Annotated in this window: 54 protein-coding genes (2 of these 54 cut by a window edge); 29 read left to right on the plus strand and 25 right to left on the minus strand. The window is 67.5% G+C overall.

What is annotated here, in order from left to right; genetic code table 11:
* Together MWN34_RS03370 and MWN34_RS03375 are read right to left on the minus strand one after the other, a co-directional pair.
* Window positions 1-476, minus strand: the start of a protein-coding gene (locus tag MWN34_RS03370) for an FAD-dependent monooxygenase (protein ID WP_247026482.1). Its footprint begins 631 nt before the window's first position; only the first 476 of its 1107 coding nucleotides appear in the window; its start codon is at window positions 474-476; its stop codon lies off the left edge, out of view.
* Between the two features lie 186 nt (window positions 477-662).
* Window positions 663-1664 (minus strand): D-2-hydroxyacid dehydrogenase, encoded by a 1002-nt coding sequence (locus MWN34_RS03375; RefSeq protein ID WP_247026493.1) that lies wholly within the window; start codon window positions 1662-1664, stop codon window positions 663-665.
* A 250-nt stretch (window positions 1665-1914) separates the two neighbouring features.
* Here MWN34_RS03375 and MWN34_RS03380 point away from each other — a divergent pair, with 250 nt between their 5' ends.
* Window positions 1915-2337 (plus strand): Hsp20/alpha crystallin family protein, encoded by a 423-nt coding sequence (locus tag MWN34_RS03380; RefSeq protein ID WP_247026495.1) that lies wholly within the window; start codon window positions 1915-1917, stop codon window positions 2335-2337.
* 192 nt (window positions 2338-2529) lie between these two features.
* Window positions 2530-4827: an endopeptidase La gene (gene lon / locus MWN34_RS03385; RefSeq protein ID WP_247026900.1), complete on the plus strand. Its 2298-nt coding sequence runs from the start codon at window positions 2530-2532 to the stop codon at window positions 4825-4827.
* 120 nt (window positions 4828-4947) lie between these two features.
* On the opposite strand, the gene MWN34_RS03390 is transcribed toward lon, so the two are convergent.
* Window positions 4948-5112: a hypothetical protein gene (locus MWN34_RS03390; protein ID WP_247026497.1), complete on the minus strand. Its 165-nt coding sequence runs from the start codon at window positions 5110-5112 to the stop codon at window positions 4948-4950.
* Between the two features lie 225 nt (window positions 5113-5337).
* Between MWN34_RS03390 and MWN34_RS03395 the strand changes: the two genes are divergently transcribed.
* A complete protein-coding gene (locus MWN34_RS03395) occupies window positions 5338-5601 on the plus strand; it encodes a hypothetical protein (protein ID WP_247026499.1) in 264 nt (87 codons plus the stop codon).
* A 9-nt stretch (window positions 5602-5610) separates the two neighbouring features.
* Here the strand turns inward: MWN34_RS03395 and MWN34_RS03400 are convergent, their stop codons facing one another.
* Complete coding sequence (locus MWN34_RS03400) at window positions 5611-7026, minus strand: NAD(P)H-dependent oxidoreductase (protein ID WP_247026501.1); 1416 nt, start codon at window positions 7024-7026, stop codon at window positions 5611-5613.
* 79 nt (window positions 7027-7105) lie between these two features.
* Window positions 7106-8134 carry a sugar-binding transcriptional regulator gene (locus MWN34_RS03405; protein ID WP_425532054.1) on the minus strand — a complete coding sequence of 343 codons (1029 nt, stop codon included), beginning with the start codon at window positions 8132-8134 and terminating at the stop codon, window positions 7106-7108.
* Between the two features lie 241 nt (window positions 8135-8375).
* Between MWN34_RS03405 and MWN34_RS03410 the strand changes: the two genes are divergently transcribed.
* Window positions 8376-8864, plus strand: a complete 489-nt coding sequence (locus MWN34_RS03410) for a MarR family winged helix-turn-helix transcriptional regulator (protein WP_247026505.1) — start codon at window positions 8376-8378, stop codon at window positions 8862-8864.
* Here the strand turns inward: MWN34_RS03410 and MWN34_RS03415 are convergent.
* Window positions 8857-9804 carry a LysR family transcriptional regulator gene (locus tag MWN34_RS03415; protein ID WP_247026507.1) on the minus strand — a complete coding sequence of 316 codons (948 nt, stop codon included), beginning with the start codon at window positions 9802-9804 and terminating at the stop codon, window positions 8857-8859. The genes MWN34_RS03410 and MWN34_RS03415 overlap by 8 nt on opposite strands.
* 150 nt (window positions 9805-9954) lie before the next feature.
* Here MWN34_RS03415 and MWN34_RS03420 point away from each other — a divergent pair, with 150 nt between their 5' ends.
* The 4 genes from MWN34_RS03420 to moaB all read left to right on the plus strand — a co-directional run bounded on the left by MWN34_RS03420 (window position 9955) and on the right by moaB (window position 13310).
* A complete protein-coding gene (locus MWN34_RS03420) occupies window positions 9955-10899 on the plus strand; it encodes a ring-cleaving dioxygenase (protein ID WP_247026508.1) in 945 nt (314 codons plus the stop codon).
* A gap of 65 nt (window positions 10900-10964) precedes the next feature.
* Window positions 10965-11597 (plus strand): alpha/beta hydrolase, encoded by a 633-nt coding sequence (locus tag MWN34_RS03425; RefSeq protein WP_247026509.1) that lies wholly within the window; start codon window positions 10965-10967, stop codon window positions 11595-11597.
* Between the two features lie 180 nt (window positions 11598-11777).
* A complete protein-coding gene (gene ypfJ, locus MWN34_RS03430; RefSeq protein ID WP_247026511.1) occupies window positions 11778-12674 on the plus strand; it encodes a KPN_02809 family neutral zinc metallopeptidase in 897 nt (298 codons plus the stop codon).
* 78 nt (window positions 12675-12752) lie between these two features.
* Window positions 12753-13310, plus strand: a complete 558-nt coding sequence (moaB, locus tag MWN34_RS03435; protein ID WP_247026520.1) for a molybdenum cofactor biosynthesis protein B — start codon at window positions 12753-12755, stop codon at window positions 13308-13310.
* Between the two features lie 218 nt (window positions 13311-13528).
* On the opposite strand, the gene MWN34_RS03440 is transcribed toward moaB, so the two are convergent.
* Window positions 13529-14107 (minus strand): glycosyltransferase family protein, encoded by a 579-nt coding sequence (locus tag MWN34_RS03440; protein WP_247026523.1) that lies wholly within the window; start codon window positions 14105-14107, stop codon window positions 13529-13531.
* A 296-nt stretch (window positions 14108-14403) separates the two neighbouring features.
* Here MWN34_RS03440 and MWN34_RS03445 point away from each other — a divergent pair, with 296 nt between their 5' ends.
* Window positions 14404-15588, plus strand: coding sequence for a PA0069 family radical SAM protein (locus MWN34_RS03445; RefSeq protein WP_247026902.1), 1185 nt, complete (start codon window positions 14404-14406; stop codon window positions 15586-15588).
* Window positions 15589-15605: 17 nt separating this feature from the next.
* A complete protein-coding gene (locus tag MWN34_RS03450) occupies window positions 15606-16079 on the plus strand; it encodes a VOC family protein (RefSeq protein ID WP_247026525.1) in 474 nt (157 codons plus the stop codon).
* A gap of 75 nt (window positions 16080-16154) precedes the next feature.
* On the opposite strand, the gene MWN34_RS03455 is transcribed toward MWN34_RS03450, so the two are convergent.
* Together MWN34_RS03455 and MWN34_RS03460 are read right to left on the minus strand one after the other, a co-directional pair.
* A complete protein-coding gene (locus MWN34_RS03455) occupies window positions 16155-16832 on the minus strand; it encodes a DsbA family protein (RefSeq protein ID WP_247026527.1) in 678 nt (225 codons plus the stop codon).
* 259 nt (window positions 16833-17091) lie between these two features.
* A complete protein-coding gene (locus MWN34_RS03460) occupies window positions 17092-17604 on the minus strand; it encodes a DUF721 domain-containing protein (protein WP_247026532.1) in 513 nt (170 codons plus the stop codon).
* A 112-nt stretch (window positions 17605-17716) separates the two neighbouring features.
* Between MWN34_RS03460 and mutY the strand changes: the two genes are divergently transcribed.
* Window positions 17717-18820 carry an A/G-specific adenine glycosylase gene (gene mutY, locus MWN34_RS03465; RefSeq protein WP_247026537.1) on the plus strand — a complete coding sequence of 368 codons (1104 nt, stop codon included), beginning with the start codon at window positions 17717-17719 and terminating at the stop codon, window positions 18818-18820.
* Between the two features lie 90 nt (window positions 18821-18910).
* The gene (locus MWN34_RS03470; protein ID WP_247026538.1) at window positions 18911-19099 is read left to right on the plus strand and encodes a CsbD family protein; all 189 of its coding nucleotides are present in this window, start codon (window positions 18911-18913) and stop codon (window positions 19097-19099) included.
* Between the two features lie 80 nt (window positions 19100-19179).
* Here MWN34_RS03470 and MWN34_RS03475 read toward each other — a convergent pair whose 3' ends face one another.
* Window positions 19180-20352: a site-specific DNA-methyltransferase gene (locus tag MWN34_RS03475; RefSeq protein ID WP_281502837.1), complete on the minus strand. Its 1173-nt coding sequence runs from the start codon at window positions 20350-20352 to the stop codon at window positions 19180-19182.
* Between the two features lie 170 nt (window positions 20353-20522).
* Here MWN34_RS03475 and MWN34_RS03480 point away from each other — a divergent pair, with 170 nt between their 5' ends.
* Complete coding sequence (locus tag MWN34_RS03480) at window positions 20523-21575, plus strand: FUSC family protein (protein WP_247026540.1); 1053 nt, start codon at window positions 20523-20525, stop codon at window positions 21573-21575.
* A gap of 93 nt (window positions 21576-21668) precedes the next feature.
* A complete protein-coding gene (locus MWN34_RS03485) occupies window positions 21669-21923 on the plus strand; it encodes a hypothetical protein (RefSeq protein ID WP_247026543.1) in 255 nt (84 codons plus the stop codon).
* Here MWN34_RS03485 and MWN34_RS03490 read toward each other — a convergent pair.
* Window positions 21920-22897, minus strand: a complete 978-nt coding sequence (locus MWN34_RS03490; RefSeq protein ID WP_247026545.1) for a DMT family transporter — start codon at window positions 22895-22897, stop codon at window positions 21920-21922. The genes MWN34_RS03485 and MWN34_RS03490 overlap by 4 nt on opposite strands.
* A gap of 131 nt (window positions 22898-23028) precedes the next feature.
* Window positions 23029-23580, minus strand: a complete 552-nt coding sequence (locus MWN34_RS03495; RefSeq protein ID WP_247026547.1) for an Lrp/AsnC family transcriptional regulator — start codon at window positions 23578-23580, stop codon at window positions 23029-23031.
* Between the two features lie 196 nt (window positions 23581-23776).
* On the opposite strand from MWN34_RS03495, the gene smc reads away from it, so the two are divergent.
* The 6 genes from smc to MWN34_RS03525 all read left to right on the plus strand — a co-directional run bounded on the left by smc (window position 23777) and on the right by MWN34_RS03525 (window position 30311).
* The gene (smc, locus tag MWN34_RS03500; protein WP_247026548.1) at window positions 23777-27232 is read left to right on the plus strand and encodes a chromosome segregation protein SMC; all 3456 of its coding nucleotides are present in this window, start codon (window positions 23777-23779) and stop codon (window positions 27230-27232) included.
* Between the two features lie 278 nt (window positions 27233-27510).
* Window positions 27511-27870 (plus strand): AtpZ/AtpI family protein, encoded by a 360-nt coding sequence (locus MWN34_RS03505; protein ID WP_247026550.1) that lies wholly within the window; start codon window positions 27511-27513, stop codon window positions 27868-27870.
* Window positions 27871-28024: 154 nt separating this feature from the next.
* Window positions 28025-28786 carry a F0F1 ATP synthase subunit A gene (locus tag MWN34_RS03510; RefSeq protein ID WP_247026552.1) on the plus strand — a complete coding sequence of 254 codons (762 nt, stop codon included), beginning with the start codon at window positions 28025-28027 and terminating at the stop codon, window positions 28784-28786.
* Window positions 28787-28856: 70 nt separating this feature from the next.
* Window positions 28857-29084 carry a F0F1 ATP synthase subunit C gene (locus MWN34_RS03515; protein ID WP_029350478.1) on the plus strand — a complete coding sequence of 76 codons (228 nt, stop codon included), beginning with the start codon at window positions 28857-28859 and terminating at the stop codon, window positions 29082-29084.
* Window positions 29085-29164: 80 nt separating this feature from the next.
* On the plus strand, window positions 29165-29818 hold the full coding sequence (locus MWN34_RS03520) for a F0F1 ATP synthase subunit B (protein WP_247026554.1): 654 nt from the start codon (window positions 29165-29167) through the stop codon (window positions 29816-29818).
* Between the two features lie 10 nt (window positions 29819-29828).
* Window positions 29829-30311 (plus strand): F0F1 ATP synthase subunit B family protein, encoded by a 483-nt coding sequence (locus tag MWN34_RS03525; protein WP_247026556.1) that lies wholly within the window; start codon window positions 29829-29831, stop codon window positions 30309-30311.
* 425 nt (window positions 30312-30736) lie between these two features.
* Here the strand turns inward: MWN34_RS03525 and MWN34_RS03530 are convergent, their stop codons facing one another.
* Together MWN34_RS03530 and MWN34_RS03535 are read right to left on the minus strand one after the other, a co-directional pair.
* Window positions 30737-32011, minus strand: a complete 1275-nt coding sequence (locus tag MWN34_RS03530) for a cell wall hydrolase (RefSeq protein ID WP_247026558.1) — start codon at window positions 32009-32011, stop codon at window positions 30737-30739.
* Between the two features lie 279 nt (window positions 32012-32290).
* Window positions 32291-33298: an L-threonylcarbamoyladenylate synthase gene (locus MWN34_RS03535; RefSeq protein ID WP_247026560.1), complete on the minus strand. Its 1008-nt coding sequence runs from the start codon at window positions 33296-33298 to the stop codon at window positions 32291-32293.
* A 241-nt stretch (window positions 33299-33539) separates the two neighbouring features.
* Between MWN34_RS03535 and MWN34_RS03540 the strand changes: the two genes are divergently transcribed.
* From MWN34_RS03540 to MWN34_RS03550, 3 genes are all read left to right on the plus strand, one after another.
* Window positions 33540-34475 (plus strand): histone deacetylase family protein, encoded by a 936-nt coding sequence (locus MWN34_RS03540; RefSeq protein WP_247026562.1) that lies wholly within the window; start codon window positions 33540-33542, stop codon window positions 34473-34475.
* Between the two features lie 100 nt (window positions 34476-34575).
* Window positions 34576-34821 carry an exodeoxyribonuclease VII small subunit gene (locus MWN34_RS03545; RefSeq protein ID WP_247026564.1) on the plus strand — a complete coding sequence of 82 codons (246 nt, stop codon included), beginning with the start codon at window positions 34576-34578 and terminating at the stop codon, window positions 34819-34821.
* A 27-nt stretch (window positions 34822-34848) separates the two neighbouring features.
* A complete protein-coding gene (locus MWN34_RS03550) occupies window positions 34849-35277 on the plus strand; it encodes a DUF1284 domain-containing protein (RefSeq protein WP_247026565.1) in 429 nt (142 codons plus the stop codon).
* 10 nt (window positions 35278-35287) lie between these two features.
* On the opposite strand, the gene MWN34_RS03555 is transcribed toward MWN34_RS03550, so the two are convergent.
* Both MWN34_RS03555 and MWN34_RS03560 read right to left on the minus strand, forming a co-directional pair.
* A complete protein-coding gene (locus MWN34_RS03555; RefSeq protein WP_247026567.1) occupies window positions 35288-35875 on the minus strand; it encodes a protein-S-isoprenylcysteine O-methyltransferase in 588 nt (195 codons plus the stop codon).
* A 41-nt stretch (window positions 35876-35916) separates the two neighbouring features.
* Complete coding sequence (locus MWN34_RS03560) at window positions 35917-37254, minus strand: alpha/beta fold hydrolase (RefSeq protein WP_247026569.1); 1338 nt, start codon at window positions 37252-37254, stop codon at window positions 35917-35919.
* Window positions 37255-37477: 223 nt separating this feature from the next.
* On the opposite strand from MWN34_RS03560, the gene dxs reads away from it, so the two are divergent.
* A complete protein-coding gene (gene dxs, locus MWN34_RS03565; protein WP_247026571.1) occupies window positions 37478-39409 on the plus strand; it encodes a 1-deoxy-D-xylulose-5-phosphate synthase in 1932 nt (643 codons plus the stop codon).
* Window position 39410: 1 nt separating this feature from the next.
* On the opposite strand, the gene MWN34_RS03570 is transcribed toward dxs, so the two are convergent.
* On the minus strand, window positions 39411-40076 hold the full coding sequence (locus MWN34_RS03570) for a hypothetical protein (protein WP_247026573.1): 666 nt from the start codon (window positions 40074-40076) through the stop codon (window positions 39411-39413).
* 97 nt (window positions 40077-40173) lie between these two features.
* Between MWN34_RS03570 and MWN34_RS03575 the strand changes: the two genes are divergently transcribed.
* Together MWN34_RS03575 and MWN34_RS03580 are read left to right on the plus strand one after the other, a co-directional pair.
* Window positions 40174-40953, plus strand: a complete 780-nt coding sequence (locus MWN34_RS03575; protein ID WP_247026575.1) for a TlyA family RNA methyltransferase — start codon at window positions 40174-40176, stop codon at window positions 40951-40953.
* A gap of 137 nt (window positions 40954-41090) precedes the next feature.
* Window positions 41091-42356, plus strand: a complete 1266-nt coding sequence (locus MWN34_RS03580) for a class I SAM-dependent RNA methyltransferase (protein WP_247026577.1) — start codon at window positions 41091-41093, stop codon at window positions 42354-42356.
* Window positions 42357-42374: 18 nt separating this feature from the next.
* Here MWN34_RS03580 and MWN34_RS03585 read toward each other — a convergent pair whose 3' ends face one another.
* The 3 genes from MWN34_RS03585 to ribB form a co-directional block, all read right to left on the minus strand.
* The gene (locus tag MWN34_RS03585) at window positions 42375-42521 is read right to left on the minus strand and encodes a hypothetical protein (protein ID WP_247026579.1); all 147 of its coding nucleotides are present in this window, start codon (window positions 42519-42521) and stop codon (window positions 42375-42377) included.
* 236 nt (window positions 42522-42757) lie between these two features.
* Window positions 42758-43594, minus strand: a complete 837-nt coding sequence (locus MWN34_RS03590; RefSeq protein WP_247026906.1) for a DUF1194 domain-containing protein — start codon at window positions 43592-43594, stop codon at window positions 42758-42760.
* Between the two features lie 132 nt (window positions 43595-43726).
* Complete coding sequence (gene ribB, locus MWN34_RS03595; protein WP_247026581.1) at window positions 43727-45028, minus strand: 3,4-dihydroxy-2-butanone-4-phosphate synthase; 1302 nt, start codon at window positions 45026-45028, stop codon at window positions 43727-43729.
* A gap of 213 nt (window positions 45029-45241) precedes the next feature.
* Between ribB and MWN34_RS03600 the strand changes: the two genes are divergently transcribed.
* Window positions 45242-45757 carry an amidase domain-containing protein gene (locus tag MWN34_RS03600; protein ID WP_247026583.1) on the plus strand — a complete coding sequence of 172 codons (516 nt, stop codon included), beginning with the start codon at window positions 45242-45244 and terminating at the stop codon, window positions 45755-45757.
* 29 nt (window positions 45758-45786) lie between these two features.
* Here MWN34_RS03600 and aroC read toward each other — a convergent pair whose 3' ends face one another.
* Complete coding sequence (gene aroC, locus MWN34_RS03605) at window positions 45787-46899, minus strand: chorismate synthase (RefSeq protein WP_247026584.1); 1113 nt, start codon at window positions 46897-46899, stop codon at window positions 45787-45789.
* A 213-nt stretch (window positions 46900-47112) separates the two neighbouring features.
* On the opposite strand from aroC, the gene MWN34_RS03610 reads away from it, so the two are divergent.
* On the plus strand, window positions 47113-48429 hold the full coding sequence (locus MWN34_RS03610; RefSeq protein ID WP_247026586.1) for a hemolysin family protein: 1317 nt from the start codon (window positions 47113-47115) through the stop codon (window positions 48427-48429).
* A gap of 70 nt (window positions 48430-48499) precedes the next feature.
* Here MWN34_RS03610 and MWN34_RS03615 read toward each other — a convergent pair whose 3' ends face one another.
* The 3 genes from MWN34_RS03615 to aptA all read right to left on the minus strand — a co-directional run bounded on the left by MWN34_RS03615 (window position 48500) and on the right by aptA (window position 52847).
* Window positions 48500-48688, minus strand: coding sequence for a hypothetical protein (locus MWN34_RS03615; RefSeq protein WP_247026588.1), 189 nt, complete (start codon window positions 48686-48688; stop codon window positions 48500-48502).
* Window positions 48689-48885: 197 nt separating this feature from the next.
* Entirely contained in the window at window positions 48886-51378 is a 2493-nt protein-coding gene (gene hrpB / locus MWN34_RS03620; protein WP_247026590.1) for an ATP-dependent helicase HrpB, read from the minus strand.
* Window positions 51379-51497: 119 nt separating this feature from the next.
* A complete protein-coding gene (gene aptA, locus MWN34_RS03625; protein ID WP_247026592.1) occupies window positions 51498-52847 on the minus strand; it encodes an omega-aminotransferase AptA in 1350 nt (449 codons plus the stop codon).
* 316 nt (window positions 52848-53163) lie between these two features.
* On the opposite strand from aptA, the gene MWN34_RS03630 reads away from it, so the two are divergent.
* Entirely contained in the window at window positions 53164-55188 is a 2025-nt protein-coding gene (locus MWN34_RS03630; RefSeq protein ID WP_247026593.1) for a tetratricopeptide repeat protein, read from the plus strand.
* Window positions 55189-55200: 12 nt separating this feature from the next.
* Here MWN34_RS03630 and pip read toward each other — a convergent pair whose 3' ends face one another.
* On the minus strand, window positions 55201-55436 hold the end of the coding sequence (gene pip, locus MWN34_RS03635; RefSeq protein WP_247026595.1) for a prolyl aminopeptidase. Its footprint extends 715 nt past the window's final position; 236 of the gene's 951 nt are visible here — the last part of the coding sequence; its start codon lies off the right edge, out of view; it ends in the stop codon at window positions 55201-55203.

Genomic DNA, 55436 nt, shown 5'->3' on the forward strand with positions numbered 1-55436 from the left:
GAATGTATGCCGTCCGCGCCGATCAGCAGGTCACCCTCTGCACTTCCGCCATCGGCGAAGCGACAGCTCACCGTGTCGCCGTCCTGCGCGACCGCGACGACACGGCGCCCGAGCTGAAGCCGTCCGGCCCCGAGCGCATCGGCGAGCATGCGGCTGAGGTCGCGCCGGTAGACGCCCGAAAGCGCCGCGCCATAGCGTTCGGGCCAGTCGCTCACGTCATCGATCGCGACGACCTCGCCGGTCGAGGAGAAGGTCCGGTAGGTGCGCAGGCTGGCGGAGATCGCGGCATAATGGGGCCCAAGCCCGAGTTCCTTGAGGACACGCACGCCGTTCGGCCAGAGATTGAGGCCGGCGCCGGCCGTGCGCAGTTCCTCGTCGCGCTCGAAAACGGTGACGTCCCAGCCGATCCGGGCGAGGGCGAGGCCCGCCGAGAGGCCACCGATCCCGGCTCCGCACACCAGCGCACGCTTCTTCATCGTCCGGCTCCCAAGCGGCCCGCATCCGGGCCCGTGCTTCCACCCGACCGCATGGCCGCCGCGAGCCCCCGCGAGGCCGGCGACGCCATCCGCTCCCCGAAGCGGCCCCGCGCGCGTGGCGATGGGGCGGCGTCGATCGCCGGAGCCTTGCAAGGGGGATGCCGATTCGAGGCCACGGGCCTCGATTCAGTAGCCGAGTTCGGGCCGGACGACGTTCAGCAGCGGTTCGCCGGCGAGGTGGCGTCGCAGGTTGCGCAGGAACAGGTCGATGGTGAGACGCGCATAGGACGCGCCGTCATCGGCCGAAACATGCGGCGTCACGATCAGGTTGGGAACCGACCAGAGCGGCGAGGAGGGCGGCAATGGCTCCGGTTCGAACACGTCGAGGATCGCCCCACCGATATGCCCGCTGTGCAGCAGGTCGGTGAGTGCGTCGTAATCGACCACCGGGGCGCGCCCCACATTGACGAGGCCGGCACCTGGCTTCATCAGCGACAGCCGCCGCCGGTCGAGCAGATCGCGCGTCTCGCCGGTCGCCGGGGTGGCGACGAACACGAAATCAGCCTCGGGCAGTACTTCGTCGAGACGGTCCGGGGTCAGCATCAGGTCCACTCCCTCGGCCGGCCGGCCGTGGCGGGACACGCCGATCACCCGGATGTCGAGCAGCTTGGCCCGGCGCGCGACGGCCCCGCCGATGCTGCCGACGCCGATGACGAGCAAGGTGCGGCCGGCGATCGGGCTGGCATAGAGCGAGGCCCAGGCGCGGCGCTTCTGCTGCTCGATGAGGCCCGGCATATGGCTGTGCAGCATGAGGATGGCCATGAGGCCGAACTCGCCCGCCCGCGTGGCGTGGATGCCCTTGCTGTTGACCACCGTGGTCTGCGGGGGAAGCCAGTCCATGGGCATCAGGTGCTCGACCCCGGCACCGATGACGTGGATCAGCCGCAGCTTCGGAGCCGCCTGCGCCGCCGCCTCGACGCGCACGTCCCAGCCGACCAGCGCCTCGGCGTCGCCCAGCGCGGCAGGCCAGTCCTCTTCGCCGAGGCTGAAGCTGGTCTCGACGAAGGGCGCGAGGTCCGGGTGCTGCGCCAGCCCCTCGGCGAAGCGCTCGGGCGAGATCGTGAAGATCTCCGCGGCTTCCGCCGTGTTCCAGGGGGTGTTCTTGATGTGCACGTGGATGCGACGCATGACGGCCTCCCTGTACCAGAGCTACAGGTCGCGAGGACGCCGTCAATACCGCGCGCGGCCGGCCGGGCGGCTTTTGCGGCGTGTGCCGTCCGGCAGCATCAAAAGTCGTCACGATCGGTGAAAAGATCGCTCGCGATATAATTGCGCGCCGATGATCTGGCGCAACGGAAAGCCGTGCCTATATGCCTCCTCGCGGGTGACGGCCGGGCTCACGCCCCGTGCCGTAATCAGCCCCGCAGGAGTCTTCCCCATGAAGAAGAACGACCCCCGCGCCTGGATGTGGTCGGATGCCGTCGAGATGCTGAATCGCGCGGAGCGCCTGCATCGGCAGATGTTCCAGCCGGTAGCGGCCGTGCATGTCCGCCATGCCCCCGCCCGGCCCCCGGCATGGGAGCCGCCGGTCGACATCCTCGAAACCGAGCGCGAGTTGCTCGTGCTCGCGGCGCTGCCCGGCGTCGACCCGAACCGGATCGAGGTCGCCATCCACAATGGCGTGCTCACGATCTCCGGCGAGCGGGTCCAGCCGGCCGAGCTCGCCCATGCGGTCATCCATCGCATGGAGCTTCCGCAGGGCCGCTTCGAGCGACAGCTCGCCCTTCCCGCCGGCCGTTACGAAATCGCCCGTCCCACAGTGGTCAATGGCTGCCTCGCCATCGTCCTGCGCAAGGTTTGAGGGGTCAACATCATGCAGAACCAGAACCCCGTTCTCACACGTAATCCCGAAGATTCCGGCCAGATTGCCGGTACCGAAGCGCCCGTCTCGCCGGCGCCGGACGACGCCGCCACCGTGCGCACGGGCGCCAGCGGCACGGATACGCTCATCATTCTTCCCGTCCGCAGCTTCGTGCTGTTCCCCGGCGTCGTGATGCCGGTGGCGGTGCTACGGCCCGGCTCGGTCGCGGCTGCCCAGCAGGCGATCCGCGAGGGCAAGCCCGTCGGCATCCTCATGCAGCGCGACCCGAGCACCGACGAGCCCGGCGCGACCGACCTGCACCGGATGGGCGTCGTCGCCAACATCCTGCGCTACGTCACCGCGCCCGACGGCACCAATCACCTTGTCTGCCAGGGCGAGCAGCGCTTCCGCGTCGAGGAGTTCGTGCGCGAGAAGCCCTATATCGTCGCGCGGGTGAAGCGCATCGATGAGGACGACGCCATGTCTTCCGAGATCGAGGCGCGCTTCGTCCATCTGCAGGGGCAGGCCACCGAGGCGCTGGAGCTGCTGCCGCAGGTGCCGCAGGAGATGGTCGCCGCGGTGCGCGGCACCACCTCGCCGGCGGCCCTGGCGGACCTCGTCGCCGCGTATATGGATGTCTCGCCGGAGGAGAAGCAGGAGCTTCTGGAGACGGTGGACGTCGTCGCGCGGATGAACAAGGTCTCGCGCATCCTCGCCCACCGGATCGAGGTGCTGCGGCTGTCGCGGGAGATCGGCCAGCAGACCAAGGCGGCGCTCGACGAGCGCCAGCGCGAGGCCCTGCTGCGCGAGCAGATGGCGGCGATCCAGAAGCAGCTCGGCGAGGACGGCGGCAACCAGCAGGAGATCGCCGATCTCGAAAAGGCGATCCTCGATGCCGGCATGCCGGAGGATGTGGAGCAGATGGCCCGCAAGGAGCTGGGCCGGCTGCGCCGCATGCAGGACGCCAGCGCCGAATACGGCATGATCCGCACCTATCTCGACTGGCTGATCGCCCTGCCGTGGAAGCTCGGCGACGAGAAGACGATCGACATCGCTGATGCGCGCCGCATTCTCGACGAGGACCATTTCGGCCTCGACAAGATCAAGCGCCGCATCGTCGAATATCTCGCCGTGCGCAAGTTGGCGCCGAACGGCAAGGCACCGATTCTGTGCTTCGCCGGCCCGCCCGGCGTCGGCAAGACCTCGCTCGGCCAGTCGATCGCCCGCGCCATGGGACGCAAATTCGTGCGCGTCTCGCTCGGTGGCGTGCATGACGAGGCGGAGATCCGCGGCCACCGGCGCACCTATGTCGGCGCGCTGCCCGGCAACATCATCCAGGGTCTGCGCAAGGCGGGCACCCGCGACTGCGTCATGATGCTGGACGAGATCGACAAGATGGGCTCCGGCATCCAGGGCGATCCGTCGGCCGCGATGCTGGAGGTGCTGGACCCCGAGCAGAACGGAACGTTCCGGGACAATTATCTCGGCGTGCCGTTCGACCTCTCGCGCGTGGTGTTCATCGCCACCGCGAACATGCTCGACACCATCCCCGGGCCGCTGCGCGACCGCATGGAGATCATCTCGCTGTCCGGCTACACCGACAGCGAGAAGCTCCAGATCGCCAAGCGCTATCTCGTGCGCCGCCAGCTTGAGGCGAACGGGGTGAAGCCCGAGCAGCTCGCCATCGAGGACGACGCACTCACCGGCATGATCCGCGCCTATACGCGGGAGGCCGGGGTGCGCAATCTTGAACGCGAGGTGGGACGCGCCATCCGTCACATCGCCGTCGGCATCGCCGATGGCAGCGTGACCAGCGCGCGGATCACCGCGGCGGATCTGCCGGACCTGCTCGGCCCGCCGATCTTCGAGGACGAGGTGGCGCTGCGCGTTTCGGTTCCCGGGGTGGCCACAGGCCTCGCCTGGACCCCGGTGGGCGGCGACATCCTCTTCATCGAGGCGACGAAGGTGCCCGGCCGTGGCGGGCTGATCCTCACCGGACAGCTCGGGGACGTGATGAAGGAGAGCGCGCAGGCGGCGATGAGCCTGGTGAAGAGCCGCGCGGTCGAGCTCGGCATCGACCCGGCGGTGTTCGCCACCAATGACGTGCATGTCCACGTCCCGGCGGGGGCGACCCCGAAGGACGGGCCGAGCGCGGGCGTGGCGATGTTCACCGCGCTGGTCTCCCTGCTCACCGGCCGCACGGTGCGCAAGGACACCGCGATGACGGGCGAGATCTCGCTGCGCGGGCTGGTGCTGCCGGTCGGCGGCATCAAGGAGAAGGTGGTCGCGGCGGCACGGGCGGGTCTCACCCGCGTCATGCTGCCCGCCCGCAACCGGCGCGACTATGAGGACATCCCCCAGGACGCGCGGGATCGGCTGGAATTCGTCTGGCTGGAGCGGGTGGACGACGCCGTCGCCAATGCGCTGGAGACGGTCGAAGAGACCGGCGCATCTCACGCGGGGGCCTCTCAGGCGGGCGCGGCCGCCTGATCCGGCGCCGGACGAGCACGATCATCCGCCGGGCTGCAGCGCGCAGCCCGGCGGTTTCTTCATGTGAGGTCGGCAGGCGGGCGGTCTCGCCGCCCGGCGGGGCAGGGCGAAGCGCAGATCCTAGCTTGCGGCGTCGCCCATCACCCCGATGAGACCGCGAACCTGCTCGATGGCTGCCGCGAGGCGGCCGGCAAGCTCGTTATCGTCGTCCTCGGTCTCATGGATGCGGCGCTCCTCAGCAACTTCGAGGAGCAGTTCGATGGCTTTTCGGGTCGGCGTGTCCATGGCGTCTCTCTCCTGTCGTCTGTCATGAGCACGACCCGGCCGCCGTTTCTTTCCGCCGGCGGTCCGGTGAGGCGCGTGGGCCAGTCGGCCGCGTGACGCGGCAGAAAGCCTGCCCGCAAATCCTCGCATCAATGGTAGACATCCGCCAATAGTCTTATTCGCAGTCGCCCGCCGCTTCCGTTGCGCGTGAGGCGACAGGCCGCAGGCTGAAAAAGGAAGTGCCCGATGAGCGACGCCTTCAAGGACTGGGAAACCGACGGCAAGGGCCATCTGAAGGTGTGGCCGCTCTACGGCTTCACCACCGCCCTGTTCGGCGAGGATGCCGCCGGGCTGCGCGTCGAGATCGGCACCAGCGCGCCGAAGGCCGGCGAGCCGATCCCCGCCCTTCAGCTCGTGCTGCGCCCCGAGCAGGTGCGCGAGCTCGCCGAGGCGCTCACCGAGCTGGCCGATCTGCTCAAGGTGCCGGCGAAACGTACCGGGCGGGCCTGAGCTTTTCGCTCAGAGGAACCGCGCGTCCTGCTGGTCGAGCCGGCGGCGGATCTGCGTCACGACGAGGCTGTCGTCGGGCGCGCAGTTCTCATAGGTGAGGCGCTCGCCCTTCTTCACCGGGCGCAGCACCTTCGCCTTCTCGGCAAGGCCGAGCGGCAGCGAGCCGCTCTCGCGTGCCTCGCGCCAGGCCATGGTGAAGCCGCGATAGTCATATTCGCCGATCTTGCCGAGCAGATCGCCGGGGTTGAGGTCGCGCTTGGCCACCGCCGTGCATTCGGCGACGGGATGATCGAGCACCTCCATGTCCGGCATTCCGTGCAGCACCGCCCGCGCGGCCGACAGCGGCACTTCGAGGCTGGTGAGGTGGAACGGCCGGATCAGCGCGAAGCAGGGGCCGGGCCCCACCTTGAGGTCGGCCATGCGCTCGATCACCCGCTCGTGGCGCGGCTTCACGATGCAGAACACCCCCGGCGCGACATCCTTGCCCAGCGTGAAGTCCACCACGCCGGAGCGCGAGAGGATGCCGCCGTCTTGCCTCGTGCACAGCACCTGCGCCAGCACGTCGCGATCGGCGGCGGGGCCGTGCATGCCGGCGATGTCGGGCACGAGGCCGGTCGCATTGGCGAGCGCGGTCATCTCCACCATGGTCTTGGAACCATCGACGAATTCCACCAGCATGCGCGGGTTCATGTTGCGGGCCTTCGCCTCGGCGGCGAACTCGTCCGGCACCGCGTCGGTCTTGAAGGCGTTGTTCTTGGCCTTGCCGGCGCAGACGATCTCGAACCCCAGCGCCTGGGCGAGGCCGATCAGCTCGATGGTCGAGGCCGGCTCGTCGCCCGCCGCCCCGGTCAGCACCACGCCGGCGGCGCGCGCCTCCTGCTTGAGGTGACGGCCGATGGTGATGTCGGCCTCCACCGAGAGCAGCACGACATGCTTGCCGTTGCGGATCGCCTCCAGCGCCACGATGGTGCCGATGTTCGGCGAGCCGGTGGCGTCGATGACCACGTCGATCCGCCCGGCCGCGCACATGGCGTTGTAGTCCTGCGTCACCGCGATCTTGCCGGCCTCGATGGCGCGGTCGATGGCGGCGGGCGTATCGGCGTTGGCGAGGTCGCCGGCGTCATGGCCCGCAACCTGCGCCGCCTCGAAGGCGGAGTGCGGATTGCGCACCGCCACCGCGCCGATCCGCATGCCCGGCATCAGTGCGGCCTGCACCAGAAGGTCGGTGCCCATCTGCCCCGCGCCGACGAGTCCAAGGGTGATCGGGCCGTTCGCGTCGGTGTAGCGGGCGATCTCGGCGGCAAGGCCGGTAAGGGCGAGGCCGCCGCGAGCGCCCGCCGGCGCCAGCGAAGACAGGTCCAGCACGCCGCCGGCTTTGGCGGGCGAGGCGGGAGCGGAGGACGCGGGACCGATCTTGCCGAACATCTGCATTTCCTTACACGGCGCCGCCGGTGAACCGAAACGGCATAGGCCGGCCCCTTCGGTAACCGATCGGGCGCGCCCGTCAACGTTCCTGTTGCGTCCCTCCCGCCGGGATACCGTCCGGCGCCAGTCTTTCCAGTACCGTGGCGGCGGTCGCCTCGTCGGTGATGAAGACGGTAGGCCGCAGCAGGCGCAGCGCACCGATCACCGCGTCGATCTTTTGCGGCCCGCCCGATGTGAGGATGCGCTGGGGCGTCGCCTGCAGCGTCTCCATCGGGATCGACATGACGCGCCGGTTGATCGGGTGGTCGACCAGCCGACCGGCAACGTCGTGGAAATTATAGACCACGTCGCCCACGGCCCCGGCGGCGATCAGCTCCCGCCAGTCGGTGTCGGAGAAGAAACCGAAGCGCCGGGCCGTGCTCTCGCCCGACATCTCGCCGACGCTGACCACCACCGCGTCCATGCGCCGCGCGGTCTGGTAGACGGTGGCGAGGCCGCAGCGCTCGATCAGCGCGGTGCGGGTCTCGACGCTGTCCACCAGCGCCGGGGCGGCGATGAGGTGGCAATCGGCCTGGAACAGCCGGGCGAACTGCCAGGCGAACTCCGCCGGATTGTATTGCCGGGCCTTGGTGATGCCGCCGAGCAGCGAGATCACCGACAGGTTGGAGACGGTCTTCTCGTCGACGAAGCCGAGCGCGCGCATCAGCGTGCGGCCCCAGCCGAAACCGATCGTCATGTCGGAACGGATCAGGTCGGACAGATATTGCCCGGTCGCCGCGCCGATCGCGGCGGTGGGATCGGCGCCCGGCCCCGAGAGCGGGGCGACGATTGCCTCGCGCAGGCCGAACAGCTTCTGCAGGCCGATCTCCAGCCGCGGCAGCTCGGCGACGTCGCGGGCGAGGCTGATGCGCACCTCGTTGAGACTGCGGGCATCCGCCAGCAGGCGCACCACCGTCACCCGCCCGATGTCGAGCGCCTCGGCGATCGCGCTCTGGGTCATGCCTTCCACGTAATACATCCACGCCGCGCGCAGCCTGAGCCGCGAGGAGCGCCGCCCCGCCGCGCCGTTCGCGCCCGTCATCCCGACCTCCGCCGAGGGCGGCGCCATCTTCTCGTCTGCCATCGCGTTCCCCTGTACGCGGCGATCCTAGGGAGAGGCAGGCCGCGTATCAAACTTTAGGCGTAGGAAGACCGGCGCTTCGGCCTCGCCCTGTGTGAATCGAAAAGCGAAACCCTTTGCCGGCATTCTTCGCGCTACGGAAACGCATGGCCCTCATGTGCAAAATGGGCTTGAAACATATCGTATGCGATCTAATCTTGTCGTCTGTACCAACCGATGGGGCCGTGTCATGTCCGACAGCAACGATGTCCGCGAGACCGGCACTGAAACGGGCGACGCCGTTCCCGATCCGCTGAAGCTCAGCGATTTCCTCTGCTTCGCCGTCTATTCGGCGAACCACGCCTTCAACCGCGTCTACAAGCCGATGCTCGATCGTCTCGGCCTCACCTATCCGCAATATGTGGTGATGGTGGCGCTGTGGGAGGGCGACGGGCTCACGGTCGGCCAGATCGGCGAGCGGGTGCTTCTTGAGACCAACACCCTCACCCCCCTGCTCAAGCGCATGGAGGCGGCCGGGCTGGTGCGCCGGGCGCGCTGCTCCCATGACGAGCGGCAGGTGCGCGTGGTGCTGACCGACAAGGGGCGCGCGCTGCGCGGCGAGGCGGCGCGGGTGCCGCGCGAGATGGGACTGTGCCTCGAACGCGACAGCGCGACGCTGGAGCGCCTCACCAATGAACTCACCTGCCTGCGCAACGGTTTGCTGTCGCGGGTCAAGTAGCGACGGGTTCCGGCTCGATCCGCTCCATCGCGGGCCCTTCCGTGCCCTCGATGAGCCGGCGTACCTTGGTGACTTCGCTGGCCATGTAGTCGAGAAAGGCCCGCACCCGCGGCGCGTGGCGCAGGTCCGGGTGGGTCAGCAGCCAGAGGCCGGCCGAGAATTCCGGCCGGATCGGCGCCAGTCGGGTCAGCGCGGGGCGCGTGGATCCGCTGAGGCAGGGGATGTAGCCGATTCCGATTCCCGCCTCGATGGCGTCCGGCAGGCCGAGCACGGTGTTCACCTTGTAGACGATCCGCTCCGGCTCGATGTGCTCGTGCAGGAACTTCACCACATGCAGGTGCGCATAGTCGTCCGACAGCGCGACCCAGTTCTCCGCGCGCAGCTCGTCCACCGTGACGGGGCGCGGAAAGCGTTCGGCGAGGCCGTAGAGCGCCCAGTTGATGGTGGCGACGCGCCGTCCGACGAGATTCTCCGGCGGATGGTCGGTGGCGCGGATGGCGACATCGGCATCGCGCTTCGACAGGTTGAGCGAGGCGGCGGAGAGCACGAAGTCCAGCCGCACATCCGGGTAGCGCTCGCGGAAGCCGGAGATGAGCGGCATCAGCAGGTGCATCAGCAGTGAATCGGGCAGGGTGATGCGCAGGTCGCCCGTGGGCGTCGGCTCGCGGCCGGCCAGCTTGCGGCCGGCGGCGGTGATCTCTTCGTCGAGCCGGGTGGCCAGCGCCACCATTTCCTCCCCGGCCGGGGTGACGGCGTAGCCGGTGCGGTGGCGCTCGAACAGCACGGTGCCGAGCGTCTCCTCCACCTGCTTCAGCCGGCGGAACACGGTGGAATGGTTGACTCCGAGCTCGGACGCCGCCGCAGGCAGGCCGCGCGCATCCGCCACCGCCTTGATGAGACGGAAATCGTCCCAGCTCAGCCCCTTGAAAGGTTCAGCCATCGCGCGCTCCGCCGCTCGCTTTCCGTGTGTCCACCATATTCACAGAGCTGTTATTGCGTCAATGCAATAGGTTTCGTCTGGATATCGAGGATCGTTGGATTATTTGAAATGTCGAAACGGGCGGTGACGCCCCCTGAAGGAGAGCTCACCATGATCCACAGCGGCATTCACCATGTAACGGCCATCGCCGGCAATGCCCGGCGCAACGTCGAATTCTATACCCGCATCCTCGGCCTGAGGCTCGTCAAGAAGACGGTCAATTTCGACGATCCCGGCACCTATCATTTCTACTATGGCGACGAGACCGGCACCCCCGGCACGATCCTCACCTTCTTCCCGTGGGATCATGTCGCCGCAGGGCGAACCGGCATCGGCGAGACGCAGGAGACCGTGTTCCGGGTGCCGGAGAGCGCCATCGGCTACTGGACGCAGCGGCTGATCGAGAAAAGCGTGCCCCATGAGGCGCCGGTGAAGCGCTTCGGCGAGACCCTGCTGTCCTTCAAGGACCCGCACGGCATGCGCCTTGCGCTCGCGGGCGTGCCCGGCATCGAGGCCGAGGCGGGCTGGAGCGACGGCGAGATTCCCGCCGAGGCCGCGATCCGCGGCTTCCACAGCGTGAACCTGCTCGTCGCCGACGCCGCGCCGACCGCCGCCATCCTCACCGACGTGCTCGGCTTCGCCGAACTCGGCCGGGAGGGCTCGCTCATCCGCTACCGGGTGGCGGGCGAGACCGGCCTTGTCGGGGCAGGCGGTATCGTCGACCTGCACGCGGCCGGCGGCTTCCTGCCGGCGCGGATGGGCGGCGGCTCGGTCCACCACGTCGCCTTCCGCGCGGAGGACGACGCGGCGCAGGCCGAGATGGTGAAGAAGCTCGCGGAGAACCACAACATCCACACCACCGAGCAGAAGGACCGCAACTATTTCCGCTCGGTCTATTTCCGCGAGCCCGGCCACGTCCTGTTCGAGATCGCGACCGACATCCCCGGCTTTGCCGCCGACGAGCCGGTCGCCCATCTCGGCGAGGCCCTGAAGCTGCCGTCCTTCCTCGAGCCGCACCGTGCCCGCATCGAGGCGGTGCTGCCCGAGATCGCCTGAACCGCCGCCGCTCCTTCGCGGGAAGGGGCGGCGGCTCCCGCGACCGCGGTTCTGGAGGATTCAACATGACTGCAGACGTCGAGAACCTGTCCTTCGTCCACCGCTTCGTGCCGGGCGAGGACGCCTCCCGCGCGCCGCTGCTGCTGCTGCACGGCACCGGGGGCGACGAGAACGACCTCATCGCGCTCGGCCGCAGGGTCGCGCCCGGCGCGGCGCTGCTGTCCCCGCGTGGCAAGGTGCTGGAAGGCGGCATGCCGCGCTTCTTCCGCCGCATCCGCGAGGGCGTGTTCGATGAGGACGACCTGCGCCGGCGCGCCGCGGAGCTCGCCGATTTCATCGCCGAGGCCCGCGCGGCCTATGGGCTCGCGGCTCCGGTCGCGCTCGGCTTCTCCAACGGCGCGAACATCGCCGCGGCGCTGCTGCTGCTGCACCCGCAGGCGCTGGCCGGCGCCGTGCTGCTGCGGCCGATGGCGCCGCTCGCCCATCCTCCGCGCCCGGACCTTTCCGGACGTCCGGTCCTGATGCTTTCCGGAGCGATGGATCCGATCGTGCCGGAAGAGAACGCCGCGCGCCTCGCCTCCGAGCTGCGCGCCGGCGGGGCCGAGGTCCGGCACGAGGTTCTCCCGGCCTCGCACGGGCTCTCGCAGGCGGACATGACGCTGGCGGGCGCGTTCCTGGCGCGCCTCGCCTCCGCGTAACCGCCGGACATCCCTTCCGCGGGAGGAATGTCCATACGCGCCTGTTGGCCGCCTTGCGTGCAGGGAATACCGTTGCGCGAGGAACCCGACGGCCCGTGCCCGCATTGGAGAGCGCGCACGGTGCCGATCGGGCGCCGCCGCCGCGTGCGGCGTGATGCGCAGACATGAGGGGGAGCCGCCATGAGGTGGGACGATTTTCGGCGCAGCGACAATGTCGAGGATCGCCGTGGTGCCGGATTCGGCGGTGGCGGTGGCGGTGGCTTCCGCGGCGGCGGGCTCGGCATAGGCGGGCTGATCGTGGTCGGCCTCATCGCCTGGGCCACCGGCATCAATCCCGCCGTGCTGCTGAGCGGGGCGGATATCCTGTTCGGCGACAAGGGGGGCCAGAGCGAGCAATCGGCGCCCCCGCCCGGCACAAAGCAGGGCGCGCCGAGCGACCAGCTCGGCCAGTTCGCCGCCGCCGTCCTCGCCCAGACCGAGGATGTGTGGACCGATATCTTCCAGAAGGAAGGCAAGACCTACGAGAAGCCGCGCATGGTGCTGTTCTCCGGCGCCACGCGCTCGGGCTGCGGCACGGCGCAGTCGGCCATGGGTCCGTTCTATTGCCCGAACGACCAGAAGGTCTATCTCGACCTCTCCTTCTTCCAGGAGATGAAGCAGCGCTTCAAGGCGCCGGGCGATTTCGCGGCGGCCTATGTCATCGCCCACGAGGTCGGCCACCATGTGCAGAACCTCATCGGCATCTTGCCCAAGGTGCAGGAGCGCCAGCGCAACGCCTCCTCGCAGGATGAGGCCAATGCCCTTTCGGTGCGGGTCGAGCTGATGGCGGACTGCTTCGCCGGCGTGTGGGCCTACCACGCCAATGAGCGCTTCCGCATCCTCGAGCAGGGCGACGTCGAGGACGCGCTGAACGCCGCGACCGCCATCGGCGACGACACGCTGCAGAAGAAGTCGCAGGGCTATGTCGTCCCCGACAGCTTCACCCACGGCAGCTCGCAGCAGCGCGTGACCTGGTTCACCCGCGGGCTGAAGAGTGGCTCGATGCAGCAGTGCAATACTTTCCAGGGCGCGATCTGAGGCCTATCTCCGGTGCTCTTGCAGCATGATCCCGGGTACGGCCGGCAACGGCCCGGCCCGGGAAACAGGAGACGCCCGATGACCGACGCCGCGAAGCCCTTCATTCCGCTCAACATCGCGGTGCTCACCGTCTCCGACACCCGCACTCCGGCCGACGACCGCTCCGGCGACACCCTCGCCGGGCGGATCGAGGCCGCCGGCCACCACCTCGCCGCGCGCGCCATCGTGCCGGACGATGTCGAGGCGATCCGCACCCTCGTCTCGGCGTGGATCGGCGATGCGGGGATCGACGTGGTGGTCACCACCGGCGGCACCGGCTTCACCGGTCGCGACGTGACCCCGGAGGCGATCGAGCCGCTGTTCGAAAAGCGCATGGAAGGCTTCTCGACCGTGTTCCACCTTGTGTCCTTCGGCAAGATCGGCACCTCGACCCTTCAGAGCCGGGCGACCGCCGGGGTCGCCAACGCCACCTACATCTTCTGCCTGCCCGGCTCCCCGGGGGCCTGCCGCGACGGCTGGGACGAGATCCTCGTCCACCAGCTCGACATCCGGCACCGGCCCTGCAATTTCGTGGAGATCCTGCCCCGGCTCGACGAGCATCTGCGGCGGGAAAAGGCGAAGGGCGCGACGGCGTGAGGTCCGGGGCCGCTGCCGACATCATCCCGCCCGATCCTGTCCGATCCCGCGCGGCCGTCAGCGGGATGTCAGGCGCTTAGGGGCTGCCTGTTCACCTCTTGGCGGCCCGTCGGGGATGAGGATGCAGGGCTTCGGGATGATGACGCGGAGGCTTTCCGTACGGTCGACGGGACAAATGCTCCGGGATGACGACGGGAACGGGCCGCACCGTCGCCCTCTCAATCCGGCAGCAGGATCTGCGAGCGCAGCAGGATGAGGCGGCCCCGTCCGAGGCGGGCGATGAGACCGCGGGCGGCGCGCACGCCGCCATGGTGGCCGCCCTGCGCCTCGTAGAAGCGGCGATGGATGAGCAGGCCCTGTTCCGGGCGGGGGCGCCCGGTCACCGCGTGGCGCGCCACGGCGGCGGTCTCGCGCAGGCGCGGCATCACCCCGAAGCGGTCGATGGCGAGGCGGAAGGTGGCGGCTCGTCTGTCGGCCATGCCGGTGCGCTCCACCTGCTCGATGAAACTGCGGACCTCGCGCGACCAGCCTTCCTGCAGCAGCCCGGCGGCGTCGAGGAACAGCAGCCAGTGAGAGCGGGCATGGGCGGCGCCGAGCCGCAAGCGCGCCCCGGCATCGGCAGGACCTTCCAGATAGGTGCAGCCGGCGGCCTCGGCGATGTCCGCCACCTCGCTGTTGCCCGCATCCACCAGCAGCACGTCGCGCACGAGGCCCTGGGCCACGCCGGGCACCAGGGCGGCGAGCGTGGGAACCAGCAGGCGTTCGGTGGGGCCGGTGGCAATAATGACCGAGATCACGCGCGTCTTTCAGGTCCTCCGGTTCGCGCGAGGCGCGATCCGGTCATATTCGTAGCGAAATTCTCATTCTGCCCTATAGCATGACATCTCCCCGCGTCGAGCGCCGATGCGGGTTTGTGCGGATATGTTCTTGATATGTTCTCTCGCTCGCCCTAGAACGGAGCTCTGTGAGGAGCCCCGCCATGGATCGCCCGAACGCATTCGCCGCTACATCCGTTGCCGCCTGCCCGTCGCCCGCCGGCGGAAGCGATTCTGTCGCCGCCAGCCTCCCGTCCGCGCGGTCGCGCAAGAACATCGTGGGCCGTCTTGCGGAGGACCGCCGGCTGAAGGCGGAGAAGGAGGCGGCCAGCGCGGCGCGCGACCGCTCCGCCCTCGTCGACGTGACCGGGGTGGAGGAGGTCGAGGCTCCGGGCATCGAGGAGGGCCGCCGGCGCGGGCGCGGCACTCTCTCCAACGCCGCCGGCCGCTACGAGCTCGGCGCCCGCGAGGCCTTCGACGATGGCTGGCAGAGCCTCGACGACCTGCCCGCCTTCCGCACCGAGGTGACGCCCGAGCGGGCGCGCACCATCATCACCCGCAACACCTCGCCCGATGTCGGCTTCGACCGGTCCATCAACCCCTACCGGGGGTGCGAGCACGGCTGCGTCTATTGTTTCGCCCGCCCGACTCACGCCTATCAGGGCCTTTCCGCCGGGCTCGATTTCGAGACGAAGCTGTTCGCCAAGCCGGAGGCGCCGGAGCTTCTGGCGAAGGAACTATCGAAGCCGGGCTATGAGCCGCGCACCATCGCGCTCGGAATCAACACCGATGCCTATCAGCCGATCGAGAAGGAGTGGAAGCTGACGCGCCGCATCATCGAGGTGCTGCGCGATTTTGGCCATCCGGTCGGCATCGTCACCAAATCGGCGCTGGTGCTGCGCGATCTCGACATCCTCGCGCCCATGGCGGAGAAGGGGCTGGTCAAGGTCGCGCTGTCGGTGACCTCGCTCGACCACCGGCTCGCCCGGACGATGGAGCCGCGGGCCTCGACGCCGATGCGCCGCATCGAGGCGATCCGCCGTCTGTCGGAAGCGGGCGTACCCACCGCCGCCTTGGTGGCGCCGATGATTCCCGCGATCAACGACCACGAGCTGGAACGCATCCTCGATGCCGCCGCCGCAGCAGGCGCGGACGAGGCCGGCTATGTGATGCTGCGCCTGCCGCTGGAGATCCGCGACCTGTTCAAGGAATGGCTGATCGCCCATTATCCGGACAAGTACCGCCATGTCCTGTCGCTGGTGAAGGAGCTGCATGGCGGCAAGGAATATGATTCGACCTTCGGCCAGCGCATGACCGGCTCCGGTCCCTATGCCTGGACTATCGCCCGGCGTTTCGAGATCGCGGTGGAGCGGCTCGGCCTGAACCGGCGGCATCTCAAGCTGACCACCCGGCATTTCCAGCGCCGGCAGAAGGCGGGCGAGCAGCTCTCGCTGTTCGCATGAGGAAGGGGAGGGCGGTGATGCAAGAGGTGGACGTGAAGGTCGCCGCGGGGCTCAGCCTCAGCCTGGTGACGCTGGGGGTGGAGGACATCGCCCGTGCGGCCCGTTTCTACGAGGCGCTCGGCATGGTGCGCCGGGCGCGCTCGGCGGAAGGCGTGGTGTTCCTGCAGGCGGACGGGCCGGGGGGAGCGGGCGGGGTGGTGCTGTCGCTCTATCCCCGGCATGAACTCGCGACCGATGCCGGCGTCATTCCGGGGAGGCCCGGCGCGTTCGGCGGCATCGCCCTCGCCTGCAACCGCCGTACCCCGGAGGAGGTGGACGCCACGATCGCCCGGGCCCTCGCGGCGGGAGGGCGGGCGCTGCGTCCGGCGCAGCATGTCTTCTGGGGAGGCTATTCGGGCTATGTCGCCGACCCGGACGGCTATCCGTGGGAGATCGCCCACAATCCGGGCTTCCCGCTCGACCCCGACGGGCGGCTCGTGCTGCCGGACTGATCGGGAGGAGGTAGGAGGTGGATGACTGGTCTCATCACCCACCTCACTGCACTCATCGGCCTGCGCCCGAACCGATCACTTCGTGGCGAGAAGCGGGTCGACTTCCTTGGCCAGATCCTCGGGGCTCATGGCGCCGGAGATGAGCTTGCCGTTGACGAAGAAGGTCGGTGTCGCCGAGACGCCGAGCTCGGTGCCGCGCTTTGCCACCTGGTCGATCTCGCCGGCCAGCTTGGCATCGGACAGGCAGTCGTTGAACTGCTTCTCCGTCATGCCGCCCTGCTTGGCGATCGCCAGCAGTGCCTGTGCCGGATTGGAGCCGAAGGCCCAGTCCTTCTGGTTGTCGAACAGGGTATCGACCATCGGGTAATACTTGTCCGGACCGGCACAGCGCGCCACCATGAACGCCGCCTTGGCGACGACATCCAGCGGAAACTCGCGCAGAATCAGCTTCACCTTGCCGGTATCGATGTATTTCTCCTTCAGCACCGGATAGGTGGTGGCATGGAAATGCGCGCAATGCCCGCAGGTCATCGAGGCATATTCCACGATGGTGACGGGGGCCGATTCCTGGCCCAGCACCATGTCGGGCAGCGCGCCAGGCGCCATCAGCTTCAGCGCATCCACAGTCTGCGCCTCCGCTTCGCCGATGAAGCCGAAGGGCGCGAAGCTCTGCGGGCTCACGACCGCAGTGAGGGCGGCTGCCGTGAGGGCGACGGCACCAACTCCCTGGAGGAAGCGACGGCGATCGATCATGCAAGAACTCCGATGGGCAGATGTCGACAGGATGGGATGGCACTTCATGCCGCAACTCCCATGCGCGTACAGCCACAGCGCGAACATGGCAACGATACGGCAGGCAGGATCGTACTCACCGCTGCGTGATGCGGCGAGGCGCCGCGACCCCATGTCCTGGAGCATTCTCGAGCGAAGTGGATACCCGTCCGCGTGATGAAAATGCGACCGGTCAATACGTTAGAGCCGTTCATCGATTCCGTGAAACGATGAATGGCCTCTAGCGTCGTCCCTCGCGCGCCACGCAGGCGCCGAGCCGTGCCAATGCGCTGGCGAGCCTTTCATCCTCGAAACCCGAGATACCCAGCGCCGCCATCCGGCGCGTGGCGGCGTCGCAGGCGGCCGCATCGGGTGGCGGCACCCGCCGCTGTACCGGCCGGGACAGGCCGACGGGGGCCTGACGCAGCGCCAGCCGGCCGACGCAACGCCAGCCGAAGTAACGGTTGATCCGCTCGATCACGATGGGGGCATCGTGCTGCAACTCGATGGCATAGCCGCCTTCGACCCGCACATGCAGCACCGCCGGCTCGTCGGATTCCTGCCGGGTGGGCCAGGCGAGGCGGGTGGGGAGCGCGCGCGCCGCGAGCAGCGAGCCGACGATATCCGGCCAGTGGGTCACGATCTCCACCGCCGCAAGACCGCGCCGGGCGCAGCTTTCTGCAATGGTGCCGTGGATGAAATCGGCCAGCGGGCGGGCGGCGCGGTTGCCGCGGAAGGTCGGGGCGCGGCTCATCGCATCCTTCGCCGATGTGCAGTCTGGAACGGGTCGCGTCTTGAAGTCGGTGGGTGAAGCGCCCATCACTCAGGCGTCGCGCGGCTCGGCGCGCGGCCCGAATGGAGTTCGCATGGCCCGCAGGCCGATACTAGCAACGGACGCGCTTCAGGAGAACCCGCCACAAGCGGCAATCTCCCCGGAACGGGTCGATCCCGAAGCCCTGCTCGCCTGGTATGACCGGCACCGCCGGCGCCTGCCGTGGCGGGCCCTGCCCGGTGAGAGCGCGGATCCCTATCACGTCTTCCTCTCGGAGATCATGCTGCAGCAGACCACGGTCGCGGCGGTGCAGCCTTACTTCGCCGCCTTTCTCGCCCGATGGCCGACTGTCGAGGATCTTGCCGCCGCGTCGCTGGAAGAGGTACTCGCGGCATGGGCCGGGCTCGGCTATTACGCCCGCGCTCGAAATCTGCATGCGTGTGCCCGCGCGGTGAGCGAACGCCATGGCGGGCGTTTCCCCTCGGAGGAGGCGGCCCTCCTGGAGCTGCCCGGCATCGGTCCTTACACGGCCGCCGCCATCGCTTCCATCGCCTATGACCGGCCTGCAGCACCGGTCGACGGCAATTGGGAACGGGTGCTGTCCAGGCTTTTCGCGGTGGAGGAACCCCTCCCGAAGGCGCGCCCGCTGTTCCGCCGGCTGGCGCTGGACATTCTGCCCGCCCGCCGTCATGGCGATTTCGCGCAGGGGGTCATGGATCTCGGCGCCACGATCTGCACGCCGCGCAGGCCGGCCTGCACGCTGTGCCCCTGGCAGCGGCCGTGTCGCGCGCGGATCGCCGGCACGCAGGACCTCTATCCGCGCAAGGCGGCGAAGGCCGAGCGCCCGACCCGTCGAGGCGTCGCTTTCCTTGTGATGCGGCCTGACGGAGCGGTGCTTGCGCGTTCCCGGCCCGAAAAGGGCCTGCTCGGCGGCATGACCGAGGTGCCTTCCACATCCTGGACGACCGATGGTCCGGTAGCGCCCGAGCGCGACGCGCCGCTGGACGCGCAATGGACGGTGCTGAATGCCCGGGTCGGCCATGTCTTCAGCCACTTCGCGCTGGAACTGGCACTGTGGCGGACCACCGTGCCGGACGGCACCCCCGCCCCGCCGGGTCATCGCTGGGTGCGGTCTGGCGATGTTGCCGGCGAAGCCTTTCCCAGCGTCATGCGCAAGGTGCTGGAGCACAGGCAATGACGAACGCGTGAACGGTGCGAACCAGTTGCGCGGCCAGCACGTTCTTCTGTCACGCCGCACGGAAAGCGGTTTCAAACGGAGAACGAAGCCATGGGTAGCGCAGCGGACAAGGCCAAGGGTCTCGCCAACGAGGCGATGGGCAATGTGAAGCAGGGCGTCGGCAAGATGACCGGCTCGAAGCAGATGGAAGCCGAGGGCAAGGTCCAGGAGCTGCATGGCGAAGCCCAGCAGGCGAAGGGCAAGGCCAAGGAAGCCATCAAGAAGGCGGCCGATCTCTGAGGTGCCTTATTACCCGGAGCGCCTATAGCTGCTCCGGTCGTTCGCGAGAGGCCGCCGGGAGGCGGCCTTTTTCGTATGCGTCATTCCGCGGCCAAAGCGGCTTCCGAGCGGAATTCGGCGCGTAGCCGGTCGATCGGGACCAGCCCCTCGTGGCTGGGCAGGTGCCAGAAGGTCCAGCCATTGCAAGCCTCCGCGCCCTGCGCGATGGCGCCGGCCCGGTGGATGGAGGCGACCGTGCCAAGGCCGGGCGCGCTTTCCAGCGAGAGTGTGCCGTCCGCCCGCACCATGGCACGGAACCGCTGCTGCGAATCGGTAAGCATGGCTCCGGGGCTGATGAGGCCACGCTCGATCAGGCTGGCGAACGGCACGCGCGGCGCCTCCCGGGCAGAGGGTGCCGGGGCCAGTGCCGCTTCAGGCAGCGGCTCCGTCGCGGCGATCCGGGCACGGGCGGTCGCGACATAGCCGGCATCGCGTTCGATGCCGATGAAATGCCGCCGCAGCTTCTTCGCTACCGCCGCCGTCGTTCCCGAACCGAGAAACGGATCGAGTACGACGTCGCCCGGCCGCGAGGCCGCCATCAGGATGCGGGCGAGTAGCGCCTCGGGCTTCTGGGTGGGGTGAGCCTTGCGACCCTCCTCGTCCTTCAGCCGCTCACCTCCCGAGCAGATCGGGAACAGCCAGTCAGAGCGCATCTGCACGTCTTCGTTGCCGGCCTTCAGCGCCTCGTAATTGAAGACATAGCCACGCGCATCCGGCTCCCGCGCAGCCCAGATCAGCGTTTCATGGGCGTTGGTGAAGCGCCGGCCGCGGAAATTCGGCATGGGATTGGTCTTGCGCCAGATGACGTCGTTGAGGATCCAGAAGTCGAGGTCCTGCAGCGTCGCGCCGACGCGAAAGATGTTGTGATAGGATCCGATCACCCACAGCGTGCCGGTCGGCTTCAGCACCCGGCGGGCCGCCAGCAGCCAGGCGCGGGTGAAGGCGTCGTAGGCCTCGAAGCTTTCGAACTTGTCCCACGCATCGTCCACCGCATCGACCCGGCTCTCGTCCGGGCGCTTCAGTTCGCCCTGAAGCTGAAGGTTGTAGGGCGGGTCGGCGAAGATGAGGTCCACCGATCGCGCCGGAAGCCGTGCCATCTCGGCGATGCAGTCGCCATGCCGGACCGTGTCCAGCGGCAATTCGATACCAGCCTGCCCGGCATGGTTCCGCCCCTTGCGCCCCGTCGCCGATACCCCGTTACGCACAACTCTCATGAACCCGATCCGACGCTGGAAGAACGCAACACGCATCCACAATGTCGGTGGCATGAGGTAAAGACCGCGTAAAATCGCGGCCATGCCATGTGGAGAATCGGAGCCCGGCGAGGCACATGGGCGTTTGGCGGTGAAGGCGGGCGCAAGATGCCCATCGAACGGGGTGCGGGATGGATGCAGGATCGGAGCTGCCCCGGGTCGAGACGCCCCCACGCCCGCCGCTCTGGCGCGGCGACGGCACGATCGGCCGGGCCCTGCGCTTCACCCTGGCTGTGATGGGGCCGATCGGCATCGGGCTCGTGGTCGGGCCGGCGCCGTGGATGACCTACGGTATCGTCACGACCATCCTCGCCTTTCTGCTCGACATGGGTGGTCGCTTTGCCCCACGGCTCGGGTGGATGCTCGGCGCGGCATTCGTGATATGTGCCGGCGCGGCATTCGGGACGCTGGTCCACGACCACCCGGTATCGACCTTTCTCGCCTTTTCGCTGGCTGGTATCGCCTATGCGCTGGTCGAGGCGCTGAATCCCGGCATCGCCGGCGCTGTAAGGCTGTTCTGCCTCGCTCTGGCGATCGGGGCGCACTTCGTGCAGATCACGCCGCTCAACGCGGCGGCGGCATTTGCTGCGGCACTCTACGGCTACCTCATCTCCGTGTTGTGGGACCTGCTCATCGGCGGCGAACGACCGTCCAGTGCACCCTATCTCGCTGAGATCGTGAAGCGGCTTCGGATGACGGAGCGCGAGCGCTGGCGTTTCGCCGCCGCCGTGGCCATCGTGCTGCCGCTGTCATCGGTCGCGAGCGTGGCGCTCGGCCTGCACAAGCCCTACTGGACGCTGATCGCCGTCGTGGTGGTGCTGCGGCAGGATGCGCTGTCGAGTCAACGCATCATGCTGGAGGTGATGATCGGCAGTGTGCTCGGCGTGGCGATCGCGATCGCCATAGCGCTGCTGGTGCCCGATCGTGGCTGGCTGATCGGTGCCATGCTGCTGGCGGCCCTGCTGCGCTGGCCGGCGCAGGACTACAACGGCGTGTTCGGCAATGCAGCGCTCGCTGCGTTCATTGCCCTGTTGCTGCAGGTTGTCGACCGTTCCTTCGGTCTCGCCGCACACGATACGGAAGAACGCGTGCTCGACTTCGCCCTCGGCTGCAGCTTCGCCATGCTCGGCCTGTTGCTCGACTGGACCTTCGCCCGCATCGCTGGTCACGCACCGGGGCGCTGAACGGGCCGAACGTTCTCAATTTAAGTCATTCCACCGTAACGGCGCCGTCGACATAGTCCGCCCTCCGCCGGGGATGGTGGGATGGGGTGATCAATGAACGGACGGGACGAGGTGAGGGATGCGGAGAGGGTGCGCGACGTATCGGGCCGCATGGATGGCGCGCGCGGGCGTGACCGCGAGCCGCGCGTGCTTTCCGAGAAGCGGGCGCGCTACGAGGCCTGGCACGCCAGAATCTATCGGAAGCCTCTGCCCAAGGGCCATCCCTATGCCCTGATGCCCGAATGGGTGCCCTATCCGCTGGCCTGCCTGGTCGGCCGCCTGCACGCCTTCATGCCTGGGCGGCGCTAGGAGCGTTCAGCGGGCTCCGGCATGGCCCGGTCGCGCAAGGCGAGACCTCCCGCGACCAGGGCAAGGCCGATGCCGTGATAGAGCTGGGGTACTTCGCCGAGCAATCCGATGGCGAGCCCCGAGCCGAACACCGGCATCAATTGCAGGAACTGTCCCGCCCGCGCCGGCCCGAGCACCGATGCGCCCCGCGCCCACAGCACGAAACCCAAAGTCGGCAGGCTCGCCACATAGGCGACGGAGAGCAGCGCTGTATGCCACGCCCCCGGGTGGGCGAGGCCGAGCGTGCCATCCGCCATTTCCATCACGCCGAACGGCGCCAGTGCGACGAGCCCGAAGGGGATGCTCGCGGTGAGGGCGGCGGCTGGCGAAAGCGGGCAGGGGAAGCGCTTCAGCAATACCGCATAGAGGCCGAAGGCGCAGATGCCGAGGAACAACAGCAGGTCGCCTGTATTCAGTGCGAGGCCGCTGAGGTGGGAAAAGTCGCCGCGCAGCACGATGAGGGCGACCCCGGCGGTCGAGATGCCGAGCGCGAGGCGTTGGCGCCGGCTGGTGCCGTCCCGCAGGATCAGCCAGCCGAGAATGCCGACGACGATGGGGGCGCAGGACCCGATCAGCGAACCGTTAATCAGGCTCGTATGCGCGAGCCCGGCATAGATCAGGACGGTGAACACCGCGATGTTCAGCACGCCGCAGGCCAGCAGCAGCGGCCAGTGGCGGCGCACGACATCGGCACGCGCGATCAGTTCGCGTCCCGTGAAGGGTAGCAGCAGCAGAAAGGCGAGGCTCCAGCGTGCCAGCGAGAGGGTTGCTGGTGGCAGCGTGCCGGCCATGATCCGGCCCACGAAGAAGTTGCCGGACCACAGAAGCGCGGCTGCGCCGAGCAGCAGGGCTGCGAACGTGCCGGGCGAAAGGGTGCGGGTCGCGCTGTCGTTACGGCCGGAAAGGGTGCTGAGCGTGTCTGCTACGAACGCCATGTGCAGCCTCCTCGAAGGATAAGGGGGCGCGCGGTGTCGCGCTGCCGATATAGGTAAACATAACTGTCCTATGCCAGCATGTCCTTGCGTTCTTGGCCTGCCGGATGGCGATATGCGGCAGTTTCTGCGGCTCACATGCCCTTTTGCGATCCAGCACCATAAATGCCTGCCTTTTCGGCAGCGGAATCTGCCGATTTGGGCACAGGCTTCAACTGGTCGAGCGGCAGCCGGCGATGCTCCTTCACCCGTTTCAGCGCCAATGAGGAACGCACGCCGCGTACGCCGGGAATGCCCATGAGGATGTCGTGGGCGAAATGGGCGAATCCCTCAAGATCCTCGCAGACCACTTGGAGGAGATAGTCGCTGTCGCCCGTCACGCTGTCGCAGGCCACGACCTGCGGCAAGGCAAGAACCGCCGCCTCGAAGTCGCGTGCGGCTTCCTCCACCTGTCGCTCCAGATGCACCTGGATGAAGGCGAGCACGCCAAGCCCGAGCCGTGCGGCATCGAGCCGGGCCTGGTAGCCGGCGATCAGGCCCATCTCCTCAAGCTGCCGCGTGCGGCGCAGGCAGGGCGACGGGGACAGGCCGATCCGCTCGGAAAGCTCGGCATTGGTCAGGCGGCCGTCCTCCTGCAATTCGCGCAGGATACGCAGATCGAACGTATCGAGTTCGGGTGGCCGCATATTCTGTCCTCCTTGCGCAGTCGCGCGGCGATGTCGGTCGAGAAAGCGTATTATTTCGGCAGAAGCTGCCGATACTCAAGCCGCCCAGGCCATCCGCGCGTTCCTCCCAAGAGATGCCACCGATCCACAACATCTCGTGGATCGACGCTCCTCCCCCACTTGAAGATGTGGTTACGGGCCGGCACCCTGTGGTCCCATGAAATTCACCCGGCTGCGCCTTCTCGGCTTCAAGACCTTCGTCGAGCCGACCGACATGCTGATCGAGCCCGGCCTTACCGGCGTCGTCGGGCCGAATGGCTGCGGCAAGTCGAATCTCGTCGAGGCGATGCGCTGGGTGATGGGCGAGAACTCCTACAAGGCGATGCGCGCCGAGGGGATGGACGACGTCATCTTCGGCGGCACAACCACCCGCCCGGCCCGCAACACCGCCGAGGTCGTCCTCACGGTCGACAACACCGATCGCACGGCGCCCGCGATCTTCAACGATGCCGATGCGCTGGAAATCTCCCGGCGCATCGAGCGCGAGGCCGGCTCGTCCTACCGCATCAACGGCCGCGAGGTACGCGCCCGCGACGTGCAGATCCTGTTCGCTGATGCCTCGTCCGGCTCGCGCTCGCCCGCCATGGTGCGGCAGGGGCAGATCGGCGAACTGATCGGCGCCAAGCCGGCGGCCCGTCGTCGGATTCTCGAGGAGGCGGCAGGTATTGCCGGCCTCCACGCACGCCGCCACGAGGCGGAGATGCGGCTGCGCGCCGCCGAAACCAATCTTGCCCGTCTTGAAGACGTCATCGGTCAGATCGGCACCCAGACCGAGGGGTTGCGCCGTCAGTCGCGTCAGGCGGCGCGCTATCGCGCCTTGTCCGGCGACATCAGGCGGCTGGAGGCGACGCTGCTCTGGCTGCGCTGGGTGGAGGCGGTGGGTATGCTGGCGGAGGCCGAGCGCGCGCTGGATCTCGCGGTGCGTACGGTCGCCGAGCGCACGCGCCTGCAGGCTGAGGCGACCACCCGCGCCGCCATTGCCGCCCATGAATTGCCGGGGCTGCGCGAGACCGATGCGGTTGCCGCCGCGACCCTGCAGCGCCTCACGCTCGCGCGCGGCGAACTCGATCGCGACGAGGCACGCGCGGAGGCCCGCCGCGAGGAACTGGACCGCCGGCTTTCCCAGCTCATGGGCGATGTCGAGCGCGAGCGTGCGCTTTCGCTCGACGCCGAGGCCATGCTCGAGCGGCTCGCCGGCGAGGCCGAGGAACTGTCCGTCGCGCAGGAAGAGGCGGGGCTTCTGGAGGAAGAGGCCGCGGTCCTGCGCGCCGAGGCCGAAGAGGCCCTGACGGCCGCCGAGCGCGAGTTCGCCCAAGTGACAACCTCCAGCGCCGAGCGCCACGCCCGCCGCGGCACATTGGAGCGGCGCATCCGCGAGGAGGGCGAGCGCCTCGCCCGGCTGGAGCGCGAGATCGCCGGGCTCGATGCCCAGCTTCGCGCTCTGGTTCCGCCTTCTTCCGCCGACGATATCGAGATCCGCCGCATCAACGCCGAGACCGCGCAGGAACGTCTGACGGAGGCGGAGATCACGGCACAGGATGCCGAGACGGCGCATGGCGAGGCCCGGGGCAATCTCGACCGTGCCCGTCGTCCGCTCGCCGAGGCCGAGAAGGCCCTGCAACGCCTCGATACGGAAGCCCGCACCCTTGCCAAGCTGCTGGAGCCCGGCCATGGCCGGGCCTGGCCGCCGGTAATCGACCGCATCCGGGTCGATCGCGGTTACGAGGCCGCCCTCGGGGCAGCGCTGGGCGACGACCTCGATGCGCCGATTGAGGCCGAGGCGCCGGTGCACTGGCTGGAGCGTTTCACCGCGGACGCCGACGCTGCCTTGCCGGAGGGCGTCGCTTCCCTCGCGCAGCATGTCGAAGCCCCGGCTGCGCTGGCCCGCCGCCTCGCGCAGATCGGTGTCGTCGAGCGGGGAAGAGGCGCGCAGCTTGCCGCCACGCTTCGTCCCGGCCAGCGTCTGGTCTCCGTGGAAGGCGACCTCTGGCGTTGGGACGGTTTCGACGCCGCCGCCGATGCGCCAACATCGGCTGCCCGCCGCCTCGCCGAGCGCAATCGCCTGGCGGATCTGCAGGCTTCGCTGGATGGCGCCCGCACCGAGGTCGCCCATCACCGGCGCGGACTGGAAGCCGCGGAGGCGGCGTTGCGCAGCGCCGGCAGCCGCGAGAACGCCGCCCGTGAGGCCCGCCGCTCCGCCTTGCGCGCATCTGAGGCGATGCGCGAGGAACTGGCGCGTGCCGAGCGCGCCGAGGCCGAGCGCGCGGTGCGCCGCGCCGCGCTGGATGCAAGCCGCGAGCGGATGGAGACGGACCGCGAGGCCGCAGCCTCAGCGCGCGCGGAAGCGGAGGACGCGCTCGCCGAATTGCCGCCCTCCACCGACAGCGCAGCGGAAATCGCCGGCTTCCAGGCTCGTCTCGCCGAAGCCCGCCTCGGGGTGACCCAGGCGCGTTCCCGCACCGAGGGTCTGATGCGCGAGCGCGAGCAGCGCGGCCGCCGTCTCGCCACCATCGTGCAGGAGTGCTCTTCCTGGCAGGCCCGCGCGGCCGGAACCGGCGAGCGTCTGGCGGCCATCGAGGCCCGCCGCGAGGAAGCCGCGATCGAGCGGGTGGAACTCGATGACGCGCCGAGCCATTTCGCCGCCCGCCGACGGGCGCTGCTCAACGAGACCGAAGCGGCCGAAGCGGCCCGCCGTGCCGCTGCCGACCGACTCGCCGAGGCGGAAGCCACGCAGGTCGAGGCGGATCGCGCGGCGCGCGGGGCGCTCGACGGCCTGTCATCGGCGCGCGAGGAAGCCGCCCGCGCCGAGGCGCGGCTGGAAGGCGGGCGCCAGCGCCGTGCCGACCTGACGCGCGAGATCGCCGAAATGCTCGACTGCGCCCCGGACGGCGCGCGCGAGATTGCCGGCCTCCTGCCGGATGCGCCATTGCCCGAATCGGCGGTCACCGAAGCCGATCTCGATCGGCTGAAGCGCGATCGCGAGCGACTCGGCGCCGTGAATCTGCGTGCGGAAGAGGAACTGGCCGAAATCGAAGGCCAGCTTCAGGGCCTTGTCGGTGAACGCGACGACCTGACGGAGGCGATCAAACGGCTGCGCCACGGCATCGCCCAGCTCAACCGCGAGGCGCGCGAGCGGCTGCAGGCATCCTTCACAGTGGTGGACGGTCATTTCCGCCAGCTGTTCGGAACGCTGTTCGGCGGCGGAGAGGCGCAACTGGTGCTGACTGATTCGGAGGATCCGCTCGAAGCGGGTCTCGACATCATCGCACGGCCGCCCGGCAAGAAGCCGCAATCGCTGTCTCTCCTTTCGGGAGGCGAGCAGGCGTTGACCGCGATGGCGCTGATCTTCGCGGTCTTCCTCACCAATCCGGCGCCAATCTGCGTGCTCGACGAAGTGGATGCGCCGCTCGACGACGCGAATGTCGAGCGATTCTGCAACCTGCTCGACGAGATGCGACGGATGACGGACACGCGCTTCCTCACCATCACCCATAATCCGATCACCATGAGCCGGATGAGCCGGCTGTTCGGCGTGACGATGGCCGAGCGTGGTGTGTCGAAACTCGTTTCCGTCGACCTGTCCACGGCCGAATCGCTGCGCGAGGCCGGCTAGCCGGTGCCGGGTTGAGGCTACAGGGGTGCGACGGCGCGCGGCACCTTTGCCCCATGGTCAGCCCTTCTCTGGCATGCCAAAAACATCACACCCGCCTTCCCTTGCTGCGGCGCGGGACAAAAATGGCTGCGACAGAGCGTCCGACTTTCGTTTTTATCCAATAAATTCAAAGCATTAAAAGAAGTTATCGGCTCCTTGACACCCTAAAGACCGATCACTATGGTGCCGGCGGTTTCGGGGGTTGGGAAACCTTCTCCGGCAAGGGCCGAGCGCACGAGATGGACGACCGGGACAAGACGGACGGCCAAAGCGGCGCGAGGCGGCCGGGCCCAGACGATAGCGCGCTTGAAGGACGTCTGCGCGGCCTCGGCACGGCACTTGACAAGGTGCAGGCCGAGCGACGGGTGGAGGAAAAGCTTGCGCAGCCGGACCGGACGTCGACCTCTGCCGGGTTGACGCTGGCATTCCGGTTGGGCAGCGAGTTTGTTGCGGGGGTTCTGGTCGGTGCCGGTCTTGGCTGGGTCGTCGACCAATTCTTCGGGACAGGCCCCTGGGGCATGATCGTGTTTCTGCTGCTCGGTTTCGGTGCGGCGGTGCTCAACATGCTCCGTGCTGCCGGAGAGACGGGCCGGAAGTGAAGCAATACGTGCCGCTTGCGGGCGGTGCGAAGGATGAGCCGCCGTTGCGCGGTACAAGCAGCCGGTCATGGCGGACATTCAGGCCGTCGCGACGGGTACAGATTTGAGGGGTCGGCGTCCCGCAGGGCGCCGCGATTGAGGGCAGCGACCGGCGATGGCCAGCAGCGAGATCGATCCGATCCATCAGTTCCACATCAACAAGATCGTGGATCTGGGGGCGCCGGGCGGCGTGCAGCTCGCCTTCACCAATTCGGCCGCCTATATGGTGGCGATCGTCGCCATCATCTTCTTCTTCCTCACCTATGCGACCCGCGGTCGGACGCTGGTCCCCGGCCGCCTGCAGTCGCTGGCTGAGCTCGGCTACGAGTTCGTCGCGTCGACGGTACGGCAGACCGCGGGCAATGAGGGGATGAAGTTCTTTCCGCTCATCTTCTCGCTCTTCGCCTTCGTGCTGATCGCGAATTTCGTCGGCCTCATTCCCTACACCTTCACGGTTACCAGCCATCTCATCGTCACCGCGGCGCTTGCTCTGGTGGTGATCGGCACCGTGATCATCTACGGCTTCATGCGCCACGGCACTCATTTCCTCGGCCTTTTCGTGCCGTCGGGCGTGCCGGCCTTCCTGTTGCCTTTCATGGTCGTGATCGAGGTTATCTCCTTCCTCTCGCGTCCCATCAGCCTTTCGTTGCGTCTCTTCGCCAACATGCTGGCCGGCCATATCGCCATGAAGGTCTTCGCCGGCTTCGTGGTGATGATGAGCGCCACCGGCATCGCCGGCGCGCTTGGCGCGACGCTGCCCCTCGCCATGGTCGTGGCGCTCACCGCGCTCGAGTTCCTGGTCGCCTTCCTGCAGGCCTACGTCTTCACGGTTCTGACCTGCATTTACCTCAACGACGCGCTGCATCCGGGACACTGATCGGCGCCTCGCGGGATCCCACCACCTATCGCCTCAACACACGCTTTGCGCACATCAATAGGAGAAGATCATGGAAGCGGAAGCCGCCAAGTTCCTCGGCGCCGGTCTCGCCTGCCTGGGCATGGGCCTCGCCGGTATCGGCGTCGGTAACATCTTCGGCAACTTCCTCTCGGGCGCCCTGCGCAACCCGTCGGCGGCCGATGGCCAGTTCGCTCGCGCCTTCATCGGTGCGGCTCTCGCCGAAGGTCTCGGCATCTTCTCGCTGGTCGTTGCGCTCGTCCTGCTCTTCGTGGTCTGACGAAACGCCGGTGGGGTGACGCCAGCGGCTCAAGGGCCTCCGGCGTACCCCTCCTTGTTACGATCGAGGAAGCCTGAACCATGCCACAGACCCAAGGTCCGAGTGTGACCTACGTCATCGCGCAGGCCAATGTTCCGTCGTCACCGGCTGGCGTCGGTACCGAGGACGGCGCCGTCGCGCTGCCGCAGGGCGTCGAACATAATGGCGTGGAGATCGGTGCAACGCCGGGAGAGGCGCACGCCGGAGGCTTCCCGCCTTTCGACGCGCACACCTTTCCCTCGCAGCTGATCTGGCTCGCCATCACCTTCGGCGCGCTGTACCTGCTGATGAGCCGCATCGCGTTGCCGCGTATCGGTACGATCCTCGAAGAGCGGCATGACCGCATCGCGGACGACATCGAGGAAGCCGGCCGGTTGAAGGCCGAAAGCGAAGCTGCGGCGGAAGCTTACGAGCAGGCTCTGGCCACGGCTCGCGGCAAGGCCCATGCCATCGCCGCGGAAACGCGCGACCGGCTTAGCGCCGATGCCGAGGCCAGCCGCAAGTCGCTGGAAGCGGGTCTGAACGACAAGCTCAGCGCGGCGGAAGCTCAGATCGCGGCGACCAAGACGTCGGCCATGTCGAATGTTCGCGGCATTGCCGTGGATGCGGCGGGTGCGATCGTATCCGGCCTGATCGGTACCCAGCCGGCGCCGCAGCAGGTCGAGGCGGCGGTCGACGCCGTCGTCAAGAACTGAGGGCGGGGCCATGGGTAACGCTGAACTTTGGGTTGCGATCGCCTTCGTCATCTTCGTAGCCATTCTGGTCAAGATGGGCGCCTTTTCCGGAATTGCCCGCTCGCTCGACTCCCGTGGCGAACGTATCCGCGCTGAACTCGATGAAGCGCGGCGGCTGAAGGAAGAAGCGCAGAAGCTGGTCGCCGAATACAAGCGCAAGCAGCGCGAAGCGGAGGCCGATGCCGAAGCCATCGTCGCGAATGCCAAGGTCGAGGCCGATCGCCTTGCCGCCGAGGCGAAGGCCAAGCTTGAGGACCTGATCGCCCGTCGCACCCGGATGGCCGAGCAGAAGATCGCCCAGGCCGAGGCGCAGGCACTGGCGGATGTTCGTGCTGCCGCTGCCGACGCAGCCGTTAAGGCGGCCGAGAGCATTCTCGCCGCCAATGTGGCGGGCGAGACTGCGGACCGTGTTCTTGCCGGGGCCGTGAACGAGGTGAAGTCGAAGCTCAACTGAGCGCGGCTGCATTCTACGAACCGCTGATCGTCGCGAATCCATTGAAAGCCCGGCCTTGCGCCGGGCTTTTGCTTTTCCAGTGCTTACGCAGCGGGAGGGATGCGCCTCTTCAACGACGCGCATGCATCTCGGAAAATGAGAAACGCACCGGGGTCGCGGCCCCTTAGGGTCGGGGGATGTCGAGGGTGACGAAGCGATGCCCGCCTCGGCGCCGTCCGGCTTTCAGCCAGACGGTTGCTCGATCGCGTGACGGGCTTCGACGCCTGCTTCACCTCGCGGAAAAGGTGTGGCGCGCATATGACCTGTGCCGGATAGAGACGTTCGTGGCCTGATCGCGTTTGCGCGACCGGGAATGCCCTTCACGGCAGGGGCCGGACCTTTGCCGGTGCCGGCCGATCGGTCGCCCGCTGTCCCGCTCCCGGATATCACCCCCAGCGACGGGGCCGATAGAAGGTGTGCTCGCCGATTTCGTCCAACTTGCGCATTTCACGCACCCAGCGTGGGTGAACCGACTGCGCATGATAGTGCGTCGCCTTGCCCACCTGCTCGTCCCAAAGCTTGCCGTCGAGCATGTCGGCGGCGATGCGCTGGGCCTGCTGCCACATGTCCGGCTCCGTCACCACGTCTCGCACGGTGTCGCAGGCGAAGGTGAACTGGCAGGCGAAGCGTCGGTTGGCGTTCTGGTAGACGGCTCGACAGACATCGGCTGGATAATAGCCGGAGAACACCCGGTTCATCACCACTTGCGCAACGGCGATCTGGCCCCGCTCGGGTTCGCCGCGGCTTTCGAAATACACCGCCTCCGCAAGGCATTTCTGGGCACGGTCCCGTCGCGCGCCATCAAGGCCGAGCCGCTCGGCTGGGCTGGCATCGATGAAGGGGCTGTCGGCGCCAGTGGCGTTCCCCTTGGCATAGCTTCTGCCGCCTTCATCGCCATATTCGAAGAATTGGGGTGGCAGTGTCGCGGCATCGGCCCCGAAGACGAGGGCGGCATCGCGATAGATGGGGCGAGAGATGAGGGAAGCGTCACGTTGTGCCATGGCGTCATCGGCTGCCATGTTCGGGTCGGGAGCTGTCAGCGTGGCGGCAAGGGCGGACTGAACCGCGATGGCCGTGCCCCTCGCCGCAACCGTGTCGTGGCTGCCGTCCGGTCGGTCGTCGACACCGATGCCCGCTGTCTCGGCAGGTGCGGATGCGGCGGTCTCGATGTCCGACGGATCACCCGTGGGATCTCCGAGATTGGCCGTCTCGACCTGATCGTCCGTCTGGGTGCCAACCCCATAGGACCCTGCGCGACTTAATTCGTTCGCCGTCGCAGCGGATATGCCGGTTGCTGTTCGACTGTCGGCAGCGACGCCGGCACCGATATCCGGGATGGCGATCTGCGCGAGTGGTCGGCGATCCGACTTCGATTCGCGATTGACCTCGGCGTGGAAACGGCTGGCCGGATTGATGGCGAGGCTTGGTGCCGGCCAGGCGAAGCTCGCCACGCGCAATTCATGAACGCCGCCGGCCAGGATCTCGATGCGTGCCCGATCAGCGAGCGGCAGGCTTGCCTCGTGCGAGGCGAGGGCTGTCATGCGGGAAGCCACCGCCATGTGCGGGCGGGACTGCCAGATGCCCATGACCGCCAGGCTCGCCAGCAGAACGGCCGGGACAGAAAGGAGCAGCGATCGCCGCTGCCGGGTGGGTCCACGCATGACAACGCCCATCTCGTTCCGGCGCTCCATGGAGACGCCGCGTCCAGGGTGAGCCGACGCGAGCCAGAACGGCTCGGGACGACAGGCCCGAGGGCGCCGGCGCGTGGCATGCCGAACACGGGCAATGCCGCAGACGCCGGACAACATGGTTGTCGCCCATTAACCTTGATCAGCGGTTAACACGGCCGGGAAGGCGTCGGCGGGGGCGGGTTGTGGCGCAACTGCGGCGTGGCCGGGGTAATGAAAAGCGCCGATACCGGCAGGAGGTTGGTATCTACCTCAGCGAGGCGCAGCGGCGCGCGCCAGCCGGTCGCGAATGCCTTCGCCGAGCCCGTGGCGAGGCAGCGGAACGACGGCGATGCCACGTACGTCCGCACTGTCGAGCATGCGCAGATGGGCGAAGAGCTGCGCGGCTGCCTCAACGAGATCGCCGCCCGGACTGAGATCAAGCACTCGCGGGGCTTTTTCGCTGCCGGCAGGGCGGGCGCGGGCAAAGGTGAGAAGAGCTTCGCCGGGGCGGACCTCGTCGACATCCAGCCGGACCGGCACGGATGGCGCATAGTGGGAGGCGAGCATGCCGGGCGCGATCGGCGCATCCGGATCCCCCGGTCGCTCGGCGACGGGGGCGGCACGCCGGGCGAGGGGGCGGCCGAGTGCGGCTTCGATCCGCTCGCGGGCCATGCCGCCAGGGCGCAACAGCGTCACCTCGGGGCCAGAGCAGTCGAGAATGGTGGATTCGATCCCGACACGGGTCGGCCCACCATCGAGCACGAGGTCTATCCGCCCGTCGAGATCGGCGAGGACGTGGGCGGCACTGGTCGGTGAGACATGACCCGAACGGTTGGCACTGGGAGCCGCGATCGGCCGGCCGGCCGCTGTGAGGACGGCATGGGCCACCGGATGGGCGGGAACGCGGATCGCCACGCTCGGCAATCCCGCGCGTGCCAGGTCGCTGACCAGGCCCTCGATGGCCGGCACCACCAGCGTCAGCGGGCCGGGCCAGAAACGTTCTGCGAGCAGCAGGGCTGCCCTATCGAAGCGGCCGATCCTGCGCGCGGCGTCGAGGTCCGGCACGTGAGCAATCAGCGGATTAAAGGAGGGGCGCCCCTTGGCCGCATAGAGTTCGGCGACGGCACGGGCATTGGTGGCGTCGCAGGCAAGGCCGTACACCGTCTCGGTCGGGATCGCGACGAGGCCGCCATCGATCAGGATGCGCCCCGCCTCGGCGATGCCGGCCGCGTCCGCGATATGCCGCCTGGTGGGACGTGTGTCGGAAGCCGAGACCATGGCCGGTGGAAAATCCTGATATTCGTGAAAGCCGGCTCTATGGGCGTACCGATCGGCAGGGTCAAGCACATGCGGACCAATCCGTCGACCTGCATGGCTGGAACGCGGGAAATTCATTGCCCTACGGCTTCGACGCTGGCCTCATGATTGAGGCTGGCATATCGTCCACCGTTAATTCGCGCGAAGAACAAGATGTCGCCGGAACCGGTACCGGCACTCAGACGAGGAACGTCCCGCTATCATGACCACCCTGCTCATCGCCCACGATGCCAGCCTCCTGCACCAGACGCCGCCCGGCCATCCGGAGCGGCCGGACCGGGTCCGGGTCCTCAACCGGGTGTTCGAGGGCGAGCAGTTTGCCCATCTCGCGCGCGAGCAGGCGCCACTCGGTGCGCGCGAAGATATCGTCCGCGTCCACCCAGAGGATTTCCTCGACGCCATCGACGAAGCGATGCCGACCAGCAACAATGAACTGGTGCGCATCGACGGCGACACGGTTCTTTCCTCCGGCACGGGCGAGGCGATCCGGCGTGGCGTGGGTGGTTCCGTACTCGCCGTCGACGAGGTGCTGTCCGGCAAGGTGTCGAACGCCTTCGTCTCCATGCGCCCGCCCGGGCACCATGCCGAGACGCGCACGCCGATGGGCTTCTGCATCTTCAACAATGTGGCCATTGCCGCCCGGCATGCCCAGAAGGTGCATGGCATAGGGCGCGTCGCCATCGTCGATTTCGACGTGCATCACGGCAACGGAACGCAGGAGATATTCTGGTCGGATCCGAGCGTGCTTTATGCCTCCACCCACCAGATGCCGCTGTTTCCCGGCACCGGGGCGGTCGGCGAGCGCGGCACCTCCGACAACATCGTCAACGCCCCGCTGCGGCCGGGCGATGGGGGCGAGGCATTCCGTGAAGCGATCGAGAGCCGCGTTCTGCCTCGTCTTGAAGCTTTCGGACCCGAACTCATCATCATCTCGGCCGGTTTCGATGCGCACACCCGCGACCCGCTGGCCAGCATCAACCTGCTGGAAGACGACTTTACCTGGGTTACCCGAAAGCTGATGGACGTGGCCGACCGTCACAGCGGCGGCCGGATCGTCTCGGTGCTGGAAGGCGGCTACGATCTGGAAGGGCTCGCCCGCTCGGCTTCGGCCCACGTCACCGCACTGATGCGGGGTTGAGGATGGATGGAACGCGTCAGGGCGTTCCCGGGGGCGCTTCTTGCCGTGGCGATCCTGTATAAGGGCCGTCCCTGACGAGTCGGCATCCAAGGAGCAAGGCATGACGGACGCGACCGATGTGGGCGGGCTCAGCTTCGAGCGGGCGCTCGCCGAACTCGAGACCATCGTGCAGAAGCTTGAGAGCGGGAATGTTCCGCTCGAAGAGTCGATCGCGCTCTATGCACGCGGCGAGGCGCTCAAAGCCCGCTGCGACACTCTGCTGAAGGATGCCGAGGCACGCGTGGAGAAGATCACCCACGGGACCGATGGACGTGCGACCGGCACGGTGCCGCTGGACGGCGAATAGCGGCCGTCATACCAGGCGGAGGGGATTATGACGGTGCGTCTGCGCGCCCATCATCTGCTGTGCCTGCTCACCTTCGTCGGCAAGGGTTACACGCCGGCCTTCACCGCACATTACCGGCGCATTGTGCGCCGGCTCGACGCTGGCGAGGATGTCGAGATGGTCGCCGGGCCGGACGACATCTGCGCGCCGATGCTCGCGGACGGTCATCATTGTCTCGAAGCGAGGATCGCCGATCGCGATGCGGAGGCGGCGCAGGCGGTGGCGGCCCTGCTGGGAATGTCCGTTGCCGAAGGGGCACGCTTCATTCTTGCAGCGGACGTCCTCGGCCGCCTGCGAACCGGCTTTGCCGAGGGCGTCGTCCGTCAGGCCTGCACGGCTTGCCAGTGGGCCCCGCTCTGCGACGGCATTGCCGGCTCCGGCTATGCGGGAACGCTGCTGAAGGGCGCAGAAGGCTGAACCGATGGCCTCAATAGAGGCCGGGAATGATCCGCGGCGTACGAGCCATGTAGGCGCGGTACTCATCGCCGAACGTATCGAGCATCATTCCTTCCTCCTGACCCACGCGGAAGAAGAACAGGATGCCGAAGCCGACGAGGCCGGCGGGGCCGGCGATGACGTTCGGAATCAGTATCAACTGCGCCAGCGCCCACAGGAAGAAGGCGGAATACATCGGGTGCCGCACATGGCCGTAGACCCCTTCCGTGATAAGCCGGTGCTTTTCCTTGATCTCCAGCGTCACCGACCAGTTCTTGCCGAGATCCTTGTGAGTGCGTCGGAACAGCCAGAGCGAGGCGATGAAGACGAGGGTTCCGAACACAAGCTGCACGACAGTGAAAGGGTAGTTGGCGAAACGCGGCCAACCGGTTGCGACCCAGATGCCGGGAATGATGCCGAGGCCCATCGTCGAGCAGGTGAGGAGGATGCGTTCGCGCCGGCGGCTGCGGGCGTCCACCACCCGCTCGCGCTTCACACGTCGCTCGAAGGGATAGCGGATCATGTACCAGCCGATGAGGCCGAGTGCCCAGACGATCTTGGTGGCGGCGAGGAGGCTCATCGGCGGGCTCGTTGGCATATGCGGCAGGGAAGGAGCGGCGATCAGACGGTTTCGGGGCGGATGCGGGTCCATTCGCCGGAGGGTCCGAAGTGGTCGGCCGGTCCGTTGCGGCTCAGCGCCATATCGGGTAGCGGCACCGGGCCGAGGATGAAGGCGAAATAGTCATAGGCGGCGGGCCGCTCATTCGCGAGCATGAACTGGTAGTGCAGTCGCATCATGTGCCAGCGCAGCCGGTGCAGTTTTTCGACCGAGAGCATGGTCTTGATGTTCGCGGTCCGCAGCACCGGCATCGGCCGCGCCATTCCGGCCGGAAGGTCGATGACGTCGAGCGCCGCACGCTTCAGGCGTACCGGGTCGAACTTGTAGAAATTGATGGCATCGTGCCGTGCCTGGTACTCAACCCAGAACAGCCCCGGCGTCGCCGCGATCCGCTTCGCCTCGGTGCGGACGGCACGCCCCTCGGGATGCAGGGCGAGTTTCGGAATGGTCGAGCCGCAGCTGAGGAGGCAAAGCCTGGTGCGGCCTTCGGCGAGAAACGGATCCGCTGTGAATGCATGGTCGAGCAGACGCAGCGCGAGGGTTGCGCCGAGGCTGTGACCGACCAGGACCACCTCGTCATGCCCGCCGCTGCGCACGCGCTCGGCCAGGTGGGTGGCGAAGACCTCCAGCCGGACGTCGAGCGCCGGCGTACGACCCTTCATGTAATCGCGTGCGAGATCCCAGTCGTCGAGCGCGTGGTGTACCCGCCAGCGCCGGGCAAGCGTGTGAAACAGGGTGAGGAAGGTGGCGAGCCCGGCGCCTGTGCCGACCAGCCACAGCGTCCAGTCCGGAACCGTGTCCGGTGCAAAATGGGCGAACAGCGCGGAAAGGCCGAAACCGAGGCCCAGCGTCACGATGAGCCCGGCCAGCAGAAACAGCGCAACCACGGCGATCGGAAAGAAGAAGAACAGGCCGTAGCGTATGCAGGCCCGCATATAGCGCCAGGCCGTGCCGGTGATGAGGAAGTTCCACAGCGCCCGGAAGCCGTACCAGAGACGGACGACATCGGAGCGTGCATCGAGGGCATGGACGATATCGTCCCAATGCATCACCTCGTAATCCGTCTCCTGACGCCAGTTCGGCCCCTGAGCCCAGACCCGCCAGCGGCCCGAGAGGTCGCCGGGCCGGTCGAGCCGCTCGGACGTCTCCACGGCGAAGGACCAAAGCCGCGCGCAAAGCCCTGCCTGATAGGCGAAGCGGCCGTGATGATAGTCCAGATCGGTAGCATCATGCCCCGGCAGAAACAGCACGAGCCGGCGTCGCGCCTTGGGCGGCGCGGCATGTGACGCTGTTTGCGGCTCGTCCGCATTCGACCGCATGGCGACCGTCTCGACCTTCATGGTTGGCCCTTCTATCGGAGAGCCGCGGCTTGGCCAACCCTGCGCGACGCGCCCCGGTGCCGGCGAGGGCGGGAACAGCCAATGGAGGCTTCGCGTTGCACCCGGAGGCGGCATTGTGTATGCCGAAGGTTGGCCGCGGCGATGACGCAGGAAGCTGGCGCGAGAAAGCCGGCATGCCCTTGCTCGTCAGCCTCAGCCCCGCAGACCCGTACCGGAGACATCCTTGACCCGACCTTCGACGCCTCTTCTCGATCAGGTGCGCGAGCCCGCGGATCTGCGCCGCCTGCCGGAAGATCGTCTGGCGGAGCTGGCGGCGGAGCTGCGTGCCGAGACCATCGACGCGGTTTCGATAACCGGAGGCCATCTCGGGGCCGGTCTCGGCGTGGTCGAGCTTACCGTGGCGCTGCATTATGTGTTCAATACCCCGGACGACCGGCTCATCTGGGATGTCGGCCACCAATGCTACCCCCACAAGATACTTACCGGCCGGCGCGAGCGCATCCGCACGCTGCGCCAGGGTGGAGGCCTGTCGGGTTTCACCAACCGGACCGAGAGCATTTATGATCCGTTCGGCGCCGGCCACTCCTCGACCTCGATTTCCGCGGGTCTGGGAATGGCGGTGGCGCGGGATCTGGAGGACGCCCAGCGCAATGTGGTCTGTGTCATCGGCGATGGCGCCATGTCGGCCGGGATGGCTTATGAAGCGATGAACAATGCCGGCGCGATGGATTCGCGCCTCATCGTCATCCTCAACGACAACGACATGTCGATCGCCCCGCCCGTGGGTGCGATGTCGGCTTATCTCGCCCGCCTCATTTCAGGTCGCACCTATCGCTCGCTGCGCGAGACAGCCAAGCAGCTCGCCGGCAACCTGCCCAAATTCCTCGGTCGCCACGCCGCGCGTGCGGAGGAATATGCTCGCGGCTTTCTGTCGGGCGGCACGCTGTTCGAGGAACTCGGCTTCTATTATGTCGGGCCGATCGACGGGCACAATCTCGACCATCTGCTGCCCGTTCTGCGCAATGTGCGCGATGCACAGAGTGGTCCTGTCCTCGTCCATGTCGTGACTCAGAAGGGCAAGGGCTACGGCCCCGCCGAGGCGTCTGCCGACAAATATCACGGCGTCCAGCGTTTCGATGTCGCCACCGGCGCCCAGCGCAAACCGGTGTCGAACGCGCCAAGCTATACACGCGTCTTCGCCGAGACCCTGATCGACGAGGCGCGTCGCGACTCCAGGATCGTCGCCATCAATGCCGCCATGCCGGCGGGCACCGGGCTCGATTTGTTTGGCGAGGTCTTTCCCGAACGCAGCTTCGATGTCGGCATTGCCGAGCAGCATGCCGTGACCTTCGCGGCGGGCCTTGCAACCGAGGGCTACAAGCCGTTCTGCGCCATCTATTCCACCTTCCTTCAGCGCGGCTACGACCAGATCGTCCACGATGTCGCGATCCAGAAGCTGCCGGTGCGCTTCGCGATCGACCGCGCCGGGCTCGTCGGAGCCGATGGCGCGACGCATGCCGGTGCCTATGACGTGCCGATGTTGGCGTGTCTGCCCGACATGGTGGTGATGGCGGCGGCCGACGAAGCCGAGCTGGTCCATATGGTGGCGACGGCCGCGGCCTATGATGATGGCCCGATCGCCTTCCGCTATCCGCGGGGGGAGGGCGTTGGCGTCGAGCGGCCGATCCATGGCCTGCCGCTGCCGATCGGCCGCGGGCGCATCGTGCGCGAAGGCTCAAAGGTTGCGCTGCTCTCGCTCGGCACCCGGCTTGCCGCCTGTCTTGCCGCGGCAGACCAGCTCGCGAGCTTTGGCCTGTCCACGACGGTTGCCGATGCGCGCTTCGCCAAGCCGCTCGACCGCGATCTCATCCTGAATCTGGCGCGCAATCACGAGGTGCTGGTCACGGTGGAAGAGGGAGCCGTCGGCGGCTTCGGCAGCCATGTGCTGACCCTGCTCGCCCAGGCCGGCGCACTCGACCGCGGGCTGAAGATCCGCACCCTGCAGATGCCCGACACGTTCATCGACCACGATACCCCGACCAATCAGATGGCGCGGGCCGGGCTCGATGCCCGGGGAATCGTCGGCAGCGTGCTCGCCTCGCTGGGTCGGGAGCAGGACGTCTCTGTGATCACCGCGGGTCTTTCGCGGGCCTGACTTACTTCGCCTTGGCAGTCGTCGCCGGGGCCGGTGTGGTGCCCGGTGTGACACAGGCTGCGGAAAAAGCGGCGACCGCCTTGTCAGCACCGAGCAGAGGTACGGTCTCTACGGTTCCCGGCGCCGCAAGGCGAAGCTGCTCGCCGGCGCTGAACAGCTGCACCAGCTTCGGCTCCAGCCGCACCTGCGTCTCGACAGCCTTGCGGCCTGGCGCCACGGAGGGGAACACGCTCGCGGCGAACTCCACCTTGCTCTTGCCGGCGGAGGCGAGCAGGCGGATCGCATCGCCGGTCTGGGCCTTGGGCGGCGAGACCTCGGCGACGATCTGGAACAGCGCCGCCTGCGGACGGCAGATCGCCACCAGCGTCGGGGTCGGCGCACCGGGCATGCGGAATTGAAGGAGAACGGCCTCGCCGTCCCGACTGAAGTTCCACACGCCGGCCGGCTTCGGCTTGACGGCCTCCTTGGCGGTGTCCTTCCCCTTCTTTGATTTTCTGCGCACCGGCTTTGCATCGTCGCGGGCGGCGACCTGCTGCGTCTGTTGGGCGGCTGCCGCCTGCGCCCGGCCCGTGCCCGGAACAAGCGCGAGGCCGGTGGACAGGGCAAGGAGGAGGCCGGCTCCGGCGCGCCGGAAGGAAGGGCGGAGGCAGGTCGACGTGAAACGCATCTCTTTCCTGGCGGCTCCGGGAGGTCTACATGCGCGATACGCGCTGGCGTGGCTCTCTCGTCATACTGCCATGCGGGTGAACGGGTGGTGACCGAGAGTGACGGAAACAGGCGAGCCCACGGCCGACACACGAAGACGTCAACGCGCCGACCGGCTGCTGGTCGAGCTTGGCCTTTATGAGAGCCGCGCCCGTGCGCAGGCGGCGATCGCCGCCGGCTGCGTGACGGTGAATGGCCGCAGGCTGACGCGCCCCGCCGACTTGGTTTCGCCCGACGCGCAGATCGAGGCGCAGGAGCCTTATGCCTGGGTTTCCCGCGGCGGCTTGAAGCTTGAGGCGGCACTCGAGGCTGGACAGGTGAGCGTCGCCGGGCTCGATGCCCTTGATGTCGGTGCCTCGACCGGCGGCTTTACCGAGGTGCTGCTGGCACGCGGCGCCCGGCGCGTCTATGCCGTGGATGTCGGGCGGGACCAGCTTCATCCCCGCCTGCGCGCCCGCCCCGAGGTGATGTCGCTTGAAGCGATCGACATCCGCGCGCTGCCGGACGGCGTCATCGCCAAGCCAGTCGGAATCATCGTCATTGATGTCAGCTTCATCCGGCTGGAGCAGGTCCTGCCCGCCGCGCTTCGCCATGCTGCGCCGGATGCACGCCTGATTGCGCTGGTGAAGCCGCAATTCGAGGTGGGGCGCGACAAGCTCTCCAAGGGTGGAATCGTAAAGGACCCCGCCGCCCGACAGGGCGCGCTCGATCATGTGGTCGCTGTTCTCGCGGAGCTCGGCTGGCGCACGCTCCACATCCTGCCCTCGCCCATTGCGGGTGGGGACGGCAATGAGGAGAGCCTCGTCGTCGCGGCACCCGCGGCGATCCGTGCGGGTTGAGCCGGACATCTCCCGCGCGGCACTGGTGCTTTCCGGCATGAGAGACGATATGCGGGAAGCGCCAGTGCCGGTGTGGCGGGGAAGCGCGTCCCCGCCGCGCCTGCGGACGCCGTCCTCACATTGCCGGGTCTTCCTCGATGTCCGAACGTGCCGTGCTCACCATCGACCATGTCGGACAGCGAGGCGACGGAGTCGCGTTTGCGGATGATGGGCCGGTCTATGTACCGCTGGCCCTGCCCGGCGAGCGGATCGCCATCGAGCGGGACGGTGATCGCGGGCGCCTCGTCGAGATCATCGACGCAAGCGGGGACCGGCGCGCGCCGTTCTGTCCCCATGTCGGGCCTTGCGGCGGTTGTTCGCTGCAGCAATGGGATCCCGTTCCCTATGCCGTGTGGAAGCGTGGTCTGGTGGCGGATGTGCTCGCGCGCGCAGGGATCGAGGCTCCCGTCTATCCGCTGCGCGACGCCCATGGCGCCGGCAGGCGCCGTGCGACCTTTCACGCTCGCTCCGGCGGCAACGGCCGGGCCGGGCGGGATACGCTCGCCGTAGGCTTCGCCGGTCGTCGCAGTCACGCGGTGGTGCCCATCGACGCCTGCCCGATATTGACGCCGGGCCTCGACGGTGCGCTCTCGGCCGCCTGGGCGGTGGCCGAAGTGTTGGCGCCGCTCGCCAAGCCGCTCGATATCCAGGTGACCGAGACGCTTGCCGGTATCGACATGGATGTCCGCGGCTCCGGTGCCCTGAAGCCGGCAGTGATGGCTCGGCTGGGCGAGGTGGCGGGGCGTCACGGCCTTGCACGTCTCACCCGGCACGGCGAACTCGTCATCCAGCGCGAGCCACCCACTCTCGCCATGGGCCGGGCGCTGGTGCCGCTTCCGCCTGGATCCTTCCTGCAGGCAACGGCGGAAGGCGAGCGTATCCTCGCCGAGCTTGTCGTCGCCGCACTGACCGAGGGTGGCCGGAGGAAGTTTGGTCGCGTTGCGGATCTTTTTTGCGGAGTCGGCACCTTTGCCCTGCGGCTGGCGGAAATCGTTCGGGTGAGCGCCGTGGAGGGCGGCGCAGCCGCCGTCGAGGCGCTGACGCGCGCCGCTCGTTCTACACATGGCCTCAAGCCCGTCGTCGCGGAAACGCGTGACCTTTTCCGTCGCCCTTTGGTGCCGTTCGAACTGAAAGCCTTCGATGCCGTGATCTTCGATCCGCCGCGCCAGGGTGCCGAAGCGCAGGCCCGGGAACTCGCGCGCAGCGCGGTTCCGCTGGTGATCGCCGTATCATGCGATCCGGTGAGCTTCACGCGCGATGCGCGACTGCTGATCGAGGGAGGGTATCGCCTGACCGGCGTTGCTCCGGTCGACCAGTTCCGCTATTCCGCCCATGTCGAACTGGTCGGGCGGTTCGAAAGATGAACGCCGCAGGGCAACCGATCATTGCGAGGCGGGATTGTCGCCCCCGCACCGGTTGACGACCCGCACCAGCGCGGAAAAACCCTTCGCTATCGAATAGGGCATCCAGCTTGGCAGGAAACGATAGGGATGATCGACAGGCAGGGCCTGGCTGTAGAGCCGAGCCATTTGCACTTCGTAGCGCGCGCGGCCTTTGGATTTAGGTCGACTGGATCGAGGTATTTTGGTGTTGGATGCCGTCATGAGGAGGCTGCTCCATCGCTTCCTTCATCATAGAAAATTTTGCGGCACTGCACAAATTGTTCGAAGGCAAATTACGCCAAAATGCTTGTTATTCTGGGTTGTTTGCCCGTTTATTGAAAAATGATGTCAGAATTATCGGCATATTTTTCTGATTTGTGAATTCAGTTTCCCCATCGCTCCATCCACATGCGCTCGCCAACCGTGCAGGATATCCGGTGCCTGCCCTCTGCCGGCTGCACGGTCGGGATCGTTCGTGGCTGGACGCCGGCAACCTCGAGGACGAGTTTGGTGCGGATAGCATCGGCGAATTCATGCCGAGTGCGGATCGGGATGACGAAAGCCCCTGGTCCGCCGATCACGCAGTCTTCGTAATAGATGTCGAGATCGCGGATATCGAGCATGGAGCCCGCAGGATCCTTCAGCAGGAGTGGCAGGCCGTTGATGGTAATTCCGCGGGCCACGGCGTCGTCGCGCGTGGGCTCCACCAGCGGGCCCTGATTGTTGGTTCCGTCACCTGAAATATCGATCACCCGCCGCAGGCCGCGCACGCCATTATGCTCGAACAGCTTTGCGCTGAAGGCTATAGCTCCCGAGATCGAGGTCCGATAGACCCGGCGCAGGGGGGCGGTCCGGACGGCCTCGGCAAAACGCAACGCGCTTGCTTCGCCATCAACAATGGTCCAGTCGACGACGACCTTCTGCTCGTCGACGCCGGCCCATTCGACATAGGTGACGGCGATCCGGCCGATCGGCCCCAGTTTCAGGGCGTCGAGAAACTCTTTGGAGATAACGGCCTGGCTGTAGCCTTCCCGCTGCAGGGCGAGTTCATCGAGGTCCATGGAATAGGAAATGTCGACGGCCAGGACGAGTTCGACATCGACCGGTTCGTCGGCCGCCCATGCAAGCCGTGGAGGGAAGGCCCACAGCAGGAAGCCGGTCGCGAACAGCGCCCTCGCTACCACTCGCCATGCATGGACCGCCGACACGATATTGCGCATCATCGCGACCTCCGCCGGTAGACGGAACGCCGAAGGCCGCAACGCCTTGATCGGAGCGTGGTCCGGCCGGTGACGTCACATCCGGTTCATGGTGACATGGCGTCGCGATGCACTGAAGCCGAAACTTGGTTCCTACACGTCGAGGTGTTCGGTGCCGGTGATCTCGATGCCGAAGCCGGCGAGGCCGACATAGGTGCGGGTGCGCGAGGCGATGAGGCGAATGGAGGATACGCCGAGATCCTTGAGGATCTGCGCGCCGAGCCCGACTTCATGCCAGTGCGCGTCGCGCAGGCTCTTGGTGTCCTGCGCCTCGCTGCCGACCGCCGTGGCCGGAACGCCGGCGGTGCCGTCTCGCAGATAGACCAGCACGCCGCGGCCCTCGGCCTTGATGCGCTCCAGCGAGGCGAGGATGGCCTTGCCGCCGGTGAACACATCGCCGATCGGATCCGCCCGGTGCAGGCGTACCAGCACGTCCTGCCCGTCGCCGATCTTCCCGTGGACGAGAGCAATGTGGTTCACCGACTCGAAGGGCGTGACGTAGGAAATGCCGTGCATCTCGCCGACGGCGGTGGGGGCGGCGAATTCAGCGGTGCGCGTGACGAGCTTCTCGCGGGCCTGGCGGTAGGCAATGAGGTCGGCCACAGAGATGCGGGTCAGCTTGTGCTGGGCGGCGAATTCCGCGATGCGCGGCCCCTTCATCACCGTGCCGTCGTCATTCACCATCTCACCGATCACGCCCACCGGCTCCAGGCCGGCGAGCTTGCACAGATCGACCGCGGCCTCGGTATGGCCGGATCGCATCAGCACGCCGCCCTCGCGGGCGATCAGCGGAAAGATGTGGCCCGGGCGGACGAAATCGACAGCGCCGGCATTGGGATTGGCGAGGCCGCGCACCGTTGCGGTGCGGTCGTCGGCCGAGATGCCGGTGGTGGTGCCATGGCGATAATCGACCGAGACGGTGAACGCAGTCGCATAGGGCGCGTCATTGTCCGTCACCATGGGGTTGAGGCGCAGCTTGCGGGCATGCTCGGCGGTGAGCGGCGCGCAGACGATGCCCGAGGTGTGGCGGATGATGAGCGCCATCTTCTCGGCGGTGCAGAACTGCGCGGCGACGATGAGATCGCCCTCGTCCTCGCGATCGTCGTCATCGGTCACGACGACGATTTCCCCCTTGGCAAAGGCCTCGATTGCCGCTTCCATCCGTGCGCGGAGAGTGTCGCTCATGCTGATCGCCTTCTGGATGTCGATGCCCAGGAAGTCATTGGGCGTCACCGCCCCGTCGGTAGCAGCGCAGATGCGCTCCGCCGCCTGACGCGAGACCCAGGCCTGTTCATCATTGCATAAAGCGGTAACGCTCGCGGGCGACAGGCCGGCCGATCGCGCGAACTGCACGCGCGAAGTCCCGGTCGTCTTGAGCCAGTCCGCCAGTTTCATGCGGTGAGCCTAGCGCCTTTCAACTTCGGCAGCAATAAATCGCTTCGATGAATTTCAGTAATACTGAAATCATGGATGGTTATGGATTGAAGGCGGCCGCGATCGGTTGCCAGCACGTCCTTGCCGTTGGGAAAAGCCAACCGAAGACGCTACACTGTCAGGCGCTCTTGGTCTGGTGCCGGCCTTCGCGTCCGGTGTAGGGGAGTGAGGGTGATGGTGGGGTTCTACAACAGGATGAAAGCCGTCGATTATGCCCGTCGCTGGGCGCTTGGCCGCAATCCAATGTACGCCGACTACAGCGCCAGCAAGGGAGGTGGCGGGGACTGCACCAATTTCATGTCGCAATGCGTCCTCGCTGGCGGCTGGAGCATGGTTTTGCCGAGGGATGACCTCATCCTGAACTGGTGGGCCGAACCGCCGGCGAGGGAGAACAGCCGGAGCTGGTCCAGCGTGGAGCACTTCCTGTTCTTTCTGGAGCGCAGCGGGCGCGGCCAGCCATGCGAACTCGGGCAGGTGATACAAGGCGACATCATCCTGCATCAGGGACCCGGAGGGCATCTGATGATGGTTACGGACATCGAAATCGATGGGCCGCGACGCATGCCCCTGTTGAGCTACCATTCGACCGACCGCCGCGATTACGCGTTGAGCTATGCCATGGTCGGGCCCGGGGGCAGCGGCTTTGGCGTAGAGGGCTATCAGTACTGGAAGCTGCGCGACCTCTATTGACGACCCGTTGCGCCCCGGGGCGCCTTCCTTCAGCGGGGAAACGGCCAGCTGGTGTTGTCTCCGGTCTGCCCGCGATGGCGCAGCAGATGATCCGCCATCACGCAGGCGACCATCGCTTCACCGACGGGCACAGCGCGTATGCCGACGCAGGGGTCATGGCGGCCTTTGGTGAAGATCTCGGCGTTTTCGCCATGGCGGGTCACGGTCTGGCGCGGAGTGAGGATCGACGATGTCGGCTTTACCGCGAAGCGCACGACGATGGGCTGCCCCGTCGAGATGCCGCCCAGAATGCCGCCGGCGTGGTTGGCGAGGAAAATCGGCTTTCCATCATTGCCCATGCGCATCTCGTCGGCGTTCTGCTCGCCGGTGAGCCGGGCGCTGGCGAAGCCCTCGCCGATCTCGACGCCCTTCACCGCATTGATGCTCATCAGGGCGGCGGCGAGATCGGCGTCCAGCTTGCCATAGAGCGGGGCGCCGAGCCCGGCGGGAATCCCCTCGGCAACCACCTCCAGCACCGCACCGACGGAGGAACCGCTCTTGCGGATGCCGTCGAGATAGTTCTCCATCCGGCCGGCAGCCTCCGCATCCGGGCAGAAGAAGGGATTGCGGCCGATTTCGTCCCAGTCCCACCGGTCTCGGTCGATGTCGATCTCGCCCATGCCGACAAGCGCACCGCGAATGGTGACGCCGGATAGGACCTTCGCCGCTATGGCGCCTGCGGCGACCCGAACCGCCGTTTCGCGCGCCGAGGAGCGCCCGCCGCCGCGATGGTCGCGAATGCCGTATTTCACATCATAGGCGTAATCGGCATGGCCGGGCCGATAGCTGGCGGCTATCTCGGAATAATCCTTGGAACGCTGGTCCACATTCTCGATCAGCAACGCGATCGGGGTGCCGGTAGTGATGAGGCCGCCATCCTCGGTCGGCAGCGTGCCGGAAAGGATCTTCACCTCGTCCGGCTCGCGGCGCTGGGTGGTGAAGCGCGATTGTCCCGGCCGGCGGCGGTCGAGCGCGGCCTGCACATCGGCGAGTGTGAAGCGGATATTGGGCGGGCAGCCGTCGATCACCCCGCCGATGGCGGGACCATGGCTTTCGCCGAAGGTGGTGACGCGGAACAGGTGTCCGAACGTGTTGAACGACATGCTGAGTTTCGCCGTGCCCGTATGTATTTCAATACATGGTGTCGGCGGCTTCTAGGCCTCCCGTCCGGGTCCGTCAAACCGGCGCGCTTCCTGTGGGACGATGGTCGTCTCCCACATGGCCGGCGTGGACAACGCGTCGTTTCACCGCTGCGCCTCGCAAGCTGCGTGATCCGTGCTACATAGACGACATCGAGGTCCACCATCACATCATAGATGCCATTCTTTGAAATCGCCGTCGTTGTGCTGCTTGTGCTGATCAACGGCGTGCTCGCCATGGCCGAGCTCTCGGTCGTGTCATCCCGTCCTGCCCGGTTGCGCTCCCGCGCCGAACAGGGCTCAGCCGGTGCCCGCGCGGCGCTGGCGCTCGCTGCCGATCCCGGCCGCTTCCTCTCCACGGTGCAGATCGGCATCACGCTGATCGGCATTCTGGCAGGTGCTTTCTCAGGCGCCACCCTCGGCGACATGCTGGGTACGTGGCTGAAGACCAAGGGCATCGCCCCGGGGCTCGCCGACGGTATCGCCTATGTCGTGGTCGTCGGCATCATCACCTATTTCTCGCTTGTCATCGGCGAATTGATCCCCAAGCGACTGGCACTACAGAGTCCGGAAAAGCTGGCCTCCCTGGTGGCGCCGGCGATGCAGGTGCTCTCCAAGGTGGCGGCGCCCGCGGTGTGGATGCTCGACATCTCCACCCGGCTGGTGCTGCGCTTGATGGGCGAGAACGGCGCGGGTGGCGACAACAACGTCACGGACGAGGAAATCCGCGCCATCGTGGCCGAGGCCGAAACCGCCGGCGTCATCTATCCCGCCGAACGCAAGATGATCGCCGGCGTGATGCGCCTGGCCGATCGGCCGGTCCGTGCGGTGATGACGCCGCGCACCGACGTCGACTGGATCGACCTCACCGACGACCCGGACGCCGTGCGCCAGACCATTCGCGAGACCCGGCACACCCGCATGCCGGCCTGCGAAGGCACGCCGGAGGAGGCGATCGGCGTCATCGACATTCGCGACCTTCTGGAAGCCTATCTCGACGGCAAGACGCCGGATCCGCGTCAGTTCGTGAAGCCCGGCGCGGTGCTGGTGGAAACCGCTGGCGCGCTCGATGCCATGAAGGTGCTCCGCGAGACGCAGGCGCCGATGGCGATCGTGGTCGACGAATATGGTTCGATGGTCGGCCTGCTCACGCCGGCGGATTTGCTGGGCGCCATCGCAGGCACGGTGGCGCTGGACGATGACGGCCACGCCAACCCGCATGTGACGGAACGCTCGGACGGCTCCTATCTCGTGGCCGGCTCGACCCCGGTCGACGAATTGTCGGACCTGCTGGCGCTGCATGTGCGGCGCGATTCCCCCTTCCACACCGCGGCGGGCTTTGCGCTCCACGAGCTCAAGGCCATTCCGCAGGAAGGTACGGCGTTCGAAAGCAATGGCTGGCGCTTCGAGGTGGTGGACATGGACGGGCGGCGCATCGACAAGCTGCTGGTGTCCCGCGCGGTGGCGCCGCGCCGCCGCGCACCGGTCGGCTGATTTCGCAAAAACGGGCGACGCCTTGAAGGTGTCGCCCGTCTCGAATTCCGGAACGCTGGAAGCGCGGGCGTCAGTTCATGCCGCGCGAGAGAGCCGAGGCCGGAGCGGCGCTGCTCGGTGCGCTATACCGCGCGCTGAGACTCGCCACCACCGTGACGATGGCAATGGCCAGAGCCGCGGCGATGAGGCCGTATTCGAGCCCCGTGCCATGCGGACGCCGGGTCACGACGTCACGGCGCCGGTGAGCAAACTGTCCCATCACGATATCTCTGCTTGCGCTCATCTGTAGCGATATCTGTCTTGCGGCAGATTTATTGTGAGGCGAACCTAGAGCCCCAGTCCCTGCATGGGAGTTAACGGGGCAAAGCGACTGCAGCCGTGGTTAATGCTTTGCGATCATCACAGGCACCCCGAAGGGCTTCGTCGTTCGCTGCGGGCATTGGGAGGCCGGCCATCTCAGGTTCCGCGCGGCTTTGCCCGGTTCGTGGGGACTGCATTGGCCGGGTCTTCGGGCCAGGGGTGCTTGGGGTAGCGGCCGCGCATCTCGGCGCGCACGTCACGCCAGGAGCCGTGCCAGAAAGCCGGCAGGTCGCGTGTGAGCTGGATGGGCCGGTGCGCAGGTGAAAGCAGCGCCAATGTCAGCGGCACGCGCCCGCCGGCGATCGAAGGATGCACACCGAGTCCGAACAGTTCCTGCACCCGCACCGCCAGCGTCGGCCCGCTCTCGGCGGCATAGTCGATCGGCAGGTGCGACCCGGTCGGCACCTCGAAATGGGTCGGTGCCTCCTCCTCCATGCGGCGGGCCAGATCCCACGGCAGCAGCCCGGCGAGCGCCCGGCCGAGACGATCGGCATTGATGGCGTCGAGGCTGGTGATTCCTTCCAGTTCCGGCGCCAGCCAGTCGGAAACGGTTTCGGCGAGCCGGGCATCGGAGAGATCGGGCCAGATGTCCGAGGCTGCGGCGTGCAGAAAGCGCACGCGGTCGAGCCATTGGCGCTGGGCGTTCGAGAAGGGCAGGCGTTCGATCCCGCGCTGTGCGGCACCCTGCGCGAGGGCTTGCGCCGCGGCAGGTCCGGGCTCGACCCGCGCGGTGTGCTCGTCGAGCGCCAGCGCGCCGAGCCGCCGCACCCTGCGCGCGCGCACCGCGCCGGTGGCGGCATCGAAGGCCGTTTCCACGCCCTCGGCGATGGCGTCGCCGAATTCGGCGTCCAATTCGGCTGCCGAAAGCTCGGCGGCGAGCAGGATGCGCGGCTCCTCGGCGCCTCCGGCCAGTTCGGCAACGGCGAGGAAACGGGCGCGGGCGAGTGACAGGACTGGGTCCATCGCCGCGCCGCGGCCATTGGCGAGCACGAAACGCCGCCCGTCCCCGCGTCCGCGCGCGATGCGGTCGGGAAAGGCGAGCGCCAGCAATGCGGCAGAGGACGGCCGCGCCGCGTGCGAGCGCGACGCCGACGCCGCCCGCGCAGCGCTTCCCGCCCAACGCTCGGCCTGCCGGCGGGCGTCTTCCCCGCGACGGGAACGGTCGCGCCGGAACCCCTCCAGCCGGTGCAGCAAGTCGACATCCTCGCCCCCGAGGCCGCGCTCGGAGATGACGGCAGCGATCCAGGCGGCTTCGCTCGCGGCCCCGCGGCGCGCGCCCTCCACCAGCATGCGGGAGAGGCGGGGCTCGAGCGGCAGCCGGGCCATGGCCTTGCCGTCCTCGGTAAGATGCCCATCGTCATCGAGCGCGCCGAGATTGGTGAGCAGCGTTCGCGCTTCCTTCAATGCAGCAGGCGGCGGCGGATCGAGGAAAGCAAGCGATGCGGGATCACGGATTCCCCAGGCTGTGAGGTCCAGGACGAGGCGCGCGAGATCCGCGGTGAGGATTTCCGGTATCGCATAGGCCGGCAGGCTGGCGGTCTCCGCCTCGTTCCACAGCCGATAGCAGATGCCGGGCTCGGTTCGTCCGGCCCGGCCGCGCCGCTGGTCGGCTCCGGCGCGCGAAACCCGCACCGTCTCGAGTCGGGTGAGGCCGATTCCCGGCTCGAAGCGCGGCACGCGGGCAAGGCCGCCATCGACAACGATGCGTACGCCCTCGATGGTCAGGCTGGTCTCGGCGATGGATGTGGCCAGCACCACCTTGCGCCGTCCGGCGGGCGAGGGGGCGATCGCCTGCTCCTGCGCACGGGCGTCCATCGCACCATAGAGCGGGCACAGGTCGACCGCAGGATCGCCGATCGCCTCCGCCAGCAGGCGCTCGGTGCGGCGGATTTCACCGGCGCCCGGCAGAAAGGCGAGCACCGAGCCCGGCTCGGCGGCGAGGACGCGCAGCACCGCGTCCGCAACCTGCCGGTCCACCGGCACACGCGGATCGCGGCCCAGATAGACGGTCTCAACTGGAAAGGCGCGCCCTTCGCTCTCGATGACCGGGGCGGGGGCGCTGCCTGTCGCCATCCGCCGTGCGATACGGGCGCCGTCCAGCGTCGCCGACATGGCGAGCAGGCGTAGATCCTCGCGAAGCCCGCCCTGCGCGTCCAGCGCCAGAGCGAGGCCGAGATCGGCATCGAGGCTGCGTTCGTGGAATTCGTCGAACAGCACGGCACCGATGCCGGACAATTCCGGATCGTCGAGGATCATGCGGGTGAAGATACCCTCGGTGACCACTTCGATGCGGGTGCGGCGCGATATTTTCGAGCCGAAGCGCACGCGATAGCCGACCGTCTCGCCGGTGCTTTCGCCGAGCGTCATCGCCATGCGGTCCGCCGCCGCCCGGGCGGCAAGGCGGCGCGGTTCCAGCACGAGAATGCGGCGGCCTTCCATCCATGGCTCGTCGAGCAGGGCCAGCGGCACGCGTGTCGTCTTGCCCGCGCCGGGCGGGGCGACGAGGACGGCATTGGTCTGCGTGGCCAGACGCGCGCAGAGCGCGGGCAGCACGGCGTCGATCGGCAGCGGGGACGGGAAGGAGCGCATCGGCGATCCATAGTCGCGGTGCGGCGGCGAGGCCAGTGCCGCTCACGCGCCGGCGCCCAATGAAAAAGGCCCGGCGCTGTGGCCGGGCCTCGTTCTGCTGTCGCAAGGCCGTGCCGGCCTCACATCACCGCGTCGATGGTGTTGCCGATCTTCTCGACCAGCTCACCCACCTGCGAGTCGGAGATGATGAGCGGCGGGCTTACCGCGATGGTGTCGCCGGTCACGCGGAACATCAGCCCTTCGTCATGGAAGGCGGTCTCCATCGCCTCGTAGCCGCGCTTTCCGGGACCATCGGCCTTTGGCGCCATGTCGATGGCGGCAACGAGGCCGACGGTGCGGATGTCGAGCACGCCCGGCTTGTCCTTCAGCGTCATCACCGCATCGGCGAAGGTCGGCTCAAGCGCCTTGGCGCGCTCGAACAGTCCTTCGTTGCGGTAGACGTCCAGCGTCGCCAGGGAGGCGGCGCAGGCCAGCGGATGGCCGGAATAGGTGTAGCCGTGGAACAGCTCGATCACATGGTCGGGGCCATTCATGAAGGCGTCGTGGATGTGCTTGCGCACGATCACGCCACCCATCGGCACCGCGCCCGACGTCACGCCTTTGGCAAAGGTGATCATGTCCGGAACGACGCCGTAGCGCTCGGCGGCGAAGGGCGTGCCGAGACGGCCGAAGCCGGTGATGACCTCGTCGAAGATAAGCAGAATGCCGTATTTGTCGCAGATCTCGCGCAGGCGCTTGAGATAGCCCTTCGGCGCGGGCAGGCCGCCGGTGGAACCGGCCATGGGCTCGACGATGACGGCGGCGATGGTCTGCGCGTCATGCAGCGCGACCAGACCCTCCAGCGCCTCGGCGCGCTCCGCTCCCCATTCCGGCTCGCCCTTGGAGAAGGCCTGCTTCTCACGATCATAGGTGTGGGGAAGATGGTCGATGCCGGGCAGCAGGCTGCCGAAGAAGCGGCGGTTGGGCGAGATGCCGCCGACCGAGATGCCGCCGAAGCCGACGCCATGGTAGCCGCGTTCGCGGCCGATCAGCCGGGTGCGGGTGGCCTGACCACGGGCGACGTTGTAGGCAAGCGCGATCTTCAGCGCGGTATCGCCGGCTTCCGAGCCGGAATTGCAGAAGAAAACGTGGTCCAGATCGCCCGGCGCGAGCTCGGCGATGCGGGAGGCGGCCTTGAACGCGAGAGGGTGGCCGAACTGGAAGGTCGGCGCGAAGTCCATCTCCGCCGCCTGCTTCTGGATCGCCTGTACGATGGGATCGCGATTGTGGCCGGCATTGGAGCACCACAGGCCGGCCGAGCCGTCGAGGATCGGGCGTCCTTCCGGGGTGTAGTAGTGCATGTCCTTGGCGCGCGAGACCATGCGCGGGCGGCGCTTGAAGGCTCGGTTGGCGGTGAAGCCCATCCAGAAGGCTTCAAGGTCGTTCGGCGCAGCTTCGCTGACGCTGTCGAAATCATAGGCAACGGACATGGCGGGTCTCCGGTCGGGGGGCGGGCGGCATCAAGACCCGCGAGCTTCATGTACAATAGGCGATGCTGCAGGAGCACACGAGAAAAAGTGATGGCTTCATCGTGTTCGCTTCTAGGGATGCCTGGCCTTGCCCCATATTTCCCCTGTGCAGAATGGCAAAGGGTAGTGATCCGCCATCAAGTCGCCCCATGATTGCTACATTCACCTAACGTCATCGGCTATGATGTGGCGGGATCGCATCGGGGGCGGGTGATTCACGAGGCAGAAAACGGAGCTCGCCGAGGAGTTCCGCAGGACCGACGAGCAGGACGTACACGTGGCCGACGCCGACACAGCCGAGCCCGCCTTCCCGGAAGCCGGTCTCGCCGAGGCCGAGCAAGGCACGCCTTCCTCCGAGGCGGTGCGTGCCGCACTCGTGCGCGTCCTCGATTCGGAAGAGCTGCGTTCCTCGCCCCAGCTGTCCAACATCCTGCGCTTTGTCGTCGAGGCACGGCTGGAAGGGCGGCAGGAGGCCATCAAGGGCTACACGATCGCGGTGGAAGCGCTCGGCCGCGATCCGTCCTTCGACCCGCAGGCCGATCCCATCGTCCGGGTCGAGGCGACCCGTCTGCGCCGGGCTCTGGAGCGTTACTACGCGGGGAACGGCGCGACGGACGAGATCACAATTCTGGTGCCGCGCGGCAGTTATGTCCCCCAGTTCCTTCTGCGCCACGCCGATGCGACGCCGGCTGTACAAGGCGAGGTCGAGGACGGAACGGTTGCGCCTGAGCCCGGTGCTGCGCCTTTTGTCGCGCCTCTGCTTCCGGAGAGCGGCGCTCCTCCCGTCGCGGCCGACACCGTGCCGCCCCGCGCGGATCCCGAAAATGGCCGCCGGCATTCCCGAAGCTGGATCATGCTCGGCTTCGTCGTCGTCTTCGCGCTGGTGGTCGGCCTAGCCGGGCTGATGGAGGGGCTGGATCCTGCGGGCTGGCGTGCGCTGCTGGTCGGCGCGGCGTTGCAGCATCCCCTGGAGCGGACCAACCGGCTCGGCATACCGATGGTCGAGGTGTTGCCTTTCGAGGCCACCGGCGGTTCGACACCGGCCGAGCATGGAGGCGTCGCAATACCGGCAGGCGAGTTCGACGCCCGGGCGATCGAGACGCGGGTCCGCGATGCTCTGGCACGGTTCGATCTTCTGGACGTCCTGGCGAGTCCCGAAGTGCGTCCGTCGGTCAATTGCGGCGATGGCGAAGGGCGTCTCTCCTCTGCTTTCTCGCTCGGCGGTCTCGTGGAAAACCACGATGACGGCAGCGTCGCGGTCCTGCTGCGCCTTGCAGATGTGTGCGATGGCACCATCGTATGGTCGCGCGAGTTCGAGAGCCTGCGGCGGGGCAACGATCCGACCGCGACCGAGATCGCGCTGGTGCGCGACATCATGGTGGCCATTGCCGAGCCTTACGGCATTATCCAGGCTCGCGCCCGCGCGCGCATCGCGGCAGCCAATGCGCCGCTTGAGGCTGTCGGGCCCTATGGCTGCATTCTCGTCGCCTATAATTACTGGCGCTCCTACATTCCCGCCGACCATGCCCGTGCCCGGGACTGCCTGGAGCGGGCGGTGGGGGATGATCCCGGCTTCTCGGTCGGTTTCTCGGTGCTGGCCGAACTCTATCTCGACGAGGTCCGCAACGGTGCGAACGCACGCACCGACACGCCGGCGCTCAACCGGGCGCTGGCTGCGGCCGAGCAGGCGGTGGATCTCGCCCCGACCAGCGCTTATGCGCGCCGGGTGCTGATGGACGTCCACTTCTTCCGCGGCGAACGTGGGCCCGCGATCGCCGCCGGTGATGCGGCCCTCGAACTTAATCCCTACGATGTCGACATCAGTGCCGGCGTGGGCGGGCGCCTCGTCGCCTATGGCGAACTCGACCGGGGCGAAGCCCTGCTGACCAGCGCGAAGATGATCGCGCCCGGCTCGCCTCCCTCCATCGACTTTCACCGGGTGATTGCGGCCTATCTGCGCGGCGACGTCGCTGCGGCGACGGCGGCGGCCGACCACCTCATCGGCGAGGGCTATGCACCGGGCCTGCTTGCCCGGGCATTGGCGAGCCATATCGCCGGGGACGACGACAGTGCGACGCAGGATCTGCAGCGCCTCGTCGCGCTCGCGCCCGATTGGGCGAGCGATACCGACGTGATGGTCGCCCGCTTCTTTCCCGATCCCTCGATCGCCAAGCGGGTGCGGACCGATCTCGCCGCAGCCGGCCTGCCGATCCGCCATGCACAGGCTGCGCGCGGCACGGTAACGCACGGTGCTGCGGCGCAGATCGGTGCGATGCCCGCGCCGGTGGCGGCAACGCCTTAGGCGTGCCGCCGCTCAGCCGGCGAACTGGTCGGTCGCGCGGATCAGCCGGTCGAGAATACCGGGCTCGCTATAGGCATGGCCGGCGCCTTCGATGAGGTGCAGTTCCGAGCCGGGCCAGGCCTTGTGTAGTTCCCACGCATAGCGCGCCGGGCAGGGCATGTCGTACCGCCCCTGCACGATCACGCCGGGAATGCCGGCGAGGCGCCCGGCATTGTCGAGCAATTGCCGCTCCTTGAGCCAGCAACCAT

Source organism: Ancylobacter crimeensis, from assembly GCF_023016805.1.
Lineage (GTDB): Bacteria > Pseudomonadota > Alphaproteobacteria > Rhizobiales > Xanthobacteraceae > Ancylobacter > Ancylobacter crimeensis.

Excerpts from the sequence above, each read along its gene's own strand:
- MWN34_RS03375 (WP_247026493.1), bottom strand. The coding sequence starts at position 1,664 with ATGCGTCGCATCCACGTGCACATCAAGAACACCCCCTGGAACACGGCG.
- MWN34_RS03380 (WP_247026495.1), top strand. The coding sequence starts at position 1,915 with ATGAAGAAGAACGACCCCCGCGCCTGGATGTGGTCGGATGCCGTCGAG.
- lon (WP_247026900.1), top strand. The coding sequence starts at position 2,530 with ATGCCGGTGGCGGTGCTACGGCCCGGCTCGGTCGCGGCTGCCCAGCAG.
- MWN34_RS03390 (WP_247026497.1), bottom strand. The coding sequence starts at position 5,112 with ATGGACACGCCGACCCGAAAAGCCATCGAACTGCTCCTCGAAGTTGCT.
- MWN34_RS03395 (WP_247026499.1), top strand. The coding sequence starts at position 5,338 with ATGAGCGACGCCTTCAAGGACTGGGAAACCGACGGCAAGGGCCATCTG.
- MWN34_RS03400 (WP_247026501.1), bottom strand. The coding sequence starts at position 7,026 with ATGTTCGGCAAGATCGGTCCCGCGTCCTCCGCTCCCGCCTCGCCCGCC.
- MWN34_RS03405 (WP_425532054.1), bottom strand. The coding sequence starts at position 8,134 with ATGGCGCCGCCCTCGGCGGAGGTCGGGATGACGGGCGCGAACGGCGCG.
- MWN34_RS03410 (WP_247026505.1), top strand. The coding sequence starts at position 8,376 with ATGTCCGACAGCAACGATGTCCGCGAGACCGGCACTGAAACGGGCGAC.
- MWN34_RS03415 (WP_247026507.1), bottom strand. The coding sequence starts at position 9,804 with ATGGCTGAACCTTTCAAGGGGCTGAGCTGGGACGATTTCCGTCTCATC.
- MWN34_RS03420 (WP_247026508.1), top strand. The coding sequence starts at position 9,955 with ATGATCCACAGCGGCATTCACCATGTAACGGCCATCGCCGGCAATGCC.
- MWN34_RS03425 (WP_247026509.1), top strand. The coding sequence starts at position 10,965 with ATGACTGCAGACGTCGAGAACCTGTCCTTCGTCCACCGCTTCGTGCCG.
- ypfJ (WP_247026511.1), top strand. The coding sequence starts at position 11,778 with ATGAGGTGGGACGATTTTCGGCGCAGCGACAATGTCGAGGATCGCCGT.
- moaB (WP_247026520.1), top strand. The coding sequence starts at position 12,753 with ATGACCGACGCCGCGAAGCCCTTCATTCCGCTCAACATCGCGGTGCTC.
- MWN34_RS03450 (WP_247026525.1), top strand. The coding sequence starts at position 15,606 with ATGCAAGAGGTGGACGTGAAGGTCGCCGCGGGGCTCAGCCTCAGCCTG.
- MWN34_RS03455 (WP_247026527.1), bottom strand. The coding sequence starts at position 16,832 with ATGATCGATCGCCGTCGCTTCCTCCAGGGAGTTGGTGCCGTCGCCCTC.
- MWN34_RS03460 (WP_247026532.1), bottom strand. The coding sequence starts at position 17,604 with ATGAGCCGCGCCCCGACCTTCCGCGGCAACCGCGCCGCCCGCCCGCTG.
- mutY (WP_247026537.1), top strand. The coding sequence starts at position 17,717 with ATGGCCCGCAGGCCGATACTAGCAACGGACGCGCTTCAGGAGAACCCG.
- MWN34_RS03470 (WP_247026538.1), top strand. The coding sequence starts at position 18,911 with ATGGGTAGCGCAGCGGACAAGGCCAAGGGTCTCGCCAACGAGGCGATG.
- MWN34_RS03475 (WP_281502837.1), bottom strand. The coding sequence starts at position 20,352 with ATGAGAGTTGTGCGTAACGGGGTATCGGCGACGGGGCGCAAGGGGCGG.
- MWN34_RS03480 (WP_247026540.1), top strand. The coding sequence starts at position 20,523 with ATGGATGCAGGATCGGAGCTGCCCCGGGTCGAGACGCCCCCACGCCCG.
- MWN34_RS03485 (WP_247026543.1), top strand. The coding sequence starts at position 21,669 with ATGAACGGACGGGACGAGGTGAGGGATGCGGAGAGGGTGCGCGACGTA.
- MWN34_RS03490 (WP_247026545.1), bottom strand. The coding sequence starts at position 22,897 with ATGGCGTTCGTAGCAGACACGCTCAGCACCCTTTCCGGCCGTAACGAC.
- MWN34_RS03495 (WP_247026547.1), bottom strand. The coding sequence starts at position 23,580 with ATGCGGCCACCCGAACTCGATACGTTCGATCTGCGTATCCTGCGCGAA.
- smc (WP_247026548.1), top strand. The coding sequence starts at position 23,777 with ATGAAATTCACCCGGCTGCGCCTTCTCGGCTTCAAGACCTTCGTCGAG.
- MWN34_RS03505 (WP_247026550.1), top strand. The coding sequence starts at position 27,511 with ATGGACGACCGGGACAAGACGGACGGCCAAAGCGGCGCGAGGCGGCCG.
- MWN34_RS03510 (WP_247026552.1), top strand. The coding sequence starts at position 28,025 with ATGGCCAGCAGCGAGATCGATCCGATCCATCAGTTCCACATCAACAAG.
- MWN34_RS03515 (WP_029350478.1), top strand. The coding sequence starts at position 28,857 with ATGGAAGCGGAAGCCGCCAAGTTCCTCGGCGCCGGTCTCGCCTGCCTG.
- MWN34_RS03520 (WP_247026554.1), top strand. The coding sequence starts at position 29,165 with ATGCCACAGACCCAAGGTCCGAGTGTGACCTACGTCATCGCGCAGGCC.
- MWN34_RS03525 (WP_247026556.1), top strand. The coding sequence starts at position 29,829 with ATGGGTAACGCTGAACTTTGGGTTGCGATCGCCTTCGTCATCTTCGTA.
- MWN34_RS03530 (WP_247026558.1), bottom strand. The coding sequence starts at position 32,011 with ATGCGTGGACCCACCCGGCAGCGGCGATCGCTGCTCCTTTCTGTCCCG.
- MWN34_RS03535 (WP_247026560.1), bottom strand. The coding sequence starts at position 33,298 with ATGGTCTCGGCTTCCGACACACGTCCCACCAGGCGGCATATCGCGGAC.
- MWN34_RS03540 (WP_247026562.1), top strand. The coding sequence starts at position 33,540 with ATGACCACCCTGCTCATCGCCCACGATGCCAGCCTCCTGCACCAGACG.
- MWN34_RS03545 (WP_247026564.1), top strand. The coding sequence starts at position 34,576 with ATGACGGACGCGACCGATGTGGGCGGGCTCAGCTTCGAGCGGGCGCTC.
- MWN34_RS03550 (WP_247026565.1), top strand. The coding sequence starts at position 34,849 with ATGACGGTGCGTCTGCGCGCCCATCATCTGCTGTGCCTGCTCACCTTC.
- MWN34_RS03555 (WP_247026567.1), bottom strand. The coding sequence starts at position 35,875 with ATGAGCCTCCTCGCCGCCACCAAGATCGTCTGGGCACTCGGCCTCATC.
- MWN34_RS03560 (WP_247026569.1), bottom strand. The coding sequence starts at position 37,254 with ATGAAGGTCGAGACGGTCGCCATGCGGTCGAATGCGGACGAGCCGCAA.
- MWN34_RS03570 (WP_247026573.1), bottom strand. The coding sequence starts at position 40,076 with ATGCGTTTCACGTCGACCTGCCTCCGCCCTTCCTTCCGGCGCGCCGGA.
- MWN34_RS03580 (WP_247026577.1), top strand. The coding sequence starts at position 41,091 with ATGTCCGAACGTGCCGTGCTCACCATCGACCATGTCGGACAGCGAGGC.
- MWN34_RS03585 (WP_247026579.1), bottom strand. The coding sequence starts at position 42,521 with ATGGCTCGGCTCTACAGCCAGGCCCTGCCTGTCGATCATCCCTATCGT.
- MWN34_RS03590 (WP_247026906.1), bottom strand. The coding sequence starts at position 43,594 with ATGCGCAATATCGTGTCGGCGGTCCATGCATGGCGAGTGGTAGCGAGG.
- ribB (WP_247026581.1), bottom strand. The coding sequence starts at position 45,028 with ATGAAACTGGCGGACTGGCTCAAGACGACCGGGACTTCGCGCGTGCAG.
- MWN34_RS03600 (WP_247026583.1), top strand. The coding sequence starts at position 45,242 with ATGGTGGGGTTCTACAACAGGATGAAAGCCGTCGATTATGCCCGTCGC.
- aroC (WP_247026584.1), bottom strand. The coding sequence starts at position 46,899 with ATGTCGTTCAACACGTTCGGACACCTGTTCCGCGTCACCACCTTCGGC.
- MWN34_RS03610 (WP_247026586.1), top strand. The coding sequence starts at position 47,113 with ATGCCATTCTTTGAAATCGCCGTCGTTGTGCTGCTTGTGCTGATCAAC.
- MWN34_RS03615 (WP_247026588.1), bottom strand. The coding sequence starts at position 48,688 with ATGGGACAGTTTGCTCACCGGCGCCGTGACGTCGTGACCCGGCGTCCG.
- hrpB (WP_247026590.1), bottom strand. The coding sequence starts at position 51,378 with ATGCGCTCCTTCCCGTCCCCGCTGCCGATCGACGCCGTGCTGCCCGCG.
- aptA (WP_247026592.1), bottom strand. The coding sequence starts at position 52,847 with ATGTCCGTTGCCTATGATTTCGACAGCGTCAGCGAAGCTGCGCCGAAC.